This is a genomic window from Rhodococcus sp. As11 (genome assembly GCF_048957735.1).
Taxonomy (GTDB): domain Bacteria; phylum Actinomycetota; class Actinomycetes; order Mycobacteriales; family Mycobacteriaceae; genus Rhodococcus; species Rhodococcus gordoniae.
Window position 1 is genome coordinate 1 of the sequence record NZ_JARDJE010000026.1, and the last position, 55,504, is coordinate 55,504.

At 70.4% G+C, this 55,504-nt stretch carries 54 protein-coding genes, 1 tRNA gene, 1 pseudogene and 1 riboswitch; of the genes and pseudogenes, 20 read left to right on the plus strand and 36 right to left on the minus strand.

Annotation, left to right across the window (positions count from 1 at the left end; translation table 11 throughout):
* Together PV766_RS21765 and PV766_RS21770 are read left to right on the plus strand one after the other, a co-directional pair.
* A pseudogene (locus tag PV766_RS21765) lies at nucleotides 1-236 on the plus strand (cytochrome ubiquinol oxidase subunit I); the annotation flags it as partial.
* A gap of 105 nt (nucleotides 237-341) precedes the next feature.
* Nucleotides 342-1,538, plus strand: coding sequence for a Fic family protein (locus tag PV766_RS21770; RefSeq protein ID WP_255161114.1), 1,197 nt, complete (start codon nucleotides 342-344; stop codon nucleotides 1,536-1,538).
* A gap of 16 nt (nucleotides 1,539-1,554) precedes the next feature.
* On the opposite strand, the gene PV766_RS21775 is transcribed toward PV766_RS21770, so the two are convergent.
* Nucleotides 1,555-1,779, minus strand: coding sequence for a DUF2188 domain-containing protein (locus tag PV766_RS21775; protein WP_255161115.1), 225 nt, complete (start codon nucleotides 1,777-1,779; stop codon nucleotides 1,555-1,557).
* Nucleotides 1,780-1,932: 153 nt separating this feature from the next.
* On the opposite strand from PV766_RS21775, the gene PV766_RS21780 reads away from it, so the two are divergent.
* Nucleotides 1,933-2,988, plus strand: a complete 1,056-nt coding sequence (locus PV766_RS21780) for a tyrosine-type recombinase/integrase (protein ID WP_421097865.1) — start codon at nucleotides 1,933-1,935, stop codon at nucleotides 2,986-2,988.
* A gap of 97 nt (nucleotides 2,989-3,085) precedes the next feature.
* Nucleotides 3,086-4,507: an NAD(P)/FAD-dependent oxidoreductase gene (locus tag PV766_RS21785; RefSeq protein WP_064065558.1), complete on the plus strand. Its 1,422-nt coding sequence runs from the start codon at nucleotides 3,086-3,088 to the stop codon at nucleotides 4,505-4,507.
* A 72-nt stretch (nucleotides 4,508-4,579) separates the two neighbouring features.
* On the opposite strand, the gene PV766_RS21790 is transcribed toward PV766_RS21785, so the two are convergent.
* Nucleotides 4,580-5,029: a PaaI family thioesterase gene (locus tag PV766_RS21790; protein WP_421097866.1), complete on the minus strand. Its 450-nt coding sequence runs from the start codon at nucleotides 5,027-5,029 to the stop codon at nucleotides 4,580-4,582.
* Between the two features lie 171 nt (nucleotides 5,030-5,200).
* Nucleotides 5,201-5,674, minus strand: a complete 474-nt coding sequence (locus tag PV766_RS21795) for a hypothetical protein (RefSeq protein WP_421097867.1) — start codon at nucleotides 5,672-5,674, stop codon at nucleotides 5,201-5,203.
* A 100-nt stretch (nucleotides 5,675-5,774) separates the two neighbouring features.
* Between PV766_RS21795 and PV766_RS21800 the strand changes: the two genes are divergently transcribed.
* Nucleotides 5,775-6,512, plus strand: a complete 738-nt coding sequence (locus PV766_RS21800) for a rhomboid-like protein (RefSeq protein ID WP_421097868.1) — start codon at nucleotides 5,775-5,777, stop codon at nucleotides 6,510-6,512.
* 142 nt (nucleotides 6,513-6,654) lie between these two features.
* Here the strand turns inward: PV766_RS21800 and PV766_RS21805 are convergent, their stop codons facing one another.
* Nucleotides 6,655-7,371: a hypothetical protein gene (locus PV766_RS21805; RefSeq protein WP_421097869.1), complete on the minus strand. Its 717-nt coding sequence runs from the start codon at nucleotides 7,369-7,371 to the stop codon at nucleotides 6,655-6,657.
* 194 nt (nucleotides 7,372-7,565) lie between these two features.
* On the opposite strand from PV766_RS21805, the gene PV766_RS21810 reads away from it, so the two are divergent.
* The 7 genes from PV766_RS21810 (at nucleotide 7,566) to PV766_RS21840 (ending at nucleotide 14,863) form a co-directional block, all read left to right on the plus strand.
* Nucleotides 7,566-8,984, plus strand: a complete 1,419-nt coding sequence (locus PV766_RS21810) for a FecCD family ABC transporter permease (protein ID WP_421097870.1) — start codon at nucleotides 7,566-7,568, stop codon at nucleotides 8,982-8,984.
* Nucleotides 8,981-10,120, plus strand: coding sequence for a FecCD family ABC transporter permease (locus PV766_RS21815; protein WP_255161127.1), 1,140 nt, complete (start codon nucleotides 8,981-8,983; stop codon nucleotides 10,118-10,120). Before PV766_RS21810 ends, PV766_RS21815 begins: the two co-directional genes overlap by 4 nt.
* On the plus strand, nucleotides 10,117-10,989 hold the full coding sequence (locus tag PV766_RS21820) for an ABC transporter ATP-binding protein (protein WP_115311463.1): 873 nt from the start codon (nucleotides 10,117-10,119) through the stop codon (nucleotides 10,987-10,989). Before PV766_RS21815 ends, PV766_RS21820 begins: the two co-directional genes overlap by 4 nt.
* A gap of 78 nt (nucleotides 10,990-11,067) precedes the next feature.
* A complete protein-coding gene (locus PV766_RS21825) occupies nucleotides 11,068-11,478 on the plus strand; it encodes a BlaI/MecI/CopY family transcriptional regulator (protein ID WP_064065563.1) in 411 nt (136 codons plus the stop codon).
* A 13-nt stretch (nucleotides 11,479-11,491) separates the two neighbouring features.
* A complete protein-coding gene (locus tag PV766_RS21830) occupies nucleotides 11,492-12,442 on the plus strand; it encodes a M56 family metallopeptidase (RefSeq protein WP_115311464.1) in 951 nt (316 codons plus the stop codon).
* Between the two features lie 71 nt (nucleotides 12,443-12,513).
* A complete protein-coding gene (gene gndA / locus PV766_RS21835; protein ID WP_421097871.1) occupies nucleotides 12,514-13,965 on the plus strand; it encodes an NADP-dependent phosphogluconate dehydrogenase in 1,452 nt (483 codons plus the stop codon).
* Nucleotides 13,966-13,969: 4 nt separating this feature from the next.
* Nucleotides 13,970-14,863 carry a DMT family transporter gene (locus PV766_RS21840; protein ID WP_129978244.1) on the plus strand — a complete coding sequence of 298 codons (894 nt, stop codon included), beginning with the start codon at nucleotides 13,970-13,972 and terminating at the stop codon, nucleotides 14,861-14,863.
* On the opposite strand, the gene PV766_RS21845 is transcribed toward PV766_RS21840, so the two are convergent.
* Complete coding sequence (locus PV766_RS21845) at nucleotides 14,817-15,461, minus strand: class I SAM-dependent methyltransferase (protein ID WP_129978245.1); 645 nt, start codon at nucleotides 15,459-15,461, stop codon at nucleotides 14,817-14,819. The genes PV766_RS21840 and PV766_RS21845 overlap by 47 nt on opposite strands.
* A gap of 304 nt (nucleotides 15,462-15,765) precedes the next feature.
* On the opposite strand from PV766_RS21845, the gene PV766_RS21850 reads away from it, so the two are divergent.
* The 6 genes from PV766_RS21850 (at nucleotide 15,766) to PV766_RS21875 (ending at nucleotide 24,490) form a co-directional block, all read left to right on the plus strand.
* Entirely contained in the window at nucleotides 15,766-17,154 is a 1,389-nt protein-coding gene (locus tag PV766_RS21850) for a hemolysin family protein (RefSeq protein ID WP_115311465.1), read from the plus strand.
* Complete coding sequence (locus PV766_RS21855; RefSeq protein ID WP_064065429.1) at nucleotides 17,151-18,269, plus strand: hemolysin family protein; 1,119 nt, start codon at nucleotides 17,151-17,153, stop codon at nucleotides 18,267-18,269. Before PV766_RS21850 ends, PV766_RS21855 begins: the two co-directional genes overlap by 4 nt.
* Nucleotides 18,266-19,204, plus strand: a complete 939-nt coding sequence (locus PV766_RS21860) for a 3-methyladenine DNA glycosylase (protein WP_421097872.1) — start codon at nucleotides 18,266-18,268, stop codon at nucleotides 19,202-19,204. Before PV766_RS21855 ends, PV766_RS21860 begins: the two co-directional genes overlap by 4 nt.
* A 66-nt stretch (nucleotides 19,205-19,270) precedes the next feature.
* Nucleotides 19,271-21,454 carry a malate synthase G gene (locus PV766_RS21865; protein WP_421097873.1) on the plus strand — a complete coding sequence of 728 codons (2,184 nt, stop codon included), beginning with the start codon at nucleotides 19,271-19,273 and terminating at the stop codon, nucleotides 21,452-21,454.
* 196 nt (nucleotides 21,455-21,650) lie between these two features.
* Nucleotides 21,651-23,330, plus strand: a complete 1,680-nt coding sequence (locus tag PV766_RS21870) for a substrate-binding domain-containing protein (protein ID WP_421097874.1) — start codon at nucleotides 21,651-21,653, stop codon at nucleotides 23,328-23,330.
* Nucleotides 23,331-23,332: 2 nt separating this feature from the next.
* Nucleotides 23,333-24,490: a metallophosphoesterase gene (locus PV766_RS21875; protein ID WP_421097875.1), complete on the plus strand. Its 1,158-nt coding sequence runs from the start codon at nucleotides 23,333-23,335 to the stop codon at nucleotides 24,488-24,490.
* 134 nt (nucleotides 24,491-24,624) lie between these two features.
* Here the strand turns inward: PV766_RS21875 and gcvP are convergent, their stop codons facing one another.
* From gcvP to PV766_RS21930, 11 genes are all read right to left on the minus strand, one after another.
* Nucleotides 24,625-27,474, minus strand: a complete 2,850-nt coding sequence (gene gcvP, locus PV766_RS21880; RefSeq protein WP_129978250.1) for an aminomethyl-transferring glycine dehydrogenase — start codon at nucleotides 27,472-27,474, stop codon at nucleotides 24,625-24,627.
* Between the two features lie 159 nt (nucleotides 27,475-27,633).
* Nucleotides 27,634-27,729, minus strand: a riboswitch (glycine riboswitch).
* Between the two features lie 129 nt (nucleotides 27,730-27,858).
* Nucleotides 27,859-28,485, minus strand: coding sequence for a MerR family transcriptional regulator (locus PV766_RS21885; protein WP_016694271.1), 627 nt, complete (start codon nucleotides 28,483-28,485; stop codon nucleotides 27,859-27,861).
* Nucleotides 28,486-28,727: 242 nt separating this feature from the next.
* On the minus strand, nucleotides 28,728-29,201 hold the full coding sequence (locus PV766_RS21890) for a bifunctional nuclease family protein (protein WP_064065454.1): 474 nt from the start codon (nucleotides 29,199-29,201) through the stop codon (nucleotides 28,728-28,730).
* Between the two features lie 148 nt (nucleotides 29,202-29,349).
* On the minus strand, nucleotides 29,350-30,087 hold the full coding sequence (locus PV766_RS21895; protein ID WP_016694269.1) for a MerR family transcriptional regulator: 738 nt from the start codon (nucleotides 30,085-30,087) through the stop codon (nucleotides 29,350-29,352).
* The gene (gene garA / locus PV766_RS21900; protein WP_006552746.1) at nucleotides 30,087-30,548 is read right to left on the minus strand and encodes a glycogen accumulation regulator GarA; all 462 of its coding nucleotides are present in this window, start codon (nucleotides 30,546-30,548) and stop codon (nucleotides 30,087-30,089) included. Before garA ends, PV766_RS21895 begins: the two co-directional genes overlap by 1 nt.
* 155 nt (nucleotides 30,549-30,703) lie before the next feature.
* On the minus strand, nucleotides 30,704-31,108 hold the full coding sequence (gene gcvH / locus PV766_RS21905) for a glycine cleavage system protein GcvH (protein WP_129978251.1): 405 nt from the start codon (nucleotides 31,106-31,108) through the stop codon (nucleotides 30,704-30,706).
* Nucleotides 31,109-31,150: 42 nt separating this feature from the next.
* Entirely contained in the window at nucleotides 31,151-31,912 is a 762-nt protein-coding gene (locus PV766_RS21910) for a DUF881 domain-containing protein (RefSeq protein ID WP_421097876.1), read from the minus strand.
* A gap of 3 nt (nucleotides 31,913-31,915) precedes the next feature.
* Nucleotides 31,916-32,275: a small basic family protein gene (locus tag PV766_RS21915; protein WP_016934925.1), complete on the minus strand. Its 360-nt coding sequence runs from the start codon at nucleotides 32,273-32,275 to the stop codon at nucleotides 31,916-31,918.
* Complete coding sequence (locus tag PV766_RS21920) at nucleotides 32,272-33,135, minus strand: DUF881 domain-containing protein (protein ID WP_064065452.1); 864 nt, start codon at nucleotides 33,133-33,135, stop codon at nucleotides 32,272-32,274. Before PV766_RS21920 ends, PV766_RS21915 begins: the two co-directional genes overlap by 4 nt.
* 4 nt (nucleotides 33,136-33,139) lie before the next feature.
* Nucleotides 33,140-33,742, minus strand: a complete 603-nt coding sequence (locus PV766_RS21925) for a CDP-alcohol phosphatidyltransferase family protein (protein WP_064065451.1) — start codon at nucleotides 33,740-33,742, stop codon at nucleotides 33,140-33,142.
* A 112-nt stretch (nucleotides 33,743-33,854) separates the two neighbouring features.
* The gene (locus PV766_RS21930; protein ID WP_421097877.1) at nucleotides 33,855-34,472 is read right to left on the minus strand and encodes an NUDIX hydrolase; all 618 of its coding nucleotides are present in this window, start codon (nucleotides 34,470-34,472) and stop codon (nucleotides 33,855-33,857) included.
* Between the two features lie 197 nt (nucleotides 34,473-34,669).
* Between PV766_RS21930 and PV766_RS21935 the strand changes: the two genes are divergently transcribed.
* Nucleotides 34,670-35,698 (plus strand): phosphotransferase family protein, encoded by a 1,029-nt coding sequence (locus PV766_RS21935; RefSeq protein ID WP_129978253.1) that lies wholly within the window; start codon nucleotides 34,670-34,672, stop codon nucleotides 35,696-35,698.
* A 40-nt stretch (nucleotides 35,699-35,738) separates the two neighbouring features.
* A complete protein-coding gene (locus tag PV766_RS21940; RefSeq protein ID WP_421097878.1) occupies nucleotides 35,739-36,134 on the plus strand; it encodes an MmcQ/YjbR family DNA-binding protein in 396 nt (131 codons plus the stop codon).
* Between the two features lie 15 nt (nucleotides 36,135-36,149).
* Here the strand turns inward: PV766_RS21940 and PV766_RS21945 are convergent, their stop codons facing one another.
* From PV766_RS21945 to PV766_RS22040, 20 genes are all read right to left on the minus strand, one after another.
* The gene (locus tag PV766_RS21945; RefSeq protein ID WP_016935029.1) at nucleotides 36,150-36,566 is read right to left on the minus strand and encodes a VOC family protein; all 417 of its coding nucleotides are present in this window, start codon (nucleotides 36,564-36,566) and stop codon (nucleotides 36,150-36,152) included.
* Nucleotides 36,567-36,709: 143 nt separating this feature from the next.
* The gene (locus PV766_RS21950) at nucleotides 36,710-36,910 is read right to left on the minus strand and encodes a hypothetical protein (protein ID WP_064065448.1); all 201 of its coding nucleotides are present in this window, start codon (nucleotides 36,908-36,910) and stop codon (nucleotides 36,710-36,712) included.
* A gap of 171 nt (nucleotides 36,911-37,081) precedes the next feature.
* Nucleotides 37,082-37,155, minus strand: a tRNA-Pro gene (locus tag PV766_RS21955).
* Nucleotides 37,156-37,255: 100 nt separating this feature from the next.
* Entirely contained in the window at nucleotides 37,256-38,686 is a 1,431-nt protein-coding gene (gene der / locus PV766_RS21960) for a ribosome biogenesis GTPase Der (RefSeq protein ID WP_064065447.1), read from the minus strand.
* Nucleotides 38,683-39,345: a (d)CMP kinase gene (gene cmk, locus PV766_RS21965; RefSeq protein WP_129978258.1), complete on the minus strand. Its 663-nt coding sequence runs from the start codon at nucleotides 39,343-39,345 to the stop codon at nucleotides 38,683-38,685. Before cmk ends, der begins: the two co-directional genes overlap by 4 nt.
* A gap of 32 nt (nucleotides 39,346-39,377) precedes the next feature.
* Entirely contained in the window at nucleotides 39,378-40,625 is a 1,248-nt protein-coding gene (locus tag PV766_RS21970) for a pseudouridine synthase (RefSeq protein ID WP_421097879.1), read from the minus strand.
* 10 nt (nucleotides 40,626-40,635) lie between these two features.
* The gene (gene scpB / locus PV766_RS21975) at nucleotides 40,636-41,268 is read right to left on the minus strand and encodes an SMC-Scp complex subunit ScpB (RefSeq protein WP_421097882.1); all 633 of its coding nucleotides are present in this window, start codon (nucleotides 41,266-41,268) and stop codon (nucleotides 40,636-40,638) included.
* A 104-nt stretch (nucleotides 41,269-41,372) separates the two neighbouring features.
* Entirely contained in the window at nucleotides 41,373-42,194 is an 822-nt protein-coding gene (locus PV766_RS21980) for a segregation and condensation protein A (RefSeq protein ID WP_421097883.1), read from the minus strand.
* A gap of 74 nt (nucleotides 42,195-42,268) precedes the next feature.
* Complete coding sequence (locus PV766_RS21985) at nucleotides 42,269-43,252, minus strand: ParA family protein (RefSeq protein ID WP_371053994.1); 984 nt, start codon at nucleotides 43,250-43,252, stop codon at nucleotides 42,269-42,271.
* A gap of 134 nt (nucleotides 43,253-43,386) precedes the next feature.
* Complete coding sequence (xerD, locus tag PV766_RS21990) at nucleotides 43,387-44,358, minus strand: site-specific tyrosine recombinase XerD (protein ID WP_421097880.1); 972 nt, start codon at nucleotides 44,356-44,358, stop codon at nucleotides 43,387-43,389.
* Nucleotides 44,359-44,361: 3 nt separating this feature from the next.
* Nucleotides 44,362-44,988: an NUDIX domain-containing protein gene (locus PV766_RS21995; RefSeq protein WP_064065443.1), complete on the minus strand. Its 627-nt coding sequence runs from the start codon at nucleotides 44,986-44,988 to the stop codon at nucleotides 44,362-44,364.
* A gap of 5 nt (nucleotides 44,989-44,993) precedes the next feature.
* Nucleotides 44,994-46,745 (minus strand): CTP synthase, encoded by a 1,752-nt coding sequence (locus PV766_RS22000; RefSeq protein WP_064065442.1) that lies wholly within the window; start codon nucleotides 46,743-46,745, stop codon nucleotides 44,994-44,996.
* A 182-nt stretch (nucleotides 46,746-46,927) separates the two neighbouring features.
* Entirely contained in the window at nucleotides 46,928-47,878 is a 951-nt protein-coding gene (locus tag PV766_RS22005) for a copper transporter (RefSeq protein ID WP_064065459.1), read from the minus strand.
* On the minus strand, nucleotides 47,875-49,059 hold the full coding sequence (gene steA / locus PV766_RS22010) for a putative cytokinetic ring protein SteA (RefSeq protein ID WP_016934153.1): 1,185 nt from the start codon (nucleotides 49,057-49,059) through the stop codon (nucleotides 47,875-47,877). The genes PV766_RS22005 and steA overlap by 4 nt, the downstream gene beginning before the upstream one ends.
* 84 nt (nucleotides 49,060-49,143) lie before the next feature.
* Nucleotides 49,144-50,913, minus strand: coding sequence for a DNA repair protein RecN (recN, locus tag PV766_RS22015; RefSeq protein WP_016934152.1), 1,770 nt, complete (start codon nucleotides 50,911-50,913; stop codon nucleotides 49,144-49,146).
* On the minus strand, nucleotides 50,913-51,857 hold the full coding sequence (locus PV766_RS22020) for an NAD kinase (RefSeq protein ID WP_016934151.1): 945 nt from the start codon (nucleotides 51,855-51,857) through the stop codon (nucleotides 50,913-50,915). Before PV766_RS22020 ends, recN begins: the two co-directional genes overlap by 1 nt.
* The gene (locus tag PV766_RS22025; RefSeq protein WP_016934150.1) at nucleotides 51,854-52,678 is read right to left on the minus strand and encodes a TlyA family RNA methyltransferase; all 825 of its coding nucleotides are present in this window, start codon (nucleotides 52,676-52,678) and stop codon (nucleotides 51,854-51,856) included. The genes PV766_RS22020 and PV766_RS22025 overlap by 4 nt, the downstream gene beginning before the upstream one ends.
* A 1-nt stretch (nucleotide 52,679) precedes the next feature.
* Nucleotides 52,680-52,910: a hypothetical protein gene (locus PV766_RS22030; protein WP_016934149.1), complete on the minus strand. Its 231-nt coding sequence runs from the start codon at nucleotides 52,908-52,910 to the stop codon at nucleotides 52,680-52,682.
* A 52-nt stretch (nucleotides 52,911-52,962) separates the two neighbouring features.
* Nucleotides 52,963-53,994: an HAD-IIA family hydrolase gene (locus PV766_RS22035; RefSeq protein WP_421097881.1), complete on the minus strand. Its 1,032-nt coding sequence runs from the start codon at nucleotides 53,992-53,994 to the stop codon at nucleotides 52,963-52,965.
* The gene (locus PV766_RS22040; RefSeq protein ID WP_084422020.1) at nucleotides 53,991-55,385 is read right to left on the minus strand and encodes a hypothetical protein; all 1,395 of its coding nucleotides are present in this window, start codon (nucleotides 55,383-55,385) and stop codon (nucleotides 53,991-53,993) included. Before PV766_RS22040 ends, PV766_RS22035 begins: the two co-directional genes overlap by 4 nt.
* Nucleotides 55,386-55,504: the final 119 nt, after the last annotated feature.

The following is a 55,504-nucleotide window of genomic DNA, read 5'->3' on the forward strand; positions in this document are numbered from 1 at the left end:
CGCCGCGGCACAACTTCACCGAGCTGCCGCGGATCCGCTCGGAGCGCCCTGCTTTCGAGCTGCACTACCCGCACATGATCGAGCGGATCCGCGCCGAATCACACATCTTTCCGCTCGGCATCGGACGCGAATCGCACCTCGCCGAGGACACCGCGCACCGCAGTGAGCATCCGGGTCCGGCGCCCCGCGCCGCCTCGGCGCACGGCTCGTCGGACGCAGAGCGAGACTTCCGGTGAGCGACTACGACCCGCCCGGCGGCACCGCCGCCTGGAGCCCGGGATCCGGGCTTCCATCCGCACCATACCATCGGATCAACGACTATCCGATGGTATGGTGCGGAGATGGCCTCGCCTGACGTCGCTTCCCGGTGGCCTGCCGTCGCCTACGAGCAGCACCCCTGGAGCAGCGGCGACACCTACGGCTCGCGCCGGGAACGGCGCCTCACCACCGGCCCCTACCGGGCCGCCGTCCCTCCCTTCATCGCGCACCGGCCCGTCCCGCTCGGCGGCGACCTGCAGGCACTGACCGAGGACGCGGCGACGGAACTGGCCCGGTTCGACGTCGAGGTCGGCCATATCACCGCCCCCTTCGCCTCCATCCTGCTGCGCACCGAGAGCGCGTCGAGCTCCGAGATCGAGAATCTCTCCAGCGGCGCCCGGCAGATCGCGCTGGCCGAACTCGGCGAACACGCCTCCCGCAACGCCCGGCTCATCGTCGGCAACGTGCGCGCGATGCGCGCGGCGCTGGAGCTGTCCGATGCCATCGACGCCGCCGCGATCCTGCGGATGCACCACGCGCTGCTCGAACACGACGACCCGGCGATCGCGGGCCGGTGGCGGCAGCAGCAGGTGTGGATCGGTGGCGGCAGCCTGGGCCCGCACACCGCGCAGTTCGTGCCCCCGCACCACGAGCGGGTACCGGAGCTGATCGACGATCTGGTGGTCTTCACCGGCCGCGACGATCTGCCGGTGGTGGCGCAGATCGCGGTCGCGCACGCCCAGTTCGAGACCATCCACCCCTTCCCGGACGGCAACGGCCGCGTCGGACGGGCGTTGATCCAGGCGATGCTGCGGGGCGGGCAGCTCACCCGCAGTGTCGCCGTACCGGTCTCCGCGGGACTGCTGCACAACACGGCGGAGTACTTCGCGGCGCTCGGCGCCTACCGCGCCGGCGATGTCGAACCGATCGTGCGGTCCATCGTGGACGCCTCGTTCGCGGCGGTCACCAACGGCCGCACCCTCGTCGCCGATCTCGAGGCGGTGCGGGACGCCTGGCGGAGCCGGGTGACGGCCCGGCGGGACTCGGCGGTGCACCGACTGGTGGACGTGCTGCTGCGGCAGCCGGTGATCGACAACCGCACGGCCGCGTCCGCTCTGTCGGTGACCGGCGCCAACGCGCAGATCGCGATCGACCGGCTGGTGGACGCGGGGGTTCTCACACAAATCACCGAGGGTCGCCGCAACCGCCTCTGGCAGGCGAAGGACGTGGTGCGGGTGCTCGACGAGTTCGCCGCGCGCGCCACACGCCGCCGCGGCTGAGCCGGCCGGAACCGGTTCAGCCCGGGATGTCGCGCGGATCGTGGCCGTAGGTGTTGCGTTCGCCGATGCTCCCGTCCAGGTTGTGGACGAGATGTTCGACCTTGCGTCGGCGCGCTTCGTCGCGGCCGGCCGCGACGGCCTCCTCGCGCGTGGTGTAGGTGCCGAGCAGCTCGCTCGAGCCCTCGATCCGGTTGTGCCAGGATCCGTCCTGGTGGAACGTCTCGACGTCACCTGCGGGCATGGCGTGCTCCTCTCCTCGACGGGCCTCGTTCGTCGCGTACCCGGCGACGAGCCCACCCGAACCTCGAACGCGTCCCGGTCTCCGCTGTCCCGTCGGTTCCTGCTGTCACACTGGACTCGCACATCTGTACGAGTGGTTCACGGGAGGAGCATCGTGGCGGGCAGCGCGACCGAACCGGGATTGTCGGACTGGATCGGGTCGTATCTGGAGACCCTGCAGACGGCGAAGCGGTCCCCGCACACCGTCAAGGCGTACCGGCTCGATCTGTACGCGGTGCGCGCCCACCTCGCCGACGTGGGCGGGATTCCGGAGGAAACCCTGGCGCTCGGCGACGTGACGGTGCGACGGTTGCGGTCGGCGTTCGCGGCGTTCGCCGCCGAGCGGCAACCGGCGTCGGTGCGCCGCGCCTGGTCGGTGTGGAACAACTTCTGCAACTTCCTCGTCTCCGAAGGAGTCTCGGAGGGCAACCCGATGGCGTCGATCGCGCAGCCGAAGAAACCGCAGCACACCCCGAAAGCGTTCTCCCCCACCGCGATCACTCAGCTCGTCGACACCGTCACGATGGAGGCGCAACGCCCGGCCGAATCGGCGCGGGACTGGCCGCAACGGGATCTGGCGCTCATCGCCACCCTGCTGCTCACCGGCATCCGCTCGGACGAGCTGATCCGCCTCGATGTGGGCAGCATCCTCGGCGGCCGGGAGGCCCCGGTGCTGCGGGTGCTCGGCAAGGGCGCGATCGAACGGGAGATCCCCCTCGAGGACAGTTGGACGGCGATCGTCTGCGCCTATCTCGAGGAACGCTACGCGCGCTTCCCCGCCGCACGGCGCCGCACCCGCGACCGCGACGAGCTGCCGGTGTGGGAGCGGCACGATCCGACCGATCCGCTGTTCGTCGGCGCGGACGGCAGACGCATCACCCGCGGCACCCTGCAGTACCGGGTGCGGCGCATCTACCGCCGCGCGGGCATCGAATCGGAACGCAAACGCGGGGCGCTCGCCCACGCGCTGCGGCACACCTTCGCGACGAGCCTGGCCGACAGTGGCGCGACGATGGTGGAGTTGCAGCAACTGCTCGGGCATCGCTCGTTGCAGACGGTGCAGGTGTACACCTCGGCGACCGACGACGCGGTGCGGCACGCCGCGCGGCACAACCCCGTCTACGGGCTGCTCGGCCCCCGGCGCGAGCCGAGCGGCGACGGGCCGGACTAGCCCGCTGGGGGCCGGTGGGCTCCTCGGTTGCGCTGTGGGCGGGCGCGGCAACTGCAAGACTGGGGATCGATCCATCCGGCAACGTGAAGGAGCATCCATGAGCATCGAGCAGACCGAACCCCGCCGTCATCGAGTGGTCGTGATCGGATCCGGATTCGGAGGGCTGTTCGGAACCCAGGCCCTGGCTCGTGCCGATGTGGACGTCACGGTCGTGGCGCGCACCACCCACCATCTGTTCCAGCCGTTGCTGTATCAGGTGGCGACGGGCATCCTGTCGGTCGGCGACATCGCCCCCGCGACCCGCATGGTGCTGCGCAAGCAGAAGAACGCGCAGGTGCTGCTCGGGGACGTCGAGAAGATCGACCTGGAGAACCGGACGGTGACCTCCCGCTTCCTCGAGCGCTACACCACCACCCCCTTCGACAGTCTCATCGTCGCCGCCGGGGCCGGCCAGTCCTATTTCGGCAACGATCAGTTCGCCGAGTTCGCGCCGGGCATGAAGACCATCGACGACGCCCTGGAATTGCGGGGCCGGATCCTCGGGGCGTTCGAGCAGGCCGAACTGTCGCACGATCACGAGGAACGCGCCCGGCTGCTGACCTTCGTGGTGGTCGGCGCCGGCCCGACGGGTGTGGAGCTCGCGGGGCAGATCGCGGAACTCTCGCGCCGCACCCTCAAGGGCACCTTCCGCAACATCGATCCGACGGAGGCGCGGGTGGTGCTGCTCGACGGCGCCTCCGATGTGCTGCCGGTCTACGGCGGCAAGCTCAGCCGCAAGGCCCGCAAGACCCTCGAGCGGCTCGGGGTGGAGATCCAGCTCGGGGCGATGGTCACCGACGTCGACGCCGACGGATTGACGGTCAAGGAGAAGGACGGTTCGCAGCGGCGCATCGAATCGCAGTGCAAGGTGTGGTCGGCGGGTGTGGCGGCCAGCCCGCTCGGCAAGCAGCTGGCCGAACAATCCGGGGCGCAGATCGACCGCGCGGGCCGGGTGGAGGTGCTGCCGGATCTGACGCTGCCCGGGTATCCGAACGTGTTCGTCATCGGCGACATGATGTCGCTGAACAAGCTGCCCGGTCTGGCACAGGTGGCGATGCAGGGGGGCAAGTACGCGGCCCGGCAGATCATCGCCTCGCTCGGCGGCGCCGATCCGACGCATCGGGAACCGTTCAAGTATTTCGACAAGGGCAGTATGGCGACGATCTCGCGGTTCAGTGCGGTCGCGAAGGTCGGCAAGCTCGAGATCAGCGGGTTCCTGGGCTGGGTGGCGTGGCTGTTCATCCACCTGCTGTATCTGGTGGGGTTCTCGTCGAAGGTCTCGACGCTGCTGTCGTGGGCGCAGGCGTTCTTCTCCGCCGGCCGCAACGAGATGGCGGCCACCGAACAGCAGGTGTTCGCCCGGATGGCGATCGAGCACATGCGGGCGGAAGGCCCGAACGAGGCCTCCGAAGCGGCGGAGGAACGGTCCGCGCAGACGTCGGCCGCGCAGGGCCGGGGTGGGGCGCAGGCCGCGGGCTGACGCTGTTCGCTCCGGCCGGGACTTCTGGTTCCGGCCGGAGCCGTCGATCTGCGGTGTCGGGTGGGCGGGCGGTCAGTGCCCGATGCGGTCGGCGTCGGTGATGTTGGCGAGTCGCACCTGTCCCTGCGCGACGAGGCGGTCCTGCTCGTCGACGATCTCCACGCGCCACACCTGCTGGGTGCGGCCGCGGTGCACGGGGGTGCCGGTGGCGGTGAGGACACCGTCGCGGGTCGCGCGGAGGAAGTCGGTGTTGTTGTTGACCCCGACGACATTGCCCTTGTCCCCCAGCCAGGTGGCGCCGGCGACACTGGCGACGGTTTCGATCACCGCGCAGTACACACCGCCGTGCACGATGCCGTAGGGCTGGTGCTGCGCCGGGGTGATGGTCCAGCGGGCCCGCGCGAAGTCGGGGCCGAGCTCGACGAACTCGAGACCGAGGGCGGTGTTGAAACCGGTCTCGTTGGCGGTGTTGATCGACTGCACATCGTGCTGCGCCGACGTGGAGGTGGACTGGTCGCTCATACGGGCTTTCCCTTGTTCGTGCGTGCGGTCGACCGGCCGCCGGGACAGGTGGCCGTCGAACGATGGTAGGACATGGCGGTTTTCGGAAGGTCGCGCCCGACCCCGGTGCGGTCCCCACATCGTTCGTCCGTCGACGCTGCGCCCAGTGCAGGCGATCCGCTCACGGGAAGGTCACCAGGAGCGCGTACGCGACGATGGAGTAACCGTCGGAATCGGTCCGTACCGGTGCACGGCCCTGGCCCCTTCGTACTCGACGCCGTACCAGCCCGCATCCTCGGTGGGGATCCTCCTCGTCCGTTGGATCACCGGGTGACGTTCGGCGACCAGCACTCGACCTTCGGGCCGGGTGCGGTAGACCATCCACAGGTAGCGGTCCCACACCAGATGCCCCGTCAGCACGACATCTCCGAGGGTGTCGAGCTGCGGCGGGAGCACGGTGGTGACGCCGTGACCGAGATGGGCGAGCAACTCGACGCGATCGTCGACGGTGATCTGCTCGACGCGGGCGGGAATGTCGCGCACGAGTTCGCGAATGCAGTCCGTCGCGCCGGGCGTGGTCCAGTAGGTGGTCGGCCGACACACCTGCCCGGGGGTGGGTTGATCGGGCCACGGTTCGAGGTCCTCGATCATCCACAATGTGGTCACCGGTCGATCATCACACTGCCCGGCGAGACCGGCCATCCCCTGACATGCGCCGGTCCGGTCCGGCGACACCGATGTCCCGCCGCGGCGCCGCATACGGTCGATGACGTCGACGAGCATGCCCCGGGCCGCGCGGACGTTTGTGCGGCGAGCTCCCGGGACCTACATCTGGCTGGGTGTGCTGCTGGTGACGTCGGTGGTGACGAGACGACTTCCCGCCGGCGATCTCGAAATGCTGCTCGGGAATCGGTCCACCGATCTGCACCATCCGGCCGAGGACCCGGTCCGGGTGCTGGTGTCGAGCGCCTTCCGGCTCGCCGGCGGCGGATGGTTCACGTACTTCGTCGTATACACCGTCTTCCACGTGCCCGCGGAACGCTGGCGCGGGACGTTCCGGTGGCTGTGCGTGGTGGTGACCGCGCATGTCGGTGCGACCTATCTCAGTGAGGGGGCCCTGTACTGGGCGATCCGCCGGGGCGACGCACCGGCGTCGGCGGTGGACACCCTCGATTACGGGGTGAGCTACGCCCTGGCCGGGGTGGTCGCCGTGTCGACCTACCGGATCGCCCGGCCGTGGTGTTCGTTCTACCTCGCCGCGGTCCTCGCGTTCTACGCGGTGCCGCTGTTCGTGGACCTGACCTTCACCGCGGTCGGGCACTTCACCGCGGCGCTGCTCGGGCTGGGCTGCTGTCCGCTGGTCCGGTCGCGTCCGGGCACCTGGTCGCCGGTCGCGGCGGTGCGCAGGATGCGGACGGCACGGCCCGGCGCTGCGCTCGACCGCCCGGGCCGGGTCGGCGGTCGCGGGAGTGGCGGCGACAGCGACAGGACAGCGCGCGGATAGTCGACAACGGGGGCGGGGACTTGTGGCTCCCGGGTACACGACGGCGGGCCTCACGTGATCGTGAGGCCCGCCGCGGGAAGGGACCGGGAGTCACTGCAGCCCTCAGGACTCCGCTGCGGTCCGGCAGTCGGAACGACTTTGATTATAGGGAAGGCTGCCCTAATCCAGCAAGGCCCCGGACGGGACGGCCGACGGCGACGAAGGCGTCGAGCAACGCCTGGCCGCGGCGCGCGGCGGTGCGCCGGGACGCGCCGCCGAGCACGGGCAGCCGGTCGGCGCCGGTGACGACGGTGCGGCCGACGATCGCCCAGAACCGGGACCGGTCGAGCGGGGCGAGGGCGCGCAACGCGAGATGGACGGCGGTCAGGGCGGTCGTGGCGCGGTGCGCGGTCCACACCGCCATCGCCTGCTCGCACGGCAGCACCACCACGTCGCGTTGCCCGGCGGCGCGGTCGTCGGGCAGCACCCGCAGGGTGTCGTCGGCGAGGCCGGCCCAATCGATGCAGCCGTCGCTGTCCTGGTGCAGCCACAGATTGTCCAGTCCGGGATCCCAGACGCGGCCCTCGAGGGCGTAGGGGGCCAGGACGCGGCCCACGACGGCGTGGATGAGAGCACCGGCGACCTGCTCGACGGCGATGCGCGGATCCTCGGTGTCGAGCAGGGCGCGGTCGTAGAGCGCCTCGATGCGCTGCTGCCGTTCACCGCCGCCGAGGAACCACCAGCGGCGACGGGGTTCTTCGTCGATACAGGCCACCGCGTAGACGCGGGGGGCTCCCGCGGCCAGTGCGCGCAACCGGGCGCGCGTGTCCTCGAACGGGCGGACGGGTGCCGCCGTGGGCGGCAGCAGCAGCGTCGTCATCCGACACCTCCTGATCGACGGTCAACTTTGATTAGGCAAGCCTAACCATTGCATCCCGGGGTGGTGTGCGCAACCCCATCCCCTCCTCCCGCCGAGACATAGGATTCCGTAACCTAACTCCGACGGCCTTCGCGTCCCCACGATCGCGACGACCCGAACCGCACCACCGCCTTCCCGAGGAGCAGCTCGCGCCCGTGACCGTCACCCCTCACCCCCCACCGGACGCCGACGCGACCGCCCCGCCCCACGCGGGCCGCCGGATCGCCGCCCTCTCGTGCGACCTCGCCCTCCTCGCCCTGCCCCTGCTCGTCGGCGCCCTGGTCGTCGACACCCTCGCCGACGCCAAGGGCGGCGGCCAGACCGACCGCATCGTCTTCGGCGGCGCTGCCCTGGTCGCCGCCGCCGGGCTGCTGTGGTGGAACCACGGCTACCGCGCCGGCCGCACCGGACAGAGCCTGGGCCTGCAATGGACCGGTCTCGTGCTGCGCGACCCGGCCACCGGCGGACCGGTCGGCACCCGCCGCGCCCTGCTGCGCCGTAGCACCGAGATCGTCACCGAACGCCACGCCCGCCACGACGACTTCACCCCGCGCCCCACCGACGGCAGCGTCGCCGCCCTGCGCCGCCGCCGCCTGCTCGGCCTGGCCGCCCTGACCGTGCTGCTCGTGCTCGGCGCGCTCGCCAGCATCGCCGTCGGTGCCCGCCCGATGAGCTTCGCGGAGGTCTTCCACGCCCTGGTCGTCAACGACGGCTCCGACACCGACGTGATCGTGCACTCGCTGCGCATCCCCCGCACCCTGCTCGCGCTGCTGGTCGGCACCGCCCTCGGCGTCGCCGGTGCCCTCATCCAGGGCCACACCCGCAACCCGCTCGCCGACGCCGGTCTGCTCGGCATCAACGCCGGCGCCGCCTTCCTGGTGGTGCTGTCGATCTACCTGTTCGGGCTGAGCAGCCCGGCGCAGTATCTGTGGTTCGCCTTCGCCGGCTCCGCCCTCGCCAGCATCGTGGTGTTCGGCGTCGCGTCCATCGGCAACGGCCGCTCCAGCCCGCTGAGCCTGGCGCTGGCCGGCGCGGCCGTCGCGTTCTTCCTGCAGGCGATGATCCAGACCATCGTGCTGCTCGACCAGACCAGCCTCGACGGCTACCGCTTCTGGGTGGTCGGCTCCGTCGCCGGCCGCGGCATGGACGTCTTCTGGCAGGTGGCCCCGTTCATCGTCGTCGGCCTGCTCGTCGCGCTCGCCTCCACCCCGGCACTGAACCTGCTCAGCCTCGGCGAGGACGTCGCCCGCTCGCTCGGCACCGATGTCGTCACCACCCGGGTGATCGGCATCGCCGCGATCACCGTGCTCACCGGCGCCGCCACCGCCGCCTGCGGACCCATCGCGTTCGTCGGGCTGATCGTCCCGCACATCGCCCGCGCGGTGACCGGCCCCGACTACCGCTGGCTCGTCCCCTACGCCGGGCTGCTCGGCGGGGCGCTGCTCGTCCTCGCCGATGTCGTCGGCCGCATCGTGGTGCGCCCCGGCGAACTGCAGGTCGGTATCGTCCTCGCCCTCATCGGCGCCCCCTTCTTCATCGCCCTCGTCCGTCGCCGGAAGCTGGTGGCCCTGTGAACGACACCCCCACCCCCGCGCTCGCCCCGGACGAGCCGGCCACGACGGGCCGGCGCCGCTCGCCCGTCCAGGTCTCCACCCGCGTGCCGGGCCGGCCCGCCTTCCGCCTCGGCTCCGTCTCGGTCGTCTGGCGCGCCCGCATGGTCGTCGTGTGCGCGCTGCTCGTCGTCGCCACCGCCGTGCTGCTGTCGATCTCCCTCGGCCGCGGCGACTACCCGCTCAGCCCGCTGCAGGTCGTCGAGGTGCTCCTCGGCGGCGGCGAACGCCTCGACCGGTTCATCGTGTTCGACCTGCGGCTGCCGCGCGGCATCGCCGCCGTCGTCGTCGGCGCCGCGCTCGCCGTCTCCGGCGCCATCACCCAATCCGTCTCCCGCAACGCCCTGGCCAGCCCCGACATCCTCGGCATCACCGCCGGCGCATCCGCCGCCGCGGTCGCCCTGATCGTCGTCACCGGCGGCGGATCGATCGTCGGACTGCTCGCCACCCTCGGCCTGCCACTGTCGGCGCTGCTCGGCGCGCTGCTCACCGCCGCCGCCATCTACGTGCTCGCCTGGCGGCGCGGCGCCGACGGCTTCCGGCTCGTGCTCATCGGCATCGGTGCCAACGCCATGCTCATCGCCCTGACCCAGTGGATGCTCGTCTCCGCCGACATCAACGACGTCAGCCGCGCCCAGGTGTGGCTGACCGGCTCGCTCAACGGCGTGTCGTGGAGCCAGGTCGTGCCCGCCGCGATCGCCCTGCTCCTCGTCGGCGGCTGGGCCGCCACCGCCTCCTTCACCGTCGGGGCGCTGCGCCTCGGCGACGACACCGCCCGCTCGCTCGGCGTGAAACTGCAGACCCAGCAGGCGCTGCTGCTCATCGCCGCGTGCACGCTCGCCGCCGTCGCCACCGCCGCCGCCGGCCCCATCGGCTTCGTCGCCCTCGCCGCCCCGCAGATCGCCCTGCGGCTGGTCGGCTCGGCGGGCAGCCCGATCGTCGCCTCCGCCCTGACCGGGGCGCTGTTCGTCGTCGCCGCCGACCTGATCGCCCGCACCATCCTGCCCGTGCCGCTGCCCGTCGGCCTGGTCACCTCCGCGCTCGGCGGCCCCTTCCTGCTGTACCTGCTGGTGCGTTCCAACCGAAAGGTCTCCCGATGACCGACACCCACCCGACCCCCGCCCCGGCGCCCGGACGGATCGAGCACGCCGCGCCACGGCTGGTCGCCGAGCACATCGGCCTCGGCTACGGCGACCGGCTCATCGTCGACGACCTGGACCTGGCCATCCCCACCGGCGTCGTCACCACCGTCATCGGCCCCAACGGCTGCGGCAAATCCACCCTGCTGCGCGCCCTGAGCCGGCTGCTCGAGCCCCGCACCGGCACCGTGCTGCTCGACGGGCACGACATCACCACCCTGCGCACCCGCGAGGTCGCCCGGGTGCTCGGCATGCTGCCGCAGGCCCCCCTCGCCCCCGAAGGCCTCACCGTCGCCGACCTGGTCGCCCGCGGCCGGCACCCGCACCAGTCCTGGTTCCGGCAGTGGTCCTCCGACGACGAGGACGAGGTCGCCGTCGCCCTCGAACGCACCGGCATCGCCGACCTCGCCGACCGGCCCATCGACGAACTGTCCGGCGGGCAGCGGCAACGCGCCTGGATCTCCATGGCGCTCGCCCAGGGCACCGACATCCTGCTGCTCGACGAACCGACCACCTATCTCGACCTGGCGCACTCGGTGGAGGTCCTCGACCTCGTCGACCGGCTGCACAGCGAACTCGGCCGCACCGTGGTGATGGTGTTGCACGACCTGAACCTGGCCGTGCGCTACAGCGACCACCTGGTGGTGATGAAGGACGGCCGCGTCGTCGCCTCCGGTGTCCCGTCCGAGGTGATCTCCGTGGAACTGCTGCGGGAGGTGTTCGATCTCGACGCCTCCGTCATCGACGATCCGGTCTCCGACCGGCCGCTGATCGTGCCCATCGGCACCCGCCACGTCTACGGCGCCGCCGGAGGTCCCCACCGGGCGTGACCAGGATCCCACCCCAGGTCAATCCCTACGACCAGGGGTAGTACGCACACTCGTCGGAGAAATCCGTAGAATCGACCCATGGCAGCACTCGGCGAACTCGAACGCGCAGTGATGGACCACCTGTGGTCCACCCCCGAACCCCAGACCGTCCGGCAGGTCCACGAGGCCCTCTCGGCCCACCGCAATCTCGCGTACACCACCGTCATGACGGTCCTGCAGCGCCTCGCCAAGAAGAACCTCGTCATCCAGCAACGCGACGACCGCGCCCACCGCTACCTGCCGGTGCACGGCCGCGACGAACTCGTCGCCAGCCTCATGGTCGACGCCCTCGACCAGGCCGACGAGACCGCCGGTCGCGCCGCCGCCCTCGTCCACTTCGTCGGCCGCGTCGGCGCCGACGAAGCCGCCGCCCTGCGCGCGGCGCTGGCGAAACTCGAAGCGCACCACGGCGACGACAGCACCGGCCACGACACCGAGCGGGCCGGCTGACACACTCGATGTCATGAACGCGACCACGGCGCTGTTCTTCGGAACCACAGCGCTTCTCCTCGCCGGACCGGTGCCGGGGCTGCTCGCCCGCGCCACCTGGCCGCACCGCAACCCCCGGGCCGCCCTGGTGCTGTGGCAGTCCGTGGCGCTGGCGGCGGTGCTCTCCGCGTTCAGCAGCGGTCTGGCCATCGCGGCCCGACTGCTCGCCCCCGGCGCCGACGGCCGCCCCACCACCGGCCCCCTCGAAGAGATCGACGCCCTCGGTCTGCCCCTGTGGCTGACCTACATCGTCGTGTTCGCCCTCACCGTGTTCATCGGTGCCCGCCTGATCTTCTCCGTACTGCGCGTCGCGGTGCGCACCCGCCGCCGCCGCTCCCGCCACCGCATGCTCGTCGACCTGCTCGACCGCCGCGAGAGCGGCGCCGCCGTCCGCCGCCACCCGCACGTACGCATCCTCGACACCGCCGACCCCATCGCCTACTGCCTGCCCGGGCTGCGGCACCGCGTGGTGCTCAGCGAAGGCACCCTCGACAACCTCGGCGACGACGAACTGCGCGCGATCCTGCGCCACGAACACTCCCACCTGCGGGCCCGCCACGACCTCATCCTCGAGGCGTTCACCGCCGTCTACGAAGCGTTCCCCCGCGTCGTGCGCTCCGGCTCGGCGCTCGGCTCGGTGAAACTGCTCGTCGAACTGCTCGCCGACGACTCCGCCGTCCGCAAGACCGGCCCCGCCCCCCTCGCCCGCGCCCTCGTGGCGTGCGCCGGCGCCCACACCCCCACCGGTGCCCTCGCCGTCGGCGGACCCAGCACCGTGCTGCGCGTGCAGCGACTCACCGGACCCGGCCCCCACCTCGGGATTTCCGCCGCCGCCTACACCGCCGCCGCCGCGATCCTCGTCGTACCCACCATCGCCGTAGCGGTGCCCTGGCTCACCGAACTGTCCCTGCTGCTCGGCCGCTGAGCCCCGACACGCCGCCCCGCTCGGCCCGCCCCGATTTCGATCGGCCCCCTTTTCGGGGGAAGCTGTAGACCATGACCGTCGAACGCACCGAAACACCGCAGGCCCAGATCGGCGTGACCGGACTGGCCGTGATGGGCTCGAACATCGCCCGCAACTTCGCCCGCCACGGCTACACCGTCGCCCTCCACAACCGCAGCATCGCCAGGACCGACGCGTTGCTCGCCGAGCACGGCGACGACGGCACCTTCGTCCGCACCGAGACCATCGACGAGTTCGTCGCCGCCCTCGAGAAGCCGCGCCGCGTCCTGATCATGGTCAAGGCCGGCGACGCCACCGACGCGGTCATCGACGAGCTCGCCGACGCCATGGAACCCGGCGACATCATCATCGACGGCGGCAACGCCCTCTACACCGACACCATCCGCCGCGAAGCCGCCCTGCGCGCCCGCGGCCTGCACTTCGTCGGCGCCGGCATCTCCGGCGGCGAGGAAGGCGCCCTCAACGGCCCGTCCATCATGCCCGGCGGCCCCGCCGAATCGTACGAAGCGCTCGGCCCGCTGCTCGAAACCATCGCCGCCCAGGTCGACGGCACCCCCTGCTGCACCCACATCGGCCCCGACGGCGCCGGCCACTTCGTGAAGATGGTGCACAACGGTATCGAATACGCCGACATGCAGCTCATCGGCGAGGCCTACCACCTGCTGCGCGACGCCCTAGGCTACGACGCCGGGCAGATCGCCGACGTCTTCGCCGACTGGAACACCGGCACCCTCGAGTCGTATCTCATCGAGATCACCGCCGAGGTGCTCCGCCAGACCGACGCCGCCACCGGCCGACCCCTCGTCGACGTCATCGTCGACGCCGCCGAACAGAAGGGCACCGGCCGCTGGACCGTCAAGGCCGCCCTCGACCTCGGTGTCCCCGTCACCGGCATCGCCGAAGCGGTCTTCGCCCGCGCCCTGTCCGGCTCCCGCGACCAGCGCGCCGCCGCCCGCGGTCTCGCCGCCGGCAACCTCGGCGCCGCCCCCACCGACGCCGCGCAGTTCACCGAGGACATCCGCGCCGCCCTGTACGCCTCGAAGATCGTCGCCTACGCGCAGGGCTTCGACCAGATCGCCGCCGGCAGCGCCGAATACGGCTGGAACGTCGACCGCGCCGCCCTCGCCACCATCTGGCGCGGCGGCTGCATCATCCGCGCCCAGTTCCTCAACCGCATCAAGGAGGCCTACGACGCCGACCCGGCCCTGCCCAGCCTGATCCTCGCGCCGTACTTCCGCGACGCCATCGAGGTCGGCATCGACAGCTGGCGCCGCGTCGTGGTCACCGCCACCACGCTCGGCATCCCGATCCCGGCGTTCGCATCGTCGCTGTCCTACTACGACGGGCTGCGCGCCGACCGGCTGCCCGCCGCCCTCACCCAGGGCCAGCGCGACTTCTTCGGCGCCCACACCTACGAACGCACCGACAAGCCGGGCAAGTTCCACACCCTGTGGAGCGGGGACCGCTCCGAAATACAGGCCTGACCCGATGACGGGCACGGCAGTCGCCGTCCTGTGCGCGCTCGCCGCCGCCGCGCTCGTCGCGGTCGGCAGTATCGCGCAACAGAGCTCGGCCGCTGCCGTGCCCGACACCGATTCCCTCGTCGGCTCCCTGCTGCGCAGCCCCCGCTGGTGGGCGGGCATCCTCGGCGACGGCGGCAGCTACCTGCTGCAGGTCGTCGCGCTCGCGTTCGGGTCCGTGCTGCTCGTCCAGCCCCTGCTGGTCGCGTCGCTGCTGTTCGCGTTGCCGCTCGCCGCCGCGACCACCGGCCGCCGCGTCACCCGCACCACCTGGCTGCTCGCCGGCGCGCTGTGCGCGGCGCTGGCGGTGTTCCTGCTCGTCGGCAACCCCACCGCAGGCAGCGGCGACCCGTCCGCCGCCCACTGGGCGCTGCCCCTCGGGGCGGTGCTCGCCGTCACCGCCGCCGCCGTCACCCTCGCCGTGCTCTCCCCACGGTTGCGGGCGCTGTCCTTCGGGATCGCCGCCGGCATCCTCTACGGGGTGACCAGCGCGTTCACCAAACACGTCACCGACCTCGCCGAACACGGCATCGGCCAATTGCTCGGCTCGTGGCAGACCTGGACGCTCGTCGCGGCCGGCGCCGCCGCGATCTACCTGCAGCAACGCGCCTTCCAGGCCGGATCGCTCACCGCCTCTCTGCCCGCCCTGACCGTCGGCGAACCCCTCGCCGCGATCGTGCTCGGCACGACCGTGCTCGGCGAACACCTCCGCGCCGACGGCCCCGCCCTGATCCTCGTCGGTGCCGCCGTCGCCGTGATGCTGGTGACCACCGTGGCGCTCTCCCGCGCCCAGGCCGCCGACACCCCCGCCGCGGCTACGCCCGTCCCAGCACTGCCACCAGAAACTCCGCATCGTCGCTGAACGGCCGCAGATCCCAGGTCGACAACCGCAGCTGCGCCGCCAGCCCCGCCGCGGCCGCGTCGGCGAAGAACGCCTCGAACCGGTAGTCGCGGCCCGCCCCGAATCCGATCACCACCCGGCCCTGCGGTGCCAGATGCGCCGCGAAATTGCGCAGCACCGCCACCCGCGTCGACGGCGCCACGAAGGTCATCACATTGCCCGCGCACACGATCACATCGAACTCGGCGGCGACCCCGCGGGACGGCAGATCCAGCTCGGCCAGATCCCCGACCAGCCACCGCGGCCCCGGATGATCCTCCTCCGCCGCCGCGATCAGCACCGGATCCACATCCACCCCCACCACCCTGTGCCCGGCCCGGTGCAGATACCCACCGAGCCGGCCCGGCCCGCACCCGGCATCGAGGATCCGTGCCCCGCGCGGCACCATCGCATCGATCAACCGGGCCTCCCCGACGGTGTCCTGCCCCCGGGCGGCCATGGTGCGGAACCGTTCGACATACCACGACGAATGCGCCGGATTCTGCGCCACCATCTCCTCCCACAGACTCGGCACCCGCTCCGCGCCGCCGCCGTGTTCCGGACCCTCGCCGCCGCTCATTCCCACTCCTTCGTCCCTCGACAACACCTGCTCGACCCTCACCGTAGGCGCCGCACCGTCGTCGGCACCGCGACACACGGCACCGGCCATCAGTAGAATCAGGACCCGTCGACACCACTTCCGGCAGGCGGACACCGTCCGCGACCGGACCCGACGAGAGGACACCGGTGCCCGCGGCACCCGCAGCCACCCCACCACCCGACACCACCTCCCCCGGCGCGGAGTGCGACTCCGGGTCGGAGGGATCCTCTACCGGGCCGGGTCCCCGACCCGGCCCCCGTTCCCCCCGGCAGGGCCGCCCCTGATGTCCGTCCTGCTCGACATCGCCGCCCTCCTCGGCTTCGTGGCGCTCACCGCCGGCACCGCCCTGTTCGTCGCCGCCGAGTTCTCCCTGACCGCCCTCGAACGCAGCACCGTCGACGCGCACGCCCACGACGGCGACCGCCGCGCCCGGCAGGTACAGCACGCGCACCGCACCCTGTCCTTCCAGCTGTCCGGCGCCCAGCTCGGCATCACCATCACCACCCTGATCACCGGCTATCTCGCCGAACCGATCCTCGCGCAGTTCTTCACCCCACTGTTCGACGCGCTCGGCCTGAGCACCTCCGTCGCCGCGACCGTCTCCCTGATCCTCGCGCTGCTCCTCGCCACGTCCTTCTCCATGGTCTTCGGCGAACTCGTCCCCAAGAACATCGCCATCGCCCGCCCGATGGGCACCGCCCGCGCCACCGCCGGCCTCCAACTGGCGTTCTCGCTGCTGTTCCGCTGGGCGATCCTCGGTCTCAACGGCGCCGCCAACCACATCGTGCGACGCCTCGGCATCGAACCCGCCGAGGAACTGCGCTCGGCGCGCTCCCCGCAGGAACTCGGCTCCCTGGTGCGCGCCTCGGCCCGCAGCGGCACCCTCGACGAGCACACCGCCCGCCTGGTCTACCGGTCGCTGCAGTTCGGGAACCGCACCGCCGAAGACCTCATGACCCCGCGCAGCACCGTCGAGAGCCTGGACCGGAACGCGACGGTGCTCGATCTCATCGAGTTGTCCGCCCGCACCGGCTACTCCCGCTTCCCGATCGTCGACGGCGACCTCGACGCCCCGCTCGGCGTCGTGCACGTCAAACACGCCTTCACCGTGCCCGGCCCGGCACGCGGCACCACCGCCGTCGGCGCCCTCGCCCGCCGCGTGCCCACCGTGCCGTCCAGCCTCGACGGCGACACCGTGATGGAACGGGTGCGCTCCGACGGCATGCAGGTCGCCCTCGTCGTCGACGAATACGGCGGCACCGCCGGCCTGATCACCATGGAGGACCTCGTCGAGGAGATCGTCGGCGACGTCCGCGACGAACACGACGAGACCGAACTCGACGCACACCGCGACGGGGACGGCTGGTCGTGCACCGGGCTGCTGCGCACCGACGAGGTGGCCCAGCTCACCGGTTATCACGCCCCCGACGGCGACTACGAAACCCTCGCCGGGCTGATCCTCACCGAACTCGGCCGCATCCCCGAGGTCGGCGACGAGATCCAGCTGCCGCTGCGCCGCGGCGAACGCGACCTCACCTGGTACGGGCGCATCCTCGACATGGACGGGCACCGCATCGACCGGATACTGCTCGTGCCCGGCGCGGCCCCCGAGGACGACCCCGCCGGTGACGACCCGGCCCCCGACACCGACGCGGGCGGGGCGCAGCGATGAACGACTGGTTCGCGATCGTCTTCGCCGTGCTGCTGCTCGCCGGCAACGCCTTCTTCGTCGGCGCCGAGTTCTCCCTCATCACCGTCCGCCGCGACCGGCTCGAGACGCTGCTCGCCCAGGGCAAGACCCGCGCCCGCACCGTCATCCGGGCCGGCGAACACCTCTCGCTCATGCTCGCCGGCTCCCAGCTCGGCATCACGATCTGCTCGATCCTGCTCGGCCGTGTCGCCGAACCGGCCATCGCGCACCTGATCGAGGTGCCCCTGCACGCGGTAGGGGTCCCCGACGCGCTGCTGCACCCGATCGCGTTCACCCTCGGGTTGACCATCGTGGTGGTCCTGCACATCCTGCTCGGCGAGATGGTGCCGAAGAACATCGCCATCGCCGGCCCCGAACGCGCCGCGATGCTCCTCGTGCCGATCCACCTGCTGTTCATGCGGCCCGCCCGGCCGGTCATCGCCTTCTACAATCTGTGTGCCAACGCCACCCTGCGCGCGGCGCGCATCGACCCGAAGGACGAACTCGACACCTCGGTGTCCGCGGTGGAGCTGACCGAGATGATCGGCGAATCCCGATCCGAGGGACTGCTCGACGAGGAGGAACACGAGCGCCTCACCCGCGCCCTCGCCACCGGTAGCCGCACCGTCGCCGACGTGATGATCCCCCTCGCCCGGGTGCGCACCGTGCCGCACACCGGGGCAGGCCCGACACTCGGGGATGTCGAGCACGCGGTCACCACGACCGGATTCTCGCGGTATCCGACCCGGCGTCCCGACGGCACGATCACCGGGTACGTCCACATCAAGGACGTGCTCGATCTCGTGCGGGAGCAGTCCACCGGTCCCGAGACCGTCATCCCCGCCGCGGTGATCCGTCCGCTGCCCACCATCACGATCGCCGACGGTCTCGACGACGCCCTGGGCGCCCTGCGACGCAGCAACGCGCATCTGGCCGGGGTGGTCGACACCACCGGCACGCTGCGCGGCATCGTCGCCCTCGAGGACCTTGTGGAAGAGTTCGTCGGGACGGTCCGCGACGCCACCCACCGGGTCGCGGACCCGCTGGGCAACCGGCCCCGCACGACCGCACCCCGATCGACCGAACGAGAATCATGACCCGCTCTCTCACCCCGACCGACCGTCCCACGATCCTGACCGAGGCGGAGTGGACCGCGCGGCGCGAGGAGCACCACACCGTCGTGGACGAGTTGCTCGACGGACATCTCGGGCGCCGTGCCACCGGTCGCACCCATCCGGTGCACGACTTCCTGTTCACCTACTACAGCCTGCGGCCGAATCAGCTGCGGCGCTGGCATCCGGGTTTCGGCACCGTGCTGCTCGGAGCGAGCGCGGTGCGCGCCTACCGGGACCATGCCGGCTACGAGCGGGTCGTGCACGACGGGGAGCCGGGGGTGCGGGTGGGCCGTGGGATGCTCGACCGGCGCGCCGGCGCCGTCGACTTCGTGGCCGGGCTGCTCGCCGCGACCGCCTCCCGTCCGCCGCAGCTGGGCTGCTTCGGCCTGCACGAATGGGCGATGGTCTATCGCACCGGCAGGGAGGGGGTGCGGCACGCGTCGGTGCCCTTGCGCCTCGGACACGACGGTACGGATGCAGTGATGGAATCAATGCAGTTGCGATGCACTCATTATGATGCGTTCCGGTTCTTCACCCCCGCGGCGGCGCCCCGCAACGCCGAGACTCTGACCCGCGACGAGCAGATCCGCACCGAGCAACCCGGCTGCCTGCACGCCGGGATGGACTTGTACAAGTGGTGCTACAAGTTGCTGCCGCTGACCGATTCGGCGCTGACGGTGCGGTGCCTGCGACACGCGGCCGCAGCCCGCGAACTGGACATGCGGGCGAGCCCGTATGATCTCGAGGACTACGGCTACTCGCCCATCAGGATCGAGACTGCCGCCGGACGCGCACAGTACGTCCGCGAGCAGTCGGCGCTCACCCGTCGCGCCGCAGCTCTGAGAGAAGAGCTGATGAATCGATGTACCGCCCTGCAGGCGCACAGAACCACTGCGTCCGTTACTACCGGCGGGTAACATAATCGACGATTCCGTGCGGCCGGGACGTTTCCGGCCGCACAGCAACCGGAAAGAGTGAGGGTGATGACAGAACGCGTGCAGGTCGGCGGACTTCAGATCGCGCAGGTTCTCTACGACTTCGTCAACAACGAGGCCATCCCCGGCAGCGGGGTCGACGCGGACACCTTCTGGACGGGTGCCGACAAGATCGTCCACGACCTCGCCCCCAAGAACCGGGCACTGCTCGCCAAGCGCGACGACCTCCAGGCCAAGATCGACGGCTGGCACCGCGACCGTGCCGGCCAACCGCACGACCCGGTCGCCTACAAGGCCTTCCTCGAAGAGATCGGCTACCTCGTCCCGGCCCCCGAACCGTTCACCATCGGCACCGAGAACGTCGACACCGAGATCGCCGCCACCGCCGGCCCCCAACTCGTCGTGCCCGTCCTCAACGCCCGCTTCGCCCTCAACGCCTCCAACGCGCGCTGGGGCTCCCTCTACGACGCCCTCTACGGCACCGACGTCATCCCCGAAGAGGGCGGCGCCGAGAAGGGCACCGGCTACAACAAGGTCCGCGGCGACAAGGTCATCGCCTGGGCCCGCGACTTCCTCGACAAGGCCGCACCCCTCGCGCAGGGCTCGCACGCCGACTCCACCGGCTACCGCATCGACGGCACCGAACTGCAGGTCACCCTCGAGGGCGGCACCGTCACCGGACTCGCCGAGCCCGACAAGCTCGTCGGCTACCTCGGCGACAAGACCGCGCCCTCCTCGGTGCTGCTGCGCAACCACGGCCTGCACATCGAGATCCAGATCGACCCCGACTCCCCCATCGGCAGCACCGATGCCGCCGGCGTCAAGGACGTCGTCCTCGAATCCGCCGTCACCACCATCATGGACTTCGAGGACTCCGTCGCCGCCGTCGACGCCGACGACAAGGTCATCGGCTACCGCAACTGGCTCGGCCTCAACCGCGGCGACCTGTCCGAGTCCTTCGCCAAGGGCGGCAAGACTCTCACCCGCACGCTGAACCCGAACCGCGTCTACACCGCCCTCGACGGCAGCGACCTCGAACTGCACGGCCGCTCCCTGCTGTTCGTCCGCAACGTCGGCCACCTCATGACCAACCCCGCCGTCCTCGACCGCGACGGCAACGAGGTCCCCGAAGGCATCCTCGACGCGCTCATCACCAGCCTGTGCGCCATCCACGGCCTGCACATCGACGAGGATCACGGCCCGCTCGCCAACAGCCGCGCCGGCTCGATCTACATCGTCAAGCCCAAGCAGCACGGCCCCGAGGAATCCGCCTTCACCACCGAACTGTTCGGCCGCGTCGAAGAGGTCCTCTCCCTGCCCACCAACACCCTCAAGGTCGGCATCATGGACGAGGAGCGACGCACCACCGTCAACCTCGCCGCCTGCATCAAGGCCGCCTCCGACCGCGTGGTGTTCATCAACACCGGCTTCCTCGACCGCACCGGCGACGAGATCCACACCTCCATGGAGGCCGGACCCGTCGTCCGCAAGGCCGCCATGAAGCAACAGCGCTGGATCGCCGCCTACGAGGACTGGAACGTCGACACCGGCCTCGCCTGCGGCCTGCAGGGCAAGGCCCAGATCGGCAAGGGCATGTGGGCGATGACCGACCTCATGCGCGACATGGTCGAGCAGAAGATCGGCCAGCCCAAGGCCGGCGCCAACACCGCGTGGGTGCCCTCACCCACCGGCGCCACCCTGCACGCCACCCACTACCACGAGGTCGACGTCTTCGCCGTCCAAGACGAGTTGAAGGGCCACGCCCGCGCCACCGTCGACGACATCCTCACCATCCCCCTCGCCGAGAACCCGAACTGGACCGACGAGGAGAAGCGCGAAGAACTCGACAACAACTGCCAATCCATCCTCGGCTACGTCGTGCGCTGGATCGACGCCGGCGTCGGCTGCTCCAAGGTCCCCGACATCCACGACATCGCCCTCATGGAGGACCGGGCCACCCTGCGCATCTCCAGCCAGCTCCTCGCCAACTGGATCCGGCACGACGTCGTCACCGCCGACGACGTCGTCGCCTCCCTCGAGCGCATGGCCCCCGTCGTCGACCGGCAGAACGACGGCGACCCCGGCTACCGGCCGCTCGCCCCGAACTTCGACGACAGCATCGCCTTCCAGGCCGCCAAGGAACTCATCCTCGAAGGCACCACGCAGCCCAGCGGCTACACCGAGCCGATCCTGCACCGCCGTCGCCGCGAATACAAGGCCAAGTACGCCTGACCCGCACACCGACGCCCAGGGTCCCGATCCGCACCGGATCGGGACCCTGCCCGTCTCCGCACCGCGCGCCGGAGCCGGATCACACTCCGCTCCTCACTAGACTCGACCATCGGATCGACGAACGAAACGAGGCGGACACGACGTGGGCGGGCGACATCGCGGCAGCGGACGACGAGGAATCAGCACAAGCGTCATCGTGGTCGCCGCAGGCGTAGTACTCGCCCTGCTCGCCGTCCTCGGCTGGTTCCGCCTCCGCGACAACATCGACAACCAGGCCACCGCCGCCGCCGAAACCTGCGTCGAAGGCGACACCGTGCTGCACATCGCCGCCGACCCCCTCATCGCCCCCGCCCTCACCGAACTCGCCGACCGCTGGACCGACGGCGGCGTCCGCGTCATCCGCGACCACTGCGTCACCGCCGAGATCACCCCCGTCGACAGCCTCGCCGCCGCCGACACCCTCGCCACCGGCAACTGGGATCCGGCTCTCGGCCCCGAACCCGCCCTGTGGGTCCCCCTCGACAACCGCATGAGCGCCCGCGCCACCGACGCCGTCGACGGCACACCCCGCTCCCTCGCCACCTCCCCGGTCGTACTCGCCGTCCCCACCGACCTCGGCCGCGCCCTCACCACCGCCACCGTCCGCTGGCAGGACCTCCCCCGACTCCAGAACAACCCCGCCGCCATGCGCGAGATCGGACTCGACGTCTGGGGCGCGCTCGGCCTCGCCCTGCCCACCGGCACCGAAACCCACGCGACCACGCTTGCCCTCGAAGCGGTCACCGCCGCCACCACCGGCATCGGCGCCGGACCGGTCACCCTCGAACAGGCCGCCACCCCCGCCGCGATCACCGCCGTGAGCACCCTCGCGCTCGGCGCCGACACCCTCGGCGCCATCGGCACCACCGCCGACACCCTCGCCGCGCTCGGCGCCCGACCCGACACCGAGGCCCCCATCCACGCCGTGCCCGTCATCGAGCAGCAACTGCACCGCGTCCTCACCGGCGGGCAGATCCGTGGCCTCACCGGACACCTCCCCATCGGTGCCGCACCCGTCGTCGACTTCCCCGCCGCCGTCGTCGACGCCCCCTGGGTCGACGAGACCCTCGCCCGCGCCGCCGCGGAGTTCACCGACTACGCCCGCCGTCCCGAACAGACCGGCGTCCTCACCGCGCACGGCTTCCGCACCGCCGACGCCGTCCCGGAACCCGCCGGGGAACTGCCGCTGCCCCGCGTCGAGACCGCCCTCGCCCCGGCCGATCCCACCGTCGACGACGTCCTCGTCGCCCTGCGGCTCGCCCCGGTATCCCCACGCAAGGTCACGATGGTGGTCGACACCTCAACCTCCATGGGCGCCCCCGCCGGCGACGGCACGCGGCTCGACGCCACCGCCGGCGCCCTGCGCGAGGCCATGCGCCGCGCCTCCACCAACTCGGTGATGGGCATGTACGTCTTCGCCGACACCCCCACCGGGCACCGCGTCGCCGTCATCCGCGACGGCCTCACCGACGCCAAACGCGCGGCGATGTCCACGATCCTCGACGGCATCGACCTCACCGAGAAAGAACCGGTCTACGCCACCCTCGCCGCCGCCTACCGCGACGCCGTCGACAACTACGACCCGGCCCGACCGAACTCCGTGCTCGCCGTCGTCGACAGCGACGACCCCGACGAGACGGCCGCCCGCGACCTGCGCGCCGCGATCGACGAACTCTCGTCTCCCGACACCCCCGTGCGGATCGACGTCGTCGTCCTCGGCGACCGCACCGACCCCGTCCTCGAGCAGGCCGCCGAGGCCACCGACGGCAGCCTCACCGTCGTCGACACCGCCGACCCGGCCGACCTCACCGACCTTCTCCGAAAGCTGACGTCCTGACCGTGCTCCGCCTTCTCGTCGTGGGGGTCTTCCTTGCCCTCCTCACCTATCTGTTGCACCGACGACTCGTCCGGGCGCCCGGACTGCCGCGTCCTGCCGCCCTCGCCGCCGACCTCGTCCTCGTCGTCATGTTCGTGCTCACGCTCGGCGCCGCCGAGGTGGGCACCGTGTTCGATCCCGCCTGGGCCCGCCCCGTCGGGTTCCTCGGCTGGAGCTGGCTGGCGGTGGTGCTGTACCTGATGCTCGGGCTCCTGCTCATCGGAGTCGGGCTGCTCGTCGCCCGCCTCGTCCGGCGCGGGCCATCCCGGCCGACCACCGACGACGGCACCGTCGAGACCCCACGACGGGGGCTGCGCATCGCGACCGCCGTGCTCGTCGTGGCCGCGGTCGCCGCCGTCGGATACGGCACGATCGAGGCCGACCGGCCGCGGATCGTCACCGTGCCCGTCGCCCTGCAGGACCTGCCCGCCGGCTTCGCCGGCGCCCGCATCGCGCTCGTCACCGACCTGCACGTCGGTCCCGCCCGCGGCGCCGACTTCGTGCAACGCGTCGTCGACCTCGTCGCCGAAGAACAACCCGACCTGATCGTGCTCGGCGGCGACCTCGCCGACGGCACCGTCGAACTCGTCGGCTCCGACCTCGAACCGCTCCGGCAGTTGCAGGCCCCGCTCGGGGTGTACGGCGTCAGCGGCAACCACGAGTACTACTCCGACGACGCCGAATCGTGGCTGAACCACTGGGAGACGCTCGGTGTACGCACCCTGCGCAACGACCATGTCGTCCTCGAGCGGGACGGCGACGTGGTCGCGCTCGCCGGCGTCCACGACTACACCGCCACCGAACCCCACCACCCCGACATGCCCGCCGCCCTCGACGGCATCGCGGACGGTACCCCGGTGATCCTCGCCGCCCACCAACCGCGGCACGTCGACGAGGCCCGCGAACTCGGAGCCGACCTGCAACTGTCCGGGCACACCCACGGCGGACAGATGTGGCCGCTGCGACCGTTCGTCTCCCTCGCCAACCCCACCGTCACCGGACTCGACCGCTTCGGCGACACGCAGATCTACACGTCCCAGGGCACCGGCGCGTGGGGACCCCCCGTGCGGGTGGGCACCCCACCGGAGATCTCCATCCTCAAGTTGGCTGCCGCGAACTGACCTCCCGCTCGTCCGGGCGGGGTGAGGTTTGCGCCTAGGGTGGTCAGATTCTGTATTTCTATGGTTTCCGTCCTGTCCGGAGTTATTCTACTGATGAAGATGGCCGACGGACAGGTCCGTCGGCCATCCCGCCGTCAGCCGCTGTACGCCTCCAAGGGCGGGCACGAGCACACCAGGTTCCGGTCGCCGTGTGCGCCGTCGATCCGTCGCACCGCGGGCCAGACCTTGGCCCGGCTCTTCCCCATCGGGAACACCGCGATCTCCCGTGAGTACGGGTGATTCCACTCGCCCACCAGGCATTCCGCGGTGTGCGGAGCCCCGCGCAGCGGGTTGTCGTCCACCGGCCACTCCCCTGCCCCGACCCGGTCGATCTCACCGCGGATCGAGATCATCGCGTCGATGAAGGCGTCGAGTTCGGCGATGTCCTCGCTCTCGGTGGGTTCGACCATGAGCGTGCCGGCCACCGGGAAACTCATCGTCGGCGCGTGGAAGCCGTAGTCGGCCAGACGTTTCGCGACGTCGTCGACCGTCACCCCCGTCGCCTTCGTCAGCGGACGCAGATCGAGGATGCACTCGTGGGCGACCATGCCTGTCTCCCCCGTGTACAACACCGGGAAGTACTCGTCGAGACGACGCGCGATGTAGTTCGCCGACGCGATCGCCGTCAACGACGCGCGACGCAGTCCCTCGGCGCCCATCATCTTGATGTACGCCCAGGTGATCGGCAGGATCGACGCCGACCCGAAGGGCGCCGCCGAGACCGGCCCGGCTCCCCCGAGACCCGGCTCCGCCGGATGACCCGGCAGGTACGGAGCCAGATGCGCCCGGACCCCGATCGGCCCGACGCCCGGTCCTCCGCCACCGTGCGGGATGCAGAACGTCTTGTGCAGGTTCAGGTGGCTCACATCGCCACCGAACTTGCCCGGCCGGGCCAGACCCACGAGAGCGTTGAGGTTGGCGCCGTCGATGTACACCTGGCCGCCGGCGTCGTGCACGGCACCGCAGATGTCGGCGATGTCGTGCTCGTAGACACCGTGCGTCGACGGATAGGTGATCATGATCGCGGCCAGACGTGCCCCGTGGTCGGTGATCTTGGCGCGCAGGTCGTCGAGATCGACGTCGCCGTTCGGCCGGCACGCGACGACCTCGACGCGCATACCCGCCATCACGGCGGACGCGGCGTTGGTGCCGTGCGCGCTCGACGGGATCAGGCAGATGTCCCGATCGGTGTCGCCGCGGTCGAGGTGATAGTGGCGGATCGCGAGCAGACCCGCGTACTCGCCCTGGCTGCCGGCGTTGGGTTGCAGGCTCACGGCGTCGTATCCCGTCACCGCGGCGAGCCAGCCTTCGAGGTCGGCGATGAGGCGGCGGATCCCCGCCGTCTGATCCGCCGGAGCGAAGGGGTGCAGACCCGCGAACTCGGGCCAGGTGATGGCCTCCATCTCGGCGGCGGCGTTGAGCTTCATCGTGCACGAGCCGAGCGGGATCATCGTGCGGTCCAGGGCGAGGTCCTTGTCGGACAGGCGCCGCAGGTACCGCATCATCGCGGTCTCGGTGCGGTAGCGGGTGAACGCCTCGTGCTGCAGGAACTCACTCGTGCGGGCCAAGGTCTCCGGCAGCGCCGTTCCCTCGACGGCCTCACCGGCGGTGACGCCGAAGGCATCCAGGACCGCGTCGACATGCGCGGCGGTGGTGGCCTCGTCGCACGAGATCGACACGTGATCGTCGTCGACGCGGTACAGGTTGATACCGGCCTCGCGTGCGGCGACGAGCACGGCAGCGGCGCGTCCCGGAACGCGCACGAGGACGGTGTCGAAGAACTCGGCGTGGACGACCTCGACGCCGCCGGCGCGCAGACCGTCGGCCAGGTGGCGGGCGTGCTTGGCGACGCGGCGGGCGATGCCGGTGAGGCCTTCGGCACCGTGGTACGAGGCGTACATGGCCGCGAGCACGGCGAGGAGCACCTGGGCGGTGCAGATGTTGCTGGTGGCCTTCTCGCGGCGGATGTGCTGCTCACGGGTCTGCAACGCGAGGCGGTAGGCCGGGTTGCCGTCCGCGTCCACCGAGACACCGACGAGGCGACCGGGAAGGGTGCGGGTGTGGGCGCTGCCGACGGCGAGGTAGCCGGCATGCGGCCCACCGAAGCCCATCGGCACACCGAACCGCTGGGTGGTGCCGAAGCACGCGTCGGCACCCTGCTCGCCGGGCGGGGTGACAAGGGTCATGGCCAGCAGGTCGGCACCGACGGCGACGAGCGCGCCGCGGTCGTGGGCGGCCGCGATGATCGGAGCGGCGTCGATGATACGTCCCGAGGCGCCGGGCACCTGCAGGATCACGCCGAAGAACTCCCCGTCGGGCAGTCCGTCGGCGAGGTCGACGGTGACGATCTCGATGCCGAGCGGTTCGGCGCGGGTCGCCAGCACCGCGGCGGTCTGCGCGAACAGATCGACGTCGACCACGAGACGGGGGCTCTTGGACTTACGGTTCGCGCGGCGCAGCAGGGTCATCGCCTCGGCGGCCGCGGTGGCCTCGTCCAGCATGGACGAGTTGGCCACCTCCATGCCGGTCAGGTCGGCGACCATGGTCTGGAAGTTCAGCAGCGCCTCGAGGCGTCCCTGACTGATCTCCGGCTGGTAGGGGGTGTAGGCGGTGTACCAGGCGGGGTTCTCGATGATGTTGCGCAGCAGCACGGGCGGCGTGAGCGTGTCGTAGTAGCCGTGACCGATCATCGATGTCGCCACGGTGTTCCGCGACGCGAGCGCCTTCAGTTCGGCGAGCACCTCGTGCTCGGAGCGGGGCGCGTCGAGCACGTCGAGTCCGGTCGGCACGGTGCCGACGCGGTCGTCGAGGATGGCTGCCGGCACCGCGGCGGTGGCGAGGGCGTCGAGGGAATCGACTCCGACGACGTCGAGGATCCGGTTCAGGCCGGCGGTGTCAGGGCCGATGTGGCGATCGGCGAAGTTCGAGGTGACGGCATCTGTCATCGCAGCTCCCGGGCTGGTCGGCGAGGTCCACGTGCGCGGTCGCGCGAAGTGGTTCCTCCCCCTCTGTCGTGAGCTCGCGAGCGAGCGCCTGAGAGATTCGGCCGGCCAGAGCCTTTCCCCGTGGGCGGGCGGGTGCTCCCGCCGCTTTCCAGAGACGTCGGAGCTCACGCGGTCCCGGTTGCCTGAGAGATTGACGGGGAGGTGCTGCTCCTTCGGCGCCCGGCTCGGTGTCCGGGTCTCTCCCGCGTGATGGCGACGCGTCTTCGAGTCTAGTTCACGTCGCGGGGGTCGAAATACCGCAGGTGCGGAAAGCGCCGCGGGCCGGGGAGATGGACCGGCAGAGATGTCGGCGCATCGTCGGCCGATGCGACATCAGAGGTGTGGTCAGCCGATGCGGCGGTTGATGCGCTCGCGGCGGCGCGACGCCAGTTCGTCCTCGGGGCGTTCCTCGACGCCGCCGCCGTCGGCGCGTTCGGCGGGGAAATCGGCGATGCTGCCGGTGAGCTCGCGCATCGCGCCGCTCACTGCGATCCCGAAGACGCCCTGCCCGCCCTGCAGTAAATCGACGACCTCTTCCGGCGACGTGCATTCGTAGACGGTGGTGCCGTCCGAGAAGAGGGTGATCTTCGCGAGATCGCCCACACCGCGGCTGCGGAGGTGATCGACGGCTACGCGGATATTCTGCAGCGAGACGCCGGTGTCGAGCAGGCGCTTGACGATCTTGAGGACGAGGATGTCCTTGAACGAATACAGCCGTTGACTACCGGATCCGGCGGCCCCACGGATGGACGGAACCACCAGATTGGTGCGGGCCCAGTAGTCGAGCTGGCGGTAGCTGATTCCCGCGATCTGGCAGGCGATGGGCACACGGTAACCGACGAGTTCGTCGGGCACCGAGTTGTCCGGAAACAGACCCGGCTGGATCTCGTCGGTCTCGTTCGTCCGCGGCGCCGGATTCGAGCGATCGCCGGAATCGACGCCGAGTGGCTGTCCCTTCGTCCGATCTCGCACTACTGACTCCCTCTCGCGCGCCCAGTTCTGCCTCGCAACGATCGACTGGCGGATTCCCCCCGACCACATCCGATCATCGAGCGCTCCCAGGCTCACCGAGTCATCCCTGGCGGATCAACTCAGCGTACGCTCCGGTGTTGGGCGCTGGGCTGCAACACGCCGACCGGAAGGCAACGTTCGACACTACTACCGCTACGGCCGACGCGCGCGCCAACGCTCGTCGCCGTACGGACGGACGGCGCTCAGCCGTCCGTCGCCTTGAAGTCGTCGGGCGAGACGGAGTCGAGGAACTCCTTGAACTTCTCGACCTCGTCCTCCCGCTCGTCCGGCATGACCAGTCCTGCTTCGGTGAGCACCTGCTCCTCGACGTGGACCGACGCGCCGATGCGCAAGGCTACAGCCACCCCGTCGGAAGGCCGGCAGGACACGCGCATCCCTCCGTCGAAGACCAGATCCGCGTAGAACGTCCCCTCGCGCAGGTCGACGATGCGCACTTCGCGCAAGTTGTGGCCGAAGGCCTCGAGGAGGTTCTTGATCAGATCGTGGGTCAGCGGCCGCGCCGGCTCGACACCCTGCTGTTCGAGGGCGATGGCGGTCGCTTCGTTCTGACCGATCCAGATCGGCAGGTACCGATCGCCGTCGACCTCCCGCAGCAGGAGGACAGGCTGGTTCTGCGGCTGTTCGATACGAATCCCTACTATCCGCATCTCGCTCATCGCGATGCCTCCGTCCTGCTGCTCGTCGGTGGTGGACCACCCGACAGGTACTGCCTGGAATTCTAGTGTCCTCCAGCGCATCCGTCAGGTGCCGTAGGTCACGACCCGACGGAGGGCCGCGGTCGCGATCGGCGACGAGTTCGTCGCCTCAACGGTCGAGTGCCCCCTGCACCGCCGCCTTCACCAGGCAGGTGTGCAAAGTCAGCGACAGTGCGGCCAGTTCGCGCACCATCTCCTCGGCGCGCTGCCGTGCCCCGGCGTCGCGGCCCTTGGCGATCGGGCCGGCGATCTGCGCGACGAGCGCGGCCTCGCGGTCGGCGGCGAGTTTGAACGCCCGCAGGTGCCGGACCTCGAGGCCGAACTCCGCCATCGCCTTCGCCGTGCGGGCGAGCAGCACCGCGTCCTCGTCGAAGAATCCGGCCGGCCCCGGCTTGACGAGGCCCGCACCCACGAGTTCGGTGAGGAAGGCCGCGTCGATGCCTGCACGAGTGCACAGGTCGTCGCGGCTCACCCGGATCTCGCGGTCGGTGCGGAGATCCTCGGGTGAGACCTCGCCGCGCGCAACCGCCAGCGGGCGCGGCCGGGTGATCCGGGTTTCGACCGATCCCACCGTGGCGGCACCCCGGTCGATCGCCTCGAGCTGCTCCTTGATCACCTTGAGCGGCAGGTACTGATCGCGTTGCGCGGTGAGCACGTACCGCAGACGCTCGCAGTCGGCGATCGAGAAGCGCCGGTAGCCCGAGGGAGTACGTTCCGGGCTGATCAATCCCTCGGCTTCGAGGAACCGGATCTTCGAGATCGTCACGTCCGGGAACTCCGGACGCAGGCGGTCGAGCACCGACCCGATCGACATCCCGGCCGGCGCCGGCTGGCGGGCCGCGGTCATCAGCTACCTGCGCCCTGGTTACCTCGCGGACCGGTCAGGAACACCAGCCGGAACTTGCCGATCTGCACCTCGTCGCCGTTCGCGAGGACGGCGGAGTCGACCGGCTCGCGGTTGACGTAGGTGCCGTTGAGGCTTCCCACGTCGACGACCTGGAATTCGCCTTCGTCCTGACGGAACTCGGCGTGCCGACGACTGACGGTCACGTCGTCGAGGAAGATGTCGCTGTCGGGATGCCGGCCCGCCGACGTGGTCGGCTGGTCGAGCAGGAAGCGCGATCCTGCATTGGGCCCCCGCTTGACCACCAGCAGCGCCGATCCGGCGGGCAGGCCCTCGACACCCGAGACGGGCGCTTCGGTGGTGGCCGAGCCTGCACCTTCCACTTCGTTCAGGAAGTCGGCGCGAAATACCGAAGTGGTCTCTGCAGGAGTCTCCTCGTAGCCCGCGTTGCCGTTCTCGCTCACCGTTTCTCCTTATCCGTTCGACCACCCGGGTGATCCCGGGCGGTCGCTGATTCGTTCGCCCCGTACAGGTCCGACACGGCACACGCCATATCCGACCGTACCCCGCGTGGGGGTACTGCCGCAGACAGTCGCGGTCACGTTACCTGTCCGGTCTGTCAGCCTTCCGTGATCCCGCGGTAACCATCCGCGTCGACCGTCTGCTCGAGGGCCTCGTCGAGTTCGCTCTCGCTGCCGACCTCCACGTCGACGAGCCAACCGTCCTCGTACGGGCTGCTGTTCACCAGTTCGGGATTCGCGTCGAGTTCCGTGTTGACGGCGAGGACTTTCGCGGTCAACGGCGCGAAGACGTCCGACACGCTCTTGGTGGACTCCACCTCTCCGAAGGACTCGCCGGAGACGATCTCGGATCCGGCATCGGGCAGCTGGACGAAGACCACGTCGCCGAGTTGGGACTGCGCGTAGTCGGTGATCCCGATCCGCACGGTCGTCGCGCCCGTCCTGCGCACCCATTCGTGCTCGGGGGTGTACCGCAGATCATCGGGTGTCGCGAAATCGGTCAAGACTGGTCCTTTCGGAGACGACGTTCGACCGGAACGTCGGATTCAGTTACCGGGCCGAGAGTATTGGCGTGGTTCGATCTCCCGCAAGGCGGACACGTCCACCTGCGGAAACTGTTTCACGGACAATGATCCGCCCGCACGGGCGACCGTGTCGACCACTCCACCGGGAATGTTCAGGGCGGCGGCGAGCGTCGGGCCGTCCCCGATGGCGGTGACGGTGTACGGGGCGTCGAGCCTGCGGTCGTCCACGGTGATCTCGCCCCCCGGTCCGGTGACCCACGAATCGACACCGATGCGTACGGTCTCCCCGTTCGCTCCGGCGATCTGCATCGTGTCGGCACCCGCCGCGCGCAGCTCCTGGATCATGTCGAGCAGCACCTCCGAGCCGACTCCCTCGCGCGGATCGTCGACGGTGAGGACCACCCCGGGCCCGGTGGCGGGTGCGGTACCGAGCTGGACGGACAGCGTGTACAGGCGCGTGCGGGCCTCCTCGAGTGCGGCTTCCGAGCCTTCCCGCTCCAGACTCGAGAGGGTGCGCTCGAGTTCGGTGATCTCCTGGCGGAGAGCGGCTTCGCGGCGGTTGAGGTTGTCGAGCAACACCAGCAGGTCGGCGGGGCGTGCCGAGTCGAGGGCGTCGCCGGTGTCGGTGGTGCGCACCTGCGTGGCGATGCCGGCGCCGAGCAGGACGACGAGAATCCCGGCGAGGACGAGGAAGACGCGGTGCGATCGGGTGGCGCGGTCGGCGACGGGTCCCGGCGCGGTCGCGTCGCCGGTGCCGGTGTCGGGCTGCTGCGGTTCTGTCATGGTTCAGGCTCCGAACAGGCGCCGGCGCAAGGCAGCCGCGTTTCCGAAGATGCGGATGCCGAGGACCACGATGACCGCCGTCGAGAGCTGGGCGCCCACCCCGAGCTGGTCGCCGAGCCACACGATCAGCGCCGCGACGAGGACGTTGAAGACGAACGACACCACGAACACCTTCGCGTCGAAGATGTCGTCGAGATAGGCGCGCAGGCCGCCGAAGACCGTGTCGAGCGCGGCGACCACCGCGATGGGCAGATAGGGCTGCACGACGTCGGGTACCTGTGGGCTGAATACGATTCCGGCGCCGATCCCGATCGCCAGTGCGAGCACCGCGTAGAGCGCGTGACCGTGTTCGAGCCGCTTCACCTGTACCCCGTTTCTCCGCTGCTGCCGAGTTTCCGGACCGTGGCGGCCGGAAGCTCGAGATCGTCCGCCTCGGTGACGGCGAATCCCACCCCGTAGAGCTGCTGGATGCCCGCGATGCGCAGGTAGGCGTCGCTGACGACGAAGGACGTCTGCAGCCGGGACGGGGGCCCCACCGCCGAGACCGTGTACGGGGAGAATACGGGCCGGTTGTCGACGAGCATCGCTCCCCCGGCCTGGCGGATGGTCACGCCGGGGCCCACCCGCACGCCGCCGACCTCGACGGCCTCCGCACCGGCGGCCCAGAGCGCGTTGACGACCGACTGCAGGTCGCGGTCGAGGACGAGCGCGGTGGGCCGGTCCTCGAGTCGCGCCGCGTCCGAGAGGTTCGGGCGCGCGGCGGGTTCGGTGAGGGTGACGGTCATCCCGGGTCCGCGTACAGGTGTCGCGGCGGCCGCAGTCTCGGCGTCCCGGAGTTCGTCGAGGATGCTCGCGCCGTCACCGCCGTCGGCGAACAGCGCGGTACGTCGTTCGTCGATCGCGGCGCCGAGTTCGTCCCGCCGCGCGGTCAGGGCGGCGATCCGATCGTCCCCCGCCCGGAGGGAGTCGAGGATCTCGGCGTGGGTGCTGTCGGTGCCGGCCTCCACGTCGGCGTTCTGGGCGTACGCGACGCCGAGGACGAGGCCGGCGAGGAGGACACCGGCGCCGAGCCACGCGCGGGAGGCCCGCGGCGTGGTGCGGGAGCGGCCCGCCGCCCGGTCGGCGGCGGACGCGGCGTAACCGGGGTCGAGATGATCCTCGAGAAGCGACTTCAGCAGCGAGGGCACCGGATTGCGCCGGATGCGTTCCCACGCGCGGCTCATCGGATCACCTCCCGACCGGCACGTTCCGTGCCGTCACGACGGCCTGCGCGAGGTACAACAGACCGGTCCACACGTACAGCACGGTCCCCCAGATCAGGGCGGCCCAGCCGAGCGGTCCGGTGACCGGTTCCGAGGCCGGCACGGCGACGGCGCCGAGCATGAGCGGCAACGCGCACATGAGCAGGAAGGTGGCGCCTTTGCCGAGATAGAGCACCTCCGGTGGAGGCAGTTCCCGGCGCCGGTAGACGGCGAGCGTCGGGGCGAGGACGAGTTCGCGGCCGACGAGGACCACCGCGATCCACCACGGCACGATGTCGCGTGCCACGAGGGCGACGAGGGTGGCCACGATGTAGAGGCGGTCGACGGCGGGATCGAGGAGTGCGCCGAGGCGGGAGGTCTGGTCGAGGAGCCGGGCGAGTTTGCCGTCGGCCCAGTCGGTGATGCTGCTGGCGGCCAGCAGGATCAGCGCCCAGACGTCGGCGTGGGCGACGAGAACCAGGTAGAGGAAGACGGGGACACCCAGGAGCCTGATGAAGCTGAGGACGTTCGGCACGGTGAGGATGCGGTCCGCTCCGCGCGCGTCGGCGGTTCCGGTCGCATCGGTCATGGCGGGGCCGCTCCGTGTTCTCGTGAGATCGTTCTCGTGGTGCCCCTCCGGAGTTCCGGTTCGGGTGCGGAGTCCAGCCTTCCACAGCCGCGCGGCCGGAGATCCCCGGGTGTCAGCGCCAGGCGAAGACCGGCTGCTCGAGGTCGTCGATCCGGGTGGCCCGCCGGCGGAGGACGACTTCGCGGAACTGGTAGACCACGGCGGCGGTCGGTGCGTGCACGAGGTGCCCGCGGAACGGCCACTGGATCACCGGCTTGTCGGATTCGGGGATGCCGACGAAGCGCGGGTCGACATCGAGTTCGTCGGCGGTCACGGCGAAGAGCACGTCGACCTCGTCGGGGCTCGGCTTCAGATCGGTCACGGCCGTGCGCGCCCACACGACGAACGGCGACATGACATAGCCGGATCGGGTGACGTAGTCGTCGAGTCGGCCGAGGACGGCGTCGGAGCCGAGGTCGAGTCCGAGTTCCTCGTGCAGTTCGCGAAGGGCTGCCTGCTCCGGTTCCTCCCCTTCGTCCAGACGGCCGCCCGGCAGGGCGAACTGGCCGGGATGGGCTCGCAGGCGCGTCGGCCGCCGTGTGAGGGGCATGACAGGGTTGCGGTTCCCGTCGTCGAGCACCGCCACGACGACGGCTGCGTGCCGGCGGCCGTCCAGCGGCAGACGGCGCGAGTCGAACGCGTCCAGCGCGTCGCGGACGTTGTCTCGGTCGAGGGGGTGCGCAGCGGGCATGGATCGACAGTAGTTCGTCTCGTCCGTGCCGGCGGGTAGGCGTACGTCGTAGTTGCTGTCGGGGGTGTTGCCCTCAGGTCGAGGGATATTCTGAATATCAATCGTTTCCGTATGATCCGGATTGTCCACCTCGTGAGAGTTCTCCGGACAGGGATCCGCACCCGCCGTCATAGTGGGAGCCGACGGAAAGGAGCTCGATGAACGACGTGCCCGCCGGCCTCGACCTCGATGCGCTCGACGCCCACCTGCAGACCTCCGCCCCCGAGCTGTTCTCCGGGCCCCTCCGCGCTCGCCTGATCAGTGGCGGGCGATCGAACCTCACCTACGAGGTGACCGACGGCGAGCGGCGGCTCGTGCTGCGCCGTCCCCCGCTCGGACACGTCCTCGCCACCGCCCACGACATGGCCCGCGAGTACCGGGTCATCTCCGCGCTCGACGGCACCGCGGTACCGGTCCCCCGCACCTACCTGCTGTGCGAGGACGATGCGGTGCTCGGCGCGCCGTTCTACCTCATGGATCTCGTCGTGGGAACGCCCTATCGCACCGCCGAGCAACTCGCCCCCCTCGGCGCCGCGCGCACCCGGGTCATCTCCGAGCGGATGGTCGACACCCTCGCGACCCTGCACGCGGTGGACCCGGCCACCGTGGGACTCGAGGACTTCGGTCGCCCGCGCGGCTTCCTCGAGCGGCAGGTGCGCCGTTGGACCACCCAACTCGAGAACTCGCACAGCCGGGACCTGGCCGGCGCCGAGGAGCTGCACCGGCTGCTCGTCGACAACCTGCCGGGCGACGGCGAGGTCGGCATCGTGCACGGCGACTACCGGCTCGACAACATCCTCGTCGGCGACGACGACGAGGTGGTCGCGGTGCTGGACTGGGAGATGGCCACCCTGGGTGATCCGCTCACCGACGTGGCATTGCTGCTGGTCTACCAGCGGCTGGCGCGGGAGAACCCGGAGTTCCCCGTCTCGACGGTCTCTCGCGCACCGGGTTTCCTCGGCGACGACGACCTGCTCGCCCGGTACGAGGCGGCCGGTGGACGGGACCTGTCGGACATGGCATTCCATCTCGCCCTCGCCTACTACAAGCTCGCCGTGATCCTCGAGGGTATCTACTTCCGGTTCCGTCAGGGAAAGACCGTCGGCGACGGTTTCGAGGAACTCGGTCGTGGCGTCGAGCCGCTGCTGCGCGCCGGCATCGATGCGCTGAAGAGTCGGGCGAGTTGATCTCGGCACCGTTGTCGTAGTCGCTCGGTACGCTCCGCCCATGCCGCATCCGGTGATGTTCGACGAAACGGATCCGCTACTCGCCCGTGTGCGCGCGATCGCGCTGGCCTTTCCCGGCGCCTCCGAGAAGATTTCGCACGGTCGTCCGTTCTTCTCCACCCGGACGGCCTTCGCGGTCTACGGAGGGGCCGAGAAGAGTACCCGCGCACCGTTTCCCCGCTCCCTCGTCGTCAAGCCCGACGAGGAGGAGCGTCGCGCGTTGCTCGAGGAGCCGCACATCTACCTGCCGATGTACTTCGGGCCGTCCGGGTGGGTCGGGTACGACCTCGCCCGTCCGGAGGTGGACTGGGGCGAGGTCGCCGAACTGCTCGACATGTCCTACCGGGAGACCGCGCCGCCGCGGCTGGTGCGCGAGCTCGACGCCCGCCCCGGCTGACGGCCACCGAGCCGTTCAGCCCTGCTGGTCGCCGATGCTGACCATCCACGCGATTCCGAAGCGGTCGGTGCACATACCGAACAGATCTCCCCACGGGGCACGTTCGAGTGGCATGTCGACGCGACCACCTTCGCTCAGCGCGTCCCACCAGCCGCGGAGCACGCTCTCGTCGTCCCCGCTGAGCGACAGCGAGAAGTTCGTGCCGGGCGAGTAGTCCACGCCGTTCGGGGTGTCCGAGGCCATGAGCACGAAGCCGCGGTCGGTGGTGAGCATCGAGTGCATCACCTTGTCGTCCTCGCTCGGATCGTCCGAGGCGTGCATGTCGGCGAACCTGCTCACCGCCAGTTCACCGCCGAAGACCGATCGGTAGAACTCCATGGCTTCGCGCGCGGAATCGCGGAATGCGAGATAGGGATTGAATCGAGTGGTCATCGTGGTCCTTTCGCGGGTGCGGTAGGGCGCGCTCGGCGCCCTACCGGTAGTGACCGTCCGCCGACGCACTTCTCATCGTGAGGGGTGCGTCCCGGATCCGGGAGCGTTCGGTGCGCTCGCCCGCTTCACATGTGACGCCCCGCTCAGAACGGCGCGCACCCCGGCAGGAAGGCGCCGGCATCGCCGGCACTGAGCGTCCCGTAGGTCAGAAGGGACCGGAGCAGACACTGCGGGTTGCCGAAGTATCCGGCGGAACCGGTGTCCGCTGCGGCGGTAGAGGATCCCCCGAGTACGAGTCCTGCCGCCGCGGCCGTCACGAACGCACTCCTGGCGAGTTTCTTCATCCTGTTGCTCCCCCTTGCACGACGCGCCGGACCATCCGGCGCGCGAGACGAACCTAGAGGATTCGTCGGGGGGTGGGCCAGGTCGGATTCCGTCGTCACCGGCGTCGGGTGTGAAGGCGCGTCCGCGAACGAGAAAACCCCTTCCGACCGAAGTCGGAAGGGGTTTCGCTGTCGGGCTGACAGGATTTGAACCTGCGACCACTTGACCCCCAGTCAAGTGCGCTACCAAGCTGCGCCACAGCCCGTCCGCGCTCTCTCCGAGCGCTCTCAGAGATTACAACAGGAACGGACCGAAACACTAATCGGCTGGTCAGCGCGTTTTCGCGACCGGACGCCGTCGCGGGTTCACTTCCGGCGGTCGCGCTTCTCCCGCACCCGCACCGAGATCCGCACGGGGCTGCCGTCGAAGCCGAACTCCTCACGCAGGCGACGCTCGAGGAAGCGGCGGTAGCCGGCCTCGAGGAAGCCCGTGGTGAACAGCACGAAGGTCGGGGGCCGAGTGGCTGCCTGGGTGGCGAACAGCACACGGGGCAGGCGACCACCGCGCATCGGCGGCGGAGTCGCAGCCACGACCTCCTTGAGCCACGAGTTCAAGCGTCCCGTGGAGATGCGCTTGTCCCACGACTCGAGCGCGGTCTCCATCGCCGGGACGAGCTTCTGCACGGCTCGACCGGTCTTGGCGGAGATGTTCACGCGCGACGCCCACGGCACCCGCAGCAGGTCGCGGTCGATCTCGCGGCCGAGCTCGTAGCGACGATCCTCATCGACGAGATCCCACTTGTTGAACGCGATCACCAGGGCACGACCCGATTCGACGACCATCGTGATCACCCGCTGGTCCTGCTCGGTGATCGGTTGCGAGGCGTCGATGAGCAGCACCGCCACCTCGGCCGCGTCGATCGCGCCGCGCGTGCGCAGCGACGCGTAGAACTCCGCTCCGGAGGCGTGTGTGACCCGCTTGCGCAGACCGGCGGTGTCGACGAACCGCCACGGCTTGCCGCCGAGTTCGACGATCGAGTCCACCGGGTCGACGGTGGTGCCGGCGACATCGTGCACCACCGAGCGTTCGTCCCCGGCGAGCTTGTTCAGCAGGCTCGACTTGCCGACGTTCGGCTTGCCCACCAGGGCGACCCGGCGGGGTCCTTCGCCGCCGGAACCCTCGCGGGGGGTGGCGGGCAACTTGGCGAGCAGCTCGTCGAGCAGATCGCCGGTGCCGCGCCCGTGGGTGGCCGACACCGAATACGGCTGGCCGAGCCCGAGCGACCACAACGTCGCGGCCTCGGATTCGACGCGGTCGTCGTCGACCTTGTTCGCGACCAGCAGCACCGGCGTCTTCGACCGGCGCAGCACCTTCGCGACCGCCTCGTCGACGCTGGTGGCGCCGACGGTGGCGTCGACCACGACGAGGATCGCGTCGGCGGTACGCATGGCGACCTCGGCCTGGCGGGCCACGGACTGCTGCATGCCCTTCGCGTCGGGTTCCCACCCGCCGGTGTCCTGCACCATGAACCGCCGGCCGTTCCACGACGCCTCGTACGAGACGCGGTCCCGGGTGACGCCGGGGACATCCTCGACGACGGCTTCGCGTCGGCCGATGATGCGGTTGACCAGAGTGGACTTGCCGACATTGGGTCGGCCGACCACGGCGACGGTCGGGACCGGAACGAACTCCTCGAGCTCGTTGCCGTCGGCGAACTCGACGTCCCAGTCGGCTTCCTCCGACCAGGTGCCGTCGCCGGCGAAACCGGTGTAATCGGTGCTCACGTCGTCGCTCACAGCTTCGCTCCAGTCTGCTCGGCGACCACCGCGAGCAGCGCGGCGATCACCTCGTCGATGTTCATGTCGCTGGTGTCCACGACGACCGCGTCGTCCGCCGCGCGCAGCGGCGACACCGCGCGGGTGGAGTCGAGGTGGTCACGGCGCTGCACCGCAGCAAGGACCGCCTCGTAGTCGTCGCCGCGACCCTCGGCGATGTTCTGGTTGTTGCGCCGGTGCGCGCGGGCCTCCGCCGAGGCGGTGAGGAAGATCTTCACGTCGGCCTCGGGGAAGACGACCGTGCCGATGTCGCGTCCTTCGACCACGACGCGGTGCTCGGCGCGCCCGAGACGCTGCTGCGCCTCGACGAGCTGGGTGCGCACCTCGGGGACCGCGGAGACCGCGGAGACCGCGGCCGTGACCTCGGCGCCGCGGATGATCTCGCGCACGTCGTCCCCGTCGAGCCGGATGTCCTCGACGGTGGGATCGGTGCCGATCGACCACGGCAGATCGGCGGTGGCCGCGGCGATCGCGGCCGGATCGGTCAGGTCGGTACCGCGGCGCAGAGCGTGCAACGTCGCGATGCGGTACATCGCCCCCGTGTCGAGGTAGGCGGCACCGAGATGCTGCGCGAGACGCTTGGAGACGGTGGACTTGCCGGTGCCGGACGGTCCGTCCATCGCGACGATCAACGCGTCGGCCGGTGCGCCGGTCACAGCTTCACCGCCTGGTACAAACCGCCGACCTCGTTGCGGCCGAGGACACGGAGAGTGCCGGGACGTTGGTCGCCGAGCGCGACGGGGCCGATGTTGGTGCGCACGAGCCGGATCACGGGATGACCGACGGCGTCGAGCAGACGTCGCACGATGTGCTTGCGGCCCTCGTGCAGCACGAGCCGCACCAGCGACTGGCCTTCGTGGACCTCGAGCAACGCGAACTCGTCGACCGAGGCAGGCCCGTCCTCGAGTTCGATACCGGCCTTGAGCTGCTTGCCGACGCCGCGCGCGAGCACACCCTTGACGGTCGCCAGGTAGGTCTTGGGGACCTCGTAGGACGGGTGCATGAGCCGGTGCGCGAGTTCACCGTCGTTGGTGAGCAGCAGCAGACCTTCGGTGTCGGCGTCGAGACGACCGACGTGGAACAGGCGCTGCCCGGCGGCGACGCGTTCGGAGACGATGTCGCCGACACAGGGACGACCGAGATCGTCGGACATCGTGGACTGCCAGCCGCGCGGTTTGTTCAGCACGAGATGCACGAGATCCTTGTTGACGACGACGCGGACGCCGTCGACCCGGATCACGGCGTTCTCCGGGTCCACGCGCAGGCCCTGCTCGACGACGATGTTGCCGTCGACCTCGACGCGACCTGCGGCGATGAGTTCCTCGGCTGCACGGCGCGAGGCGACGCCGGCCTGGGCGAGCACCTTCTGCAGCCGCACGCCTTCACCGGCGGGCAGCTGGGCCGGGCCGGCTTCGCGGTGCTGGTGACGCGCGGGGCGCGCATTGCTCACGGTCGGAACGACGCGCTGTGCGGCGCGCTTGGCGGCAGGCTTGGAGGGCTTGCCGGTCGAGGTGCCCTTGCGGTGCGGTTTGCGACCGGCGGCCGGCTGGGCGGGATTGCGGCTTCCGGCCGACTGAGCCGGATTGCGGCTTCCGGCCGACTGGGCCGGATTGCGGCTGGCGGCCGACTGACCGGGAGTGGCCCGGCGATCGGAACGGGGTGAGTCGGTGCGCTCCCCCGTACGGGGAGCCCCTGCGCGCCCCGAACGCGGGGATTCGGTGCGTCCTCCCGCACGCGGGGATTCGGTGCGTCCTCCCGCACGCGGGGATTCGGTGCGTCCTCCGGAACGCGGAGATTCTGTGCGTCCCGAGCGGGAGGCCCCGGCATTGCGCGTAGTCGCGCTGCGGGGATTGTTTCTTCTACGATCCGGTGTGCCATCACGGCGAGCGGGTGTATTCACTTGATTCCTGTCAGTTCTCTGGATCGAACTCCGCGGGCGAGAGAGTCTCGGGACGCGCGTTCCTACCCATTCTCTCAAATCGTGGGTCCGACTCGAGACTGTCGGCGATGTCGTCGATCACATCGACATCGGGCAGAAGCGGCGCAACGGGCGGAAGATCCTGCAGAGAGGCCAGGCCGAGGCGCTCGAGGAACAACTCGGTGGTGACATAGAGCGTGCCACCGGTGTCGGGATCGGTGCCGGCCTCGGCGATCAGATCGCGGGCGAGCAGCGTGCGCATCACCCCGTCGACGTTGACGCCGCGCACCGCGCCGACACGGCCGCGGGTGACCGGCTGCCGATAGGCGATCACGGCGAGAGTCTCGAGTGCGGCGCGGGTGAGTTTGGTGCGGGCGCCACCCTGCAGCAACTTCTCGACATACGGCGCGAAATCGCGACGGGTGTAGAAGCGCCATCCGTCGCCCGCATACCGCAGGTCGATGCCGGATCCACGCGCGGTGAGGTCCTGCGCGAGACGTCGCAGCGCGGCCTCGGACCGGTCGGCGGTGACCCCGATGGCGGCGGCGAGCTGCTCGGTGGGTGCGGGGGTGTCGACGACGAGCAGCAGCGCTTCGAGGGCCGCGGTGAGTTCGTCGTCGGCGATGTCGAGAAGCTCACCGTCCCATGCACGCTCCTGCGCGGCGGTGTCGCCTGCACGCTCCTGCGCGGCGGTGTCGCCTGCACGCTCGTGCTCGACGGTGTCGTCGCTCACCCGTAGTCCTCCTCGAAATCGACGGCGTCGTCGGTCTCCCCCGTCCACGCGACCTGCAGGTGCCCCAGCGGATCGGGTTGCTCGAAGGTGACGGCGCGTTCGCGGTACAACTCGAGCAATGCCAGGAACCGGGCGACGACGAGCAGCCCATGGTCGCAATCGGCGACGAGTTCGTCGAAACCGACCCGGACGCCGACGCCGCGGGAGCGGAGCAAGCCCAGGATGTGGGCGGCCTGCTCGGGAACCGACACCTTCGGGGTGTGCAGGTGGTCGAGGCCGACGGTGGGGGGTGGTTTCGGCCGGAAGGCGGCGGCGGCGATCTCGGCGAAGCGCTGCGGGTCGACGCCGAGCACGACCTCGGGCACCAGATTCTCGAAACGGTCCTCGAGGGACACCGCGCGTGGATAGCGGCGCAGGGCGGCGGCCTCGAACGCGGCGAACTGTTCGGCGATCTGCTTGTAGGCGCGGTACTGCAGTAGTCGCGCGAACAGCAGGTCGCGGGCCTCGAGGAGCGCGAGGTCCTCGGGATCGTCGACCTCACCGGCGGGCAGCAGCCGCGCGGCCTTGAGATCGAGCAGGGTCGCGGCGACGACCAGGAACTCGGTGGTCTGGTCGAGGCCGAGTTCGGGTCCGAGCTTGCGGGTGTAGGCGATGAAGTCGTCGGTGACCTCGTGGAGGGCGACCTCGGTGACGTCGAGTCGCCGCTGCGAGATGAGGGTCAGCAGCAGGTCGAACGGGCCCTCGAAGTTGCGCAGGCGTACGCGGAACCCCGAGGTGGTCTCCACCTCCGCAGGTGTCGGCCGGCCGGATTCCTCCAGGACCCCCGCGTCGGCTCCCGCTTCGGGTGCCGTGCCGGTGTCCGCGGTGTCGTGAACGGGAGCGTGCACGGAGCTCAGCGACCGCTCCGGTGGATGACTTCCCGTGCAAGGGCACGGTACGACTCGGCGCCGGCGGAGGCGGGCGCCCAGCGAGTGATGGGTTCACCCGCGACGCTGGTCTCGGGGAACTTCACGGTGCGGTTGATGACGGCATCGTAGACGAGGTCGCCGAAGACCTCCACGACCCGGGACATCACCTCGCGTCCGTGCAGAGTGCGCGAGTCGAACATGGTGACGAGGATGCCCGCGACGGCGAGCTTCGGGTTCAGCCGGTCGCGGACCTTGGCGACGGTGTCGTTGAGCAGCGCCAGGCCGCGCAGGCTGAAGAACTCGCATTCCATGGGGATGAGCACCGAATCGGCGCAGGCGAGCGCGTTGACGGTGAGCAGCCCCAGCGACGGCTGGCAGTCGACGAGGATGTAGTCGTAGCGGTCGAGCATCGGGTACAGCGCCCGTCCGAGGGCCTGTTCGCGGCCGACTTCGGAGACGAGCTGGATCTCCGCCGCGGACAGGTCGATGTTGCTCGGCAGCAGGTCGAGGTTCTCGACATGGGTGCGTACGAGCACGTCGTCGGTGGAGACCCGCGGTTCGACGAGCAGGTTGTGCACGGTGAGATCGAGATCGTGGTGGGCGACACCGAGTCCGGCGGACAGCGCGCCCTGCGGATCGAGGTCGACGAGCAAGACGCGGCGCCCGTATTCGGCGAGGGACGCGCCGAGGTTGATCGTCGAGGTGGTCTTGCCGACCCCGCCCTTCTGATTGCACATCGCGATGATGCGAGCCGGTCCGTGGGTGGACAGCGGCACCGGTTCCGGGACGGGTCGGCGCGGGCGGCCGGTCGGTCCGAGCTCGGGCTCGTCCGTGGTTCCGGCGGTGGTGGTCGGCTCGCTGGTGGACGTTCTGTCGGCGTCCTCGCGGCCGATTGCGTCGACCGGGACGGTGTTCGACCGGAGGTGCTCCGGCTCCATGTACGTGGCGGGTGGCCGAGGTGTGCCCACGTTCGGTACTCCCCCTGTCTTGCGACCCAGATGTTCTCTCGTCGATCCGTCGGGTGGCCCGGCGGCTCTTCCCCGGAACGCTACCGCTTCGTCGGCAGGATCACCGCACGGACACGCGTCCGTCGCGGAGCCGGTCATCGTGCCCGCGGATGCGCCTGTGCCCACACTTCGCGGAGGGCACCGGCGGTGACCAGGGTGTATATCTGCGTGGTCGTCACAGAAGCATGCCCGAGTAACTCCTGTACCACGCGTACGTCGGCGCCGCCGTCGAGCAGGTGGGTCGCGAACGAGTGGCGCAGGGTGTGCGGGGAGACACCGACGTCCACTCCGGCGCGTTCGGCGGCGGTCTGCAGTACCTTCCACGCACTCTGCCGCGACAGGCGTCCACCGCGCGCGTTCAGGAAGACCGCGGCGGTGCGGCCGGTCGCCAGCGTCGGCCGCCCGCGCACGAGATAGGCGTCGAGCGCGCCGAGCGCCGGCCGCCCGACCGGCACGAGCCGCTGTTTGCCGCCCTTGCCGCGCAGCAGCACCGTGCGCGATTCGGTGTCGAGGTCGTCGACGTCGAGCCCGACGGCCTCGGAGATGCGGGCGCCGGTGGAGTACAGCAGTTCGAGCAGCGCCCGGTCGCGCAGGTCGCGGGGAGCGTCGGCCTCGGGTGCGGCGGCCTCGAGGATCGCGGTGACCTGGTCGACGGTCAGCGCCTTGGGCAGACGGCGTCCGGGTGCCGGTGGTTTGACGGTGCGAGCGACGTCGACGGGGGTCTGACCTTCGGCGGCGGCGAAACGGTGCAGGCCGCGCACGGCGATCAGGGCGCGGGCGGCGGAGCTCGCCGCGAGCGCCGGGCGGTTCCGTTCCGGATCACCGCGGCGCAGACTCGCGGCGAAATCGCTGATGTGGTGTTCGTGGACGTCCGCAAGATCGCCGACATGCACGTCGGTGAGGTGTTCCATGTAGCGCAGCAGATCGCGCCGGTAGGAGGCGAGCGTGTTCGCCGCTACCCCTCGTTCGACGGTCAGGTGCGCCAGATAGGCGTCGACTTGCCCGGTGAGTGTCGGGGACGGCTGCGGAGCGACCTGCGTGGCCGGACGCTCCTCACCGGGCAGCACCGCTCATCCCTCCGCGCGGGTGCGGGCGAAGGTGGTGGGCCGGTCCGGCCACGGCGCGTCCGGTGTGCGGGTCGCGGTGCCGGTCGCGCGGGTGGTCGCGAACGCGAGGAGACCGGACACTGCGGTGGCGTTGACGATCTCCCCGCCCAGCACCATCGACACGGCCTGGTCGACGGGGACGCGGCGGACCTCGAGATCGGCCTCCTCGTGCTCCGGATCCGGCCGGTCGACCTCGCTCAGGCCGCGGGCGGCGAAGACGCGCACGGCTTCGTCGGTGAATCCGGGTGAGAGCGCGATGTCGACGAGGAGCTCCCAGTCGGCGGCGGCCAGACCGGTCTCCTCGGCGAGTTCGCGGCGGGCGGCGTCGAGGGGATCCTCCCCGGGTGCGTCGAGCAGCCCGGCGGGAAGTTCCCACAGGCGCCGGCCGAGCGGATGCCGGTACTGGTGTACGAGCACCACCCGGTCCTGCTCGTCGACGGCCACGACCGCCACCGCGCCGTGATGTTCGACCACTTCACGTTCGGCGGTGTGCCCGTCGGGCATCGCCACGTCGTCGACGCGCAGCGACACGATGGCACCCGTGTAGATCCGCCGGCTCGCCAGGGTGCGGAAGTCGTGTCGCTGCGCCATGTCGACTACTCGGCGTCGCCGGCGGCGGACGTCGACGCGGCCGTGGCGGTTTCCTCGGCAGCGGTGTTCTCACCGTGGATGTCGACCGGGAGCCGCTCGGCCGCCTTGTACTGCAGTGCTGCGGCGACGAGGCCGGAGAACAGCGGGTGCGGGCGGGTGGGCCGGCTCTTGAGCTCCGGGTGCGCCTGGGTAGCGACGAAGAACGGATGCGTGGCGGCCGGGTACTCGACGAACTCGACGAGACGCCCGTCCGGGGAGGTCCCGGAGAACACCAGACCGGACTTGGCGATCTTGTCGCGGTAGGCGTTGTTGACCTCGTAGCGGTGCCGGTGCCGCTCGGAGACCTGCTCGCTGCCGTAGGCCTTGGCGACGACCGAGCCCTTCTTCAGCACGGCGGGATAGGCACCGAGACGCATGGTGCCGCCGAGATCGGCCTCGCCCGCGACCGCCTGTTCCTGGTCGGCCATCGTGGAGATGACCGGGGCGGTGGTGTCGGGATCGAACTCGGTGGACGACGCGTCGTCGATGCCCACCGAGCGGGCGGCCTCGATGACGACGCACTGCAGACCCAGGCACAGGCCGAGCAGCGGGATCTTGCGGGTACGCGCGAAGCGGATCGCGCCGAGCTTGCCCTCGATGCCGCGGATACCGAAACCGCCGGGGATCAGCACCGCGTCGACGTCGCCGAGATGCTTCTCGGCGCCGGCCTCGGTTTCGCACTCGTCGGAGGCGACCCAGCGAATCTTGACCTTCGCTCGGTGCGCGAAACCGCCGGCGCGCAACGCCTCGGTGACCGACAGGTAGGCGTCGGGCAGGTCGATGTACTTGCCGACGAGAGCGACGTCGACGGTCTCGCGGGGGTTGTGGACCCGCTCGAGCAGGTTGCCCCATACCGTCCAGTCGACGTCGCGGAAGGGCAGGCCGAGCTGACGCACGACGTAGGCGTCGAGACCTTCGCTGTGCAGCACCTTCGGGATGTCGTAGATGCTCGGCGCGTCGGGGCAGGAGATACAGCCGGCAACGTCGACGTCGCACATCAGCGAGATCTTGGCCTTGAGCGAGGCCGGAACGTCGCGGTCGCAGCGCAGCACGAGGGCGTCGGGCTGGATGCCGATGTTGCGCAGCGCGGCCACCGAGTGCTGGGTGGGCTTGGTCTTCAGCTCACCGGACGGGCCGAGATAGGGCACGAGCGAGACGTGCAGGAAGAAGCAGTTCTCGCGACCGACCTCGTGCCGGACCTGGCGGGCGGCCTCGAGGAACGGCTGGGATTCGATGTCGCCGACGGTGCCGCCGATCTCGGTGATCACCACGTCCGGGACCTGGCCCTCGGCGTCCGGGGCGGCCATGGCGAGGATGCGGCGCTTGATCTCGTCGGTGATGTGCGGGATGACCTGCACGGTGTCGCCGAGATATTCACCGCGTCGTTCCTTGGCGATGACCGTGGAGTACACCTGGCCGGTGGTGACATTGGCGTCGGCGGACAGGTCCCGGTCGAGGAAGCGCTCGTAGTGACCGACGTCGAGGTCGGTCTCGGCACCGTCCTCGGTGACGAAGACCTCGCCGTGCTGGAACGGATTCATCGTGCCGGGGTCGACATTGAGGTACGGGTCGAGCTTCTGCATCGTCACGCGCATGCCGCGTGCGGTGAGCAGAGTGCCCAGGCTCGACGCTGTGAGCCCCTTGCCGAGCGAGGATGCGACGCCCCCGCTGACGAAGATGTGCTTGGTAGGGGTACGCGAGTGGCGTGACTGTGGCAAAGAAGCTCCCGTGACGTCAGGTGCAGGACTTTTGGACTGATGCGATACAGCTGGGGCCTGCCGACCCACGGAACTTCACGGTAACACCTCCGCGGGCCGGCGCGTACCCGACTCGCGGGTGCGGACCGCCGGTGCAATCGACGTCACAGGCCCGTCCCGGATCGGGACGGCCGCGGCGACGCTCAGCGAGCCGGGGAACCGACCGTGACGGCGGTCGCGCTCGGACCGGTCCCGTACCGGCCGCTGCCGCCGTCGAACTGCTCGCGCAACGCGAGGACCGTCGTCAGGCGCCCCGATTCGCGGTCGAGGTTGTCCACCGTGGACAGGCCCGCGGCGAGCGCGGCATCGGCCCGCACCACCGCGATGGGACCGTTGCCCTCCGCTGCCCCGGTGCGGCCTGCGAGGACCGCGCCGGCGCCGCGGCCGTCGACGACCCCGGCGAACCGGGCGATCAGCGACCCGCGGTTACCGCCGCGTTCGGCGTTGCCGCTGTGGTCGCCGGTGACGACGAGCGCGCTCTGGGCCGGGTCGATCCGGTCGTCCTCGTAGGTGACGAAACCGCCGCTGCGCAACGTGGTGAGCGCCAGGGCGCGTTCCTCCGGGGTGCTCCGCGGCCCGCCGGTGGCCGGGTCGACGAGCAGCACCGCGCCGAGCAGATCCCCGGCGAGGCTGCCCGGATCGACGGCGCCGGTCTGCAGTTCCACCCCGGCGGGCACGACGTTGGTGACGGTGGTGCGGAGTTGATCGGTTCCGGTCGCGTCGACGAACGAATCGGTCAGCGCGATCCGGGCGGTGACCCGGCCCCCCGCATCGCCGACAACCCGGACCACGGCGTCGACGTCCTCGGGTGCGGCGTCCGGGGTGGTCACCAGGAGGATCGTGCGGCCGAGGAGCTCGTCGCGCACGATGCGCGGGCCGACGGTGGAGTCGAAACCGTCGCCGGCGAGCAGTTGCGCCTCGAGCCGGCTGCTGTGGTCCTCGGCCTGCTGGACCTCCCGGCGCAGCTCCGCCTTGTCGTCACGCAGGCCGGTGACGACGCTGTCGGCCAGCAGCCCGGAGCCGAGCACGATCCCGACCGCCAGGGCCAGGAACACCGCCACCAGGGAAACGACGTGATGGCGCATCGAGATCACGCGCGCAGACCCCGAATCCACTCGACGGCGTTCTCCCACCACTGCCGGGCGAGTTCGACCACGTCGCCCCCGAGGTTGGACACCGCGAGCGCGGCGATCACGGCGATCAGGGCCGCGAAGACGAGCAGGGCGATCACCCCACCCGAGACCCGGCTGCGATAGAGGGTGGCCACGGCCTTCGCATCGACGAGTTTCGGGCCGACCTTCAGGCGGGTCATCACCGCCGACGGATTCGTGTCGCGGCGACCGTGGTCGAAGAATTCGTCGAGCGAGACGGTGCTGCCGACGGTCACCACCAGCGCCGCGCCGTGATGCTCGACGAGCAGCAACGCCAGGTCGGTGGGGGTGCCGACGGCAGGGAAGGTCATCGCGCCGATGCCGAGATCCTGAATGCGCTCGAGGCCCCGGGCGTGGCCGTCCGGGTCGGCGGGCAGCACCACTTCGGCTCCGGACTTGAGGGTGGAGGTACCGATCTCGTCGGGATCCCCGACGATCAGGTCGGGACGGTAGCCCGCCTTGGTGAGGCTGTCGGCGCCGGGACCGACACCCACCAGGATCGGCGAGTACTCCTTGATGAACGGCTTGAGGTCCTTGAGGTCCTGCACGTGCCCGGGACCGTCGGAGACGACGACCACGTGCCGGTCGCGCAGGTCGAGGTCGATGTCGGGGATACCGACGCCGTCGATGAGCAGCGGGCTCTCCGAGCGGATGAACTCGATGGTGTTGCCCGAGAACGCCTCGAGGTGGTCGACGAGCCCGGTCCGGGCCTCGATCATGCGGTCGGAGATCTCGATGTCGGTCTGCTCGTCGCCCTCGATGAGCAGCTTCTCCCCCGCGTACACCCCGCCTTCGTGCACCCGGACCTTCGCACCGTCCTTGATCTTCTTGAAGACCTCGGTGCCGACGTTGTCCACCAGCACGATGTCGTGCGCGACGATCACTTCGGGGCCGAGATTCGGGTACCGGCCCGAGATCGACGGGGACGCGTTGATCACCGCGGTGACACCCGCCTCGACGAGCGCGTCGGCGGTGACGCGATCGAGGTCGACGGCGTCGAGGACGACCACGTCGCCGGGACCGATCCGGCGCAGCAGCTTCGCGGTGTTCCTGTCGACCCGGGCAATGCCACTCACTCCGGGCAACGTTTCGTTGTTACGGGACAGCAGCGCCGGCATCTTCATGGAAGAGATGATGCGCCGGTATACGAGTGAGGTTGTGGAGGCGCGCCGGGAGGCGTGTGAACATCGACCCGGCGCTCCGGCGGTTCAGCCGGTGCGCTCGGCGTGGGCGACGGCGAGCAACTCTTCGGCGTGCGCACGCCCGGTTTCGGTGTCGTCGAGCCCGGCGAGCATGCGGGCCAGTTCGGTGACCCGCTCCTCCTCGCCGAGGGTACGCACCCCGCTGCTGATCACCCCGGCCCGGTCGTCGACCTTGTCGACGACGAGGTGGGTGTCGGCGAACGCCGCGACCTGCGGCAGGTGCGTGACCACGATGACCTGATGGGTGCGCGACAGACGTGCGAGACGCCGACCGATCTCGACGGCGGCGCGGCCACCGACCCCGGCGTCGACCTCGTCGAAAACCATGGTGGCGCCGCGCTCGGAGCCGGCGAGCACCACTTCGAGGGCGAGCATGACGCGGGAGAGCTCACCGCCGGAAGCGCTGCGGGCGAGCGGGCGGGCCGGGGCGTCGCTGTGCGGGGCGAGCCGGAACTCCACCTCGTCGATCCCCGATTCGCCGGCGTGCAGCAGCCGGTCGCCGACCTGCAACGGTGCCGTGTCGCTCGCGGTCGCCGCGCGGTCGGCGATGTGCACGTCGAGGACGGCGCGCCCCATCGCGAGACCCGACAGTTCCTTGCTCACGGCCTTCGCCAGCTTGCCGGCGACCTTGTGCCGTGCCGTCGACAGAGCGGTGGCGGCTTCGGCGGTGGCGGCCGCTTCGGCCTCGACCTCGGCGGCAAGCTTGTCGATGGCCTCGGCGGAGACATCCAGACCGGACAGGCGCTCGCGGGCCTCGCGGGCCCATTCGAGCACTCCGTCGATGTCGGCGGCGTACTTACGGGTGAGGTTCTTCAGTTCCGCCTGCCGGTTGAGGAGCGTCTCGAGAGCGCTCGGGTCGGACGGCAGGTCGGACAGATAACCGGAGATGTCGGCGGTGACGTCGGTGACCACCGCGATCGCTTCACCGAGGCGGGGGCCGAGCTCACGCAGAGCGGGATCGTCGCTGCCTTCGAGCCGGGCGCGGGCCTCGCCGAGCAGGTCGAGCGCCGCAGAGTACGCGTCGGCATCGCCGTTGTCGTCGCCCGCGAGGGCGTCGTGCGCGACGGTGGCCGCCTCGCGCAGCGAGTCGAGATCGGACAGGCGCCGCACCTCGTCGACGATGCGGGTGTCCTCCCCCGGTTCGGGTGCGGCGCGGTCGATCTCGTCGAGCCCGAAGTGCAATCGGTCGGCCTCCTGCGCGAGTTCGCGTGACCGCTCGGTGCGTTCCTGCAGCTCGGCTCGGGCCTCGAGCCAGCGCCGCCGCCGCGTGCGGTAACGCTCGAGCAGACCGGCGACGGTCTTGCCCCCGAACCGGTCGAGCGCGGCGCGCTGTTCGTCGGGGCGCAGCAGCCGCAGCTGGTCGTTCTGCCCGTGCACGGTCAGCAGCGGGCCGGTGAAGTCCGACAGCACCCCCACCGGCACACTGCGCCCGCCGAGATGGGCGCGGGAGCGGCCGTCGCTGCCGACGGTGCGCACGGCGATGATGCTGCCGTCCTCGTCGCGCTGGGCGCCGGTGGCCTCGAGCAGCTCGGCGATCTGCCGTTCGATGTGGCTGGGCGCCGGTTCGATCTCGAAGCGCCCCTCCACCACGGCACGGCTCGCTCCGACCCGCACCCGGGACGGGTCGGCGCGCACCCCGGAGAGCAGGTGCAGGCTCGTCACGACCATCGTCTTACCGGCACCGGTCTCGCCGGTGAGCACTGTCAGACCCCCGTGGAAGCGTGCGTACGCCTCGGAGATCACACCCAGGTTGTCGATCCGGATCTCTGCGAGCATCAGAGTTTCCTTCCCCGCCAGCCCTTCACCGGAAGTTCGAACTTGCGCACCATCCGATCGGCGAACGGTGCCGAATCCAGCCGCACCCAGCGGACCGGATCGCATCCTCGCACGACTTCGAGCCGCGCACCGGCCGGGACGTCCAGGATTCGGCGGCCGTCGCAGAAGACCACCCCATCGTGCCCACCGGCGAGAGTCTCGACGGCGATGATCGACTCGGGGCTGGTCACCAGCGGGCGCGCGAACAACGCGTGCGCGTTGCTCGGGATCACCAGCAGCGCTTCGAGTTCGGGCCACACGATCGGTCCGCCGGCCGAGAAGGCGTAGGCCGTCGATCCAGTCGGGGAGGCGACGAGAACGCCGTCGCAGCCGAAGGAGGAGACGGGACGGCCGTCGACCTCGAGAACCACCTCGAGCACCCCGAGCCGCGACTTGTTCTCGAGACTGGCCTCGTTCAACGCCCAGCCGCGGTCGAGGACCTCGTCGTCCATGCGCACGGTCACGTCGAGGGTCATGCGCTGTTCGACGCGGTATTCGCGGCGTACCACCTGCACGAGAGCTTCTTCGAGGTGTTCGGCCTCGGCCTCGGCGAGGAAGCCGATCCGGCCGAGGTTGATTCCGAGGACCGGCACCGCCGAATACTGCGCGAGTTCGGCGGCCCGCAGGAAGCTGCCGTCGCCGCCGAGGACGATCACCATCTCGCAGCCGGCGGCCGCTTCCGGGCCGGGTTCGACAACGCTGATGAAGCTGCCCGGCAGGGCGAGGACACCGAGTCCGTTGCTCACGGCCTCGTCGTCGAGGGTGCGCAGGCCGATGCCGGCCTCACCGAGGATCTTGGCGACCCTCAGCGCGGTGCCGGCGATCTCGTCGCGCCCCGAATGGGAGACCAGCAGGATCTCCCGGCCCGATCGCGCCGCATCGGTCGCGACGGTCTCTTCGCTCACTGTGGTCCTTCCTGCACCGCACGCTCGATCAATTCGATCACCGCCGGGTCGAGCTCTTCCGGCCCCGGTTCTCCGGCCCGCAGCCACAGGAAGTACTCGACGTTCCCGGACGGCCCGGGCAGCGGGCTCGCCACCGCTCCGAGGGTCCGCAGGCCCTGCCGCTGCGCTTCGCGCGCGACGTCGAGCACCGCCTCGGTGCGCAACGCCGGGTCGCGCACAACGCCGCCACTGCCGACTCGGTCCTTCCCCACCTCGAACTGGGGTTTGACCATCGGCAGCAGGTCGCCGCCCGGGGCGACGCAGGCCACGAACGCCGGCAACACCAGGTTCAGGGAGATGAACGACAGGTCGGCGACCACCAGGTCGACGCGTCCGCCGATCGTCTCGGCGTCGATGCTACGCACGTTTGTTCGATCGATCACATGGACACGCTCGTCGGACTGCAGCCGCCAGACCAGCTGGCCGTACCCGACGTCCACCGCGACGACCTCCGCGGCACCCTCGTGCAGCAGCACATCGGTGAAACCACCGGTCGACGCGCCGGCGTCGAGACAGCGACGCCCCGCCACCTGCAGCCCCTCCGGCGTGAACGCCTCGAGGGCACCGAGGAGCTTGTGAGCGCCACGGGACGCCCAGGAGACCTCGTCGCTCACCTCGGTGACGATCAGCGGGGTGTTCGGTTCGACGGCGGTCGCCGGCTTGGAGGCCACGGTGCCCGCTATCAGCACCCGACCTGCGGCGATCAGTTCGCTGGCGTGCTCACGTGAGCGCGCCAGACCCCGCCGTACCAGTTCCGCGTCGACGCGTGCCCGGCGTGCCACGTCAGATCTTGTCCACGGTCGACAAGGCCTGCACGAGAACCTCGTGGGCACGTTCGAGCATCTCGGCCTGTTCGAGCAACACGGACTGGTCGGTGCTCGCGGCGTCGGCGGCGGGTGCGCCCTCCCGCACACGGGTCAGCAACGCGTCGACCTCTTCGCGGACGCGTGCGGGATCGACGGTGGGGCGCGTGCCGGGAAGGTGTTCGCCCGGACGTGGAATCGGCGTGCTCATCGCCGTCCACGCTAGTCGATGTGTGCGACCGCACCACACACTCCGGTGCGGATCAGACCGTCGCCGCCCACGCGTCCACGACGGAGCGCGCATGCGCGTCCAGCGGCCGGACCTGCCCGAAACCGGGGTTGGCCCAGGCGATGTCGAGAAGACCCCGCAGCGCCTCCATCGGATCGGCCGCCGATTGCGTGGCAGCGAGGTGAAGATCACCTCCGTCGACCCTGACGTCCCACGAGGTGTGCGGGGCGACGCGAAGCAGATCGGCGGGCTGATCGAGGCTCGCGAGTGAGGCCGCGACATAGGTCGGGCGCTGTTCGGCCGAGGCCCGCAGTAGATCGTCGACGGTGCTCACCCCGGTCAGCACGAGCAGGGAATCCGCACCCACGGCGTTGGCACCTTCGATGTCGGTGTCCAGCCGGTCGCCGACCACGAGGGGACGTCGGGCGCCTCCGCGACGGATCGCGTCCTCGAGAAGCGGAGCAGCGGGTTTACCCGCCACGATCGGGATCGCGCCGGTGGCGTTTCGCACCGCCGCGACCATCGACCCGTTGCCGAGGACGAGCCCGCGTTCGGTGGGCAGGGTCGAGTCGACGTTCGTGGCCACCCACAGGGCACCGGCACGGACGGCGAGCGTCGCCTCCGCGAGGATCGCCCATCCGGTATCCGGAGAATGCCCCTGCACCACGGCCACCGGACGCGTGTCCGCCGACCGGACCGGGGTGAGACCGACACCGGCCACCTCCTCGGCGAGGGCATCGGTTCCGACGACGAGCACCGGCGCGCCGGCCGGGAACCGCTCGGCGAGCAGGCGCGCCGCGGACTGCGAGCTCGTCACCACGGACGAATCCTCGGCCGGAAAGCCGAGTTCCCGCAGGTGCAACGCGACCTCCGAAGGCCGGCGGCTGGCGTTGTTCGTGACGTACAGAACGGTGTCGTCACCGGCCGCCAGCGCCTCCCGGGCACCCGGGACGGGTTCGGCGCCCCGGTAGACGGTGCCGTCGAGGTCCAGCAGCAGGACGTCGTAGATCCGACGCAGCGTGTCGCCGGAGGCAATGCCTGTGGCCGGCTCGGTGCCGTCGATCACGGCGTCTCTCCGGTGAGCTCCTCCACCCGCTCCTCGGCGTCGGTGACGCCTTCGATGTCCGCGGCTGCGGAGTGCAGGAACCACTGCAGGCCTTCTTCGGTCCGTCCGGCGGCCACGAGGGCGTCGGCGTAGGCATAGAAGAGGCGGGCTGCAGGCGTGCCGGTCCGGTCCGGATCGAGGTCGGGCGTCTGCAATGTGACGACAGCCTGGTCGTACTGACCGAGGTCCATGCGGGCACCGGCGAGGACGATGCGCAACTCGGCGGCGTCGTCGCCGGTCAGCTTGCGTGCATCGTCGCCGCGTCCCAGCTCGAGTGCCTTCTCGGGACGGCCGAGGCCACGTTCGCAATCGGCCATCACGGCGAGCAGTCCCGTACCACCGGACATGCGGCGCGCTGCACGGAGTTCGGACAGCGCCTCGGCCCACTCACCGGCGTGATACGCGGTGATGCCGGCGGCCTCGCGGACGACGGCGATGCGGCCGGCGCGCTGACGGGCGGCACGGGCATGGGAGAGCGCGGCACGGGGATCGTCGTCGAGCAGCCGACCGGCCATCACCAGATGCCGGGCGACGCTGTTCGCGTTCGACTTGTCCAGGCTCAGCAGGTCGCGGCGAATGGTCGGATCGAGCTCGGACGCCTCGACGTCGTCGGGCAGATCGGGTTCGTCCGGACGTGCGTCGCGACGCTGCGGCGCGATGCCTTCGCGCCCACGGGACGGCCCGAATCCACCTTCACCACCGCGACGGCGGGGCGCACCCTCGCTGCGGCGGTCGCCGGACTGGGGTCCTCGACGGTCACCGGAGTAGCCCCGGCTGGCGCCGCTACCACGCTGGTCGCCACCCCGCTGGTCACTGCCGCGACGGTCGTCGCGATTGCCGTAGCTGCGCTCGCCGCGGGGACGGTCACCGTACTGCCGACCGCGGTCGTCGCTGCGACCCGGACGATCCTCGCTGCGACGGGGGCGATCGTCGCCTCCGGAGCGTTCCCGGTAGGGACGGTCGCCGCGATCGGAACGGGCGTCGTCGCGACCGCGATCGCGGCGGTCTCCGCCCTGGTAGGAGCGGCGGTCGTCGCCGTGCTGGGGACGACGGTCGTCGCCGCTTCGAGGGCGACGGTCCTCACTACGTTGAGGACGCCGATCATCGCTGCGCGGGGGACGTCGATCGTCACCGCGCTGGGGACGACGGTCGTCGTCACGGCTGGACGAACGTCCGCCGGTTCCGTAGCCGCCCTGCCGGCGCTCGTCGCCGCGCCCGCGTTCGTCGCGGTCGCGCGGTGCACGCTCGCCACGACTGTCGTCGGCGCGTTCGTCGCGCTCCTTCTTGCGGCCCGACCACGGAGTGGATCCTCCACTCCTGAAGGACCGACGTTCACCGTTGCCGTCGGACACAGAAAAATCCTCTCATGAAAACACGAAAGGGGACCCAAACGAGTGGGTCCCCTTTCGGAACGGGTGTTCGGCGGTGTCCTACTCTCCCACACCCTGTCGAGTGCAGTACCATCGGCGCA

What these genes read in the sequence shown, in the direction of transcription:
- PV766_RS21770 (WP_255161114.1), top strand. Translation starts at nt 342, where the DNA reads ATGGCCTCGCCTGACGTCGCTTCCCGGTGGCCTGCCGTCGCCTACGAG.
- PV766_RS21775 (WP_255161115.1), bottom strand. Translation starts at nt 1,779, where the DNA reads ATGCCCGCAGGTGACGTCGAGACGTTCCACCAGGACGGATCCTGGCAC.
- PV766_RS21785 (WP_064065558.1), top strand. Translation starts at nt 3,086, where the DNA reads ATGAGCATCGAGCAGACCGAACCCCGCCGTCATCGAGTGGTCGTGATC.
- PV766_RS21790 (WP_421097866.1), bottom strand. Translation starts at nt 5,029, where the DNA reads ATGAGCGACCAGTCCACCTCCACGTCGGCGCAGCACGATGTGCAGTCG.
- PV766_RS21800 (WP_421097868.1), top strand. Translation starts at nt 5,775, where the DNA reads ATGACGTCGACGAGCATGCCCCGGGCCGCGCGGACGTTTGTGCGGCGA.
- PV766_RS21805 (WP_421097869.1), bottom strand. Translation starts at nt 7,371, where the DNA reads ATGACGACGCTGCTGCTGCCGCCCACGGCGGCACCCGTCCGCCCGTTC.
- PV766_RS21820 (WP_115311463.1), top strand. Translation starts at nt 10,117, where the DNA reads ATGACCGACACCCACCCGACCCCCGCCCCGGCGCCCGGACGGATCGAG.
- PV766_RS21825 (WP_064065563.1), top strand. Translation starts at nt 11,068, where the DNA reads ATGGCAGCACTCGGCGAACTCGAACGCGCAGTGATGGACCACCTGTGG.
- PV766_RS21830 (WP_115311464.1), top strand. Translation starts at nt 11,492, where the DNA reads ATGAACGCGACCACGGCGCTGTTCTTCGGAACCACAGCGCTTCTCCTC.
- gndA (WP_421097871.1), top strand. Translation starts at nt 12,514, where the DNA reads ATGACCGTCGAACGCACCGAAACACCGCAGGCCCAGATCGGCGTGACC.
- PV766_RS21840 (WP_129978244.1), top strand. Translation starts at nt 13,970, where the DNA reads ATGACGGGCACGGCAGTCGCCGTCCTGTGCGCGCTCGCCGCCGCCGCG.
- PV766_RS21845 (WP_129978245.1), bottom strand. Translation starts at nt 15,461, where the DNA reads ATGAGCGGCGGCGAGGGTCCGGAACACGGCGGCGGCGCGGAGCGGGTG.
- PV766_RS21850 (WP_115311465.1), top strand. Translation starts at nt 15,766, where the DNA reads ATGTCCGTCCTGCTCGACATCGCCGCCCTCCTCGGCTTCGTGGCGCTC.
- PV766_RS21855 (WP_064065429.1), top strand. Translation starts at nt 17,151, where the DNA reads ATGAACGACTGGTTCGCGATCGTCTTCGCCGTGCTGCTGCTCGCCGGC.
- PV766_RS21860 (WP_421097872.1), top strand. Translation starts at nt 18,266, where the DNA reads ATGACCCGCTCTCTCACCCCGACCGACCGTCCCACGATCCTGACCGAG.
- PV766_RS21865 (WP_421097873.1), top strand. Translation starts at nt 19,271, where the DNA reads ATGACAGAACGCGTGCAGGTCGGCGGACTTCAGATCGCGCAGGTTCTC.
- gcvP (WP_129978250.1), bottom strand. Translation starts at nt 27,474, where the DNA reads ATGACAGATGCCGTCACCTCGAACTTCGCCGATCGCCACATCGGCCCT.
- PV766_RS21890 (WP_064065454.1), bottom strand. Translation starts at nt 29,201, where the DNA reads ATGAGCGAGATGCGGATAGTAGGGATTCGTATCGAACAGCCGCAGAAC.
- PV766_RS21895 (WP_016694269.1), bottom strand. Translation starts at nt 30,087, where the DNA reads ATGACCGCGGCCCGCCAGCCGGCGCCGGCCGGGATGTCGATCGGGTCG.
- PV766_RS21910 (WP_421097876.1), bottom strand. Translation starts at nt 31,912, where the DNA reads ATGACAGAACCGCAGCAGCCCGACACCGGCACCGGCGACGCGACCGCG.
- PV766_RS21920 (WP_064065452.1), bottom strand. Translation starts at nt 33,135, where the DNA reads ATGAGCCGCGCGTGGGAACGCATCCGGCGCAATCCGGTGCCCTCGCTG.
- PV766_RS21925 (WP_064065451.1), bottom strand. Translation starts at nt 33,742, where the DNA reads ATGACCGATGCGACCGGAACCGCCGACGCGCGCGGAGCGGACCGCATC.
- PV766_RS21930 (WP_421097877.1), bottom strand. Translation starts at nt 34,472, where the DNA reads ATGCCCGCTGCGCACCCCCTCGACCGAGACAACGTCCGCGACGCGCTG.
- PV766_RS21935 (WP_129978253.1), top strand. Translation starts at nt 34,670, where the DNA reads ATGAACGACGTGCCCGCCGGCCTCGACCTCGATGCGCTCGACGCCCAC.
- PV766_RS21940 (WP_421097878.1), top strand. Translation starts at nt 35,739, where the DNA reads ATGCCGCATCCGGTGATGTTCGACGAAACGGATCCGCTACTCGCCCGT.
- PV766_RS21945 (WP_016935029.1), bottom strand. Translation starts at nt 36,566, where the DNA reads ATGACCACTCGATTCAATCCCTATCTCGCATTCCGCGATTCCGCGCGC.
- PV766_RS21950 (WP_064065448.1), bottom strand. Translation starts at nt 36,910, where the DNA reads ATGAAGAAACTCGCCAGGAGTGCGTTCGTGACGGCCGCGGCGGCAGGA.
- cmk (WP_129978258.1), bottom strand. Translation starts at nt 39,345, where the DNA reads ATGGACGGACCGTCCGGCACCGGCAAGTCCACCGTCTCCAAGCGTCTC.
- PV766_RS21995 (WP_064065443.1), bottom strand. Translation starts at nt 44,988, where the DNA reads ATGGCGCAGCGACACGACTTCCGCACCCTGGCGAGCCGGCGGATCTAC.
- steA (WP_016934153.1), bottom strand. Translation starts at nt 49,059, where the DNA reads ATGAAGATGCCGGCGCTGCTGTCCCGTAACAACGAAACGTTGCCCGGA.
- recN (WP_016934152.1), bottom strand. Translation starts at nt 50,913, where the DNA reads ATGCTCGCAGAGATCCGGATCGACAACCTGGGTGTGATCTCCGAGGCG.
- PV766_RS22030 (WP_016934149.1), bottom strand. Translation starts at nt 52,910, where the DNA reads ATGAGCACGCCGATTCCACGTCCGGGCGAACACCTTCCCGGCACGCGC.